The following is a 45303-nucleotide window of genomic DNA, read 5'->3' as shown; positions in this document are numbered from 1 at the left end:
ATATAGTGTTGAATTATTGATAATCCTATCGGAATTATCAACAATTCAACATCTCAAAATCATCATTATGAGATAATTGAAAAATAAATATTAACTTTGAAGAACTTGGCTAGTGCTTTTCATAGGAGCCATTGTTGTGGTGTCGTTATTTTTAAGCAGACATGATTCACTTGAATTTGTCCTCCTATGGCTTTTAATACTTTCATTATTGTCGCAAATTGAGGTTTAGCTCCATCAGATAATGCTTTGTATAAACTCGGTCTGCTTAATCCAGTTTCTTCCGCGATTTTTGTCATTAAATGACAAACACTTGAAAATCATTGTTTTAATATTATTTTTTATAAAAAAATTAAATCTAACTGACGTTAATTTATCTAAGAAAACCCTATAAAGAGGCTATTGCTGCTTCTATACGCTTAATACTTTCTTTTTTGCCAATCATATACATAATATCAAACACATCGGGACCTTGTAAAGCACCCACTAGGGCTAATCGTAATGGCATCATTACTTTACCAAAACCAATGTCATTATCTGTAATCCAGCCTTTAATTTTGGTTTGAAGGTTTTCTACAGAAAAATCCTCAACTGTATTAATTATAGAAACTAACTCCAACATAAGTTCTTTTGTGCCTTCTTTGAATGCCTTTTTTGATGCTTTTTCATCATAGGCTTTCGGAGCAATAAAAAAGAAATGACTTAAATTCCAGAAATCAGAAATAAAAGTAGCTCGTTCTTTTATTAAACCAACAACTAAGGCTATGTCATTTCGACTGGAAGGAGAAATCTCATCCTGATGAGACCTCTCGACAGAGCCTGTACTGAGCGAAGTCGAAGTACTCGAGGTCGCATTTAGTTTTTCATCAACAATAGGTTTAAACAACTCAGCTAAAACATCATCGTTTTGTGTTTGCATGTAATAATGGTTAAACCATTTTATTTTATCTGGATCAAAACGTGCTCCTGATTTGTTAACACGACTTAAATCGAAAGCCTCAATAAGTTCATCCAAATTAAAAATTTCTTGTTCGGTTCCTGGGTTCCAGCCTAAAAATGCCAGGAAATTTACCATAGCTTCTGGGAAATAGCCATCTTCTTTATAACCTCTTGAAATGTCATTGCTTTTAGGGTCTTTCCACTCTAAAGGAAACACAGGAAATCCTAATTTATCACCATCACGCTTGCTTAATTTTCCTTTTCCTGTTGGTTTTAAAATTAATGGTAAATGCGCAAATTCCGGAGCATCCCAACCAAAAGCTTTGTATAATTGGTAATGTAATGCTAAAGATGGTAACCATTCTTCTCCACGAATAACATGTGTTATTTCCATTAAATGATCATCCACAATATTTGCTAAATGATAGGTTGGCATCCCATCACTTTTAAACAATACTTTGTCATCTAAAATATTAGTGTCTATTTTAATATCACCACGAATACTATCTATTAAATGAAGTGTTTCATCCTGTGGGGATTTAAATCGAATCACATATGCATCACCAGCATTCAATTTAGCTTTAACCTCTTCCGCGCTAAGCGATAAGGAATTGCTTAATTTTAAGCGGTTATGCCAATTATATATAAACGTTTTCCCTTTCGCTTCGTGGTCTTTTCTGTGAAAATCTAACGTTTCAGCAGTATCAAAAGCATAATAAGCATTGCCTGATGCAATTAATTCATCAGCATATTGTTTGTATAAATGTTTCCGTTCGCTTTGTCTGTAAGGGCCAAACGTCTCGTTTTTGGAATCTGTACTGAGCGCAGTCGAAGTAGGTCCTTCATCATAAGGCATTCCACACCAATTAAGAGCATCAACGATATACTTTTCAGCCCCTTCAACATACCTGTTTTGATCGGTATCTTCTATTCTAAGAACAAAAGTTCCATGGTGTTTTTTTGCAAATAAATAGTTGAATAAAGCTGTACGAACACCGCCTATATGTAAAGGTCCTGTTGGGCTTGGTGCAAAACGCACACGAACGTTTTTGGTCATGTTTTATAAATTTGTTTGCAAAGATACAGATAAGCTATAATAGAAAAATACCAACACAGAGATTTTTAATAATGACTCTATTCAAATTCTTAAACTATTAAATAATAATGTAATCTAATTGAATACTTAATTATAGCTTCTTAAGGCCTTTTTATTATTATTCATGTAAAAACAAAAGACCAAAATAGTTGAAAGCTTATACATTTATAGTGTTGAGAAACAAATTGTAATTATAATAGTTATGGGTTTAATTGAGAGTTATAACTTCATACTTTTATTACATCAAACTCCCTCTTTTTAATTATACTTATGAGGGGGTTTCATTTTTTAAGCTTTAAAAAAGTTACCTTTCAATAGTTAACATCTACGCAGGCATTAACAATTAACACTTAATTATAAACTCTTTACTAAATAAAATTGTAGTTTAGTAAGTCGTTAAAATAACTTTTCAATATTTTATTTAAAAAAACAATTGAATTTGTAAGTCCCAGAGATCAGGAATAAAAACCATGAATAGTAACTTTAAGAGCATACAAAACAAGTTAGAGGCATTTATTAAGCGCTATTACACAAATGAATTACTAAAAGGCGCCATTTTATTTTTTGCTATAGGCTTATTATATTTTCTATTTACGCTATTTATTGAACATGTTTTATGGTTAAATACCATAGCCAGAACCGTTTTATTTTGGCTATTTATAGCTGTAGAAGTAACTCTAATTATTAAATTCATTGCAGCACCTTTAGCTAAATTATTCAAGCTTCAAAAAGGTATTAATTATGAAGATGCCTCAAGGATTATAGGACAGTATTTTCCAGAAGTAAATGATAAATTACTAAATGTTCTTCAACTGAACCAAAACAAATCACAGTCAGAATTACTTTTAGCAAGTATTGAACAGAAATCGCTAGAACTTACTCCAATTCCATTTAAATTAGCTATTAACTTAAAAAAGAACTTACATTATTTAAAGTACGCAGCTATTCCTGTTTTAATCTTGTTGCTCACTTTTTTAACAGGTAATTTTAATTGGTTTAGTGAGAGTTACGAACGTGTCGTTCATTATAAAACGGCCTATGAGCCACCGGCACCATTTCAATTTTTTGTAGTAAACGATAATTTAAAAGCTATTGAGAATAAAGATTTTAAACTGATTGTAAAAACAGCAGGAGAACTCACACCAGAAAGCGCACAAATAACCTATAATAACGAAACTTATTTTTTACAACAGAAGGGCGTAGGAGAATTTGAATACGTGTTTTCGCAACTTAAATCGGACATTCGTTTTGAACTATCGGCCAATGATGTAAAATCTAAACCTTATGGAATAAAAATTGTTGAGGTGCCTTCTTTATTGAGTTTTGAAATGGTTTTAGATTACCCAGCTTACACTAAAAAGAAAGATGAAACTATTAAAAGTACAGGAAATGCTTTAGTTCCTGAAGGCACAAATATTATCTGGCAATTAAAAACCAAATCTACAGAACAAGTTCATCTATATGCTAACGATACTATTAATTTTTCCTCTGATGAATCAGGAACTTTTGAAGCTTCAAAACGTGTTTATAATAATTTGGATTACAGTTTAAGTACCAGCAATAAAAACCTTCAAAATTACGAAAATCTAGCATTCAGTATTGGTGTTGTTAAGGATGAATATCCAGAAATTAATTTAAAAGTGGAAACAGACAGTTTGGATTTACAATCCTTATATTTTTATGGACAAGTAAGCGATGATTACGGTTTTAGTAAGTTACAACTAGTGTACTATCCGTCTGATGATGATAAAAACAAACAATTTGAAAAGATTCCAATATCTAATTCCAATATTGCTGATTTTGTAAGTGCTTTCCCTAATAATTTAAATATTGAAGCAGGTAAATCTTATGAATTATATTTTCAAGTATTTGATAATGATATAATTAACAAACACAAAACTGCTAAAAGTCATGTGTTTACTTATAGAAAACGCACAAAAGAGGAAGAATCACAAAAGAATTTAGAAGAACAAAACAAAACCATTAAAGATTTGAATAAATCTTTAGAAAAATTTGATGAGCAGGATAAAAAATTAGAACAACTCACTAAAACTCAAAAAGAAAAATCGACTCTAAATTTTAATGATAAAAAGAAATTAGAATCCTTTTTAAAACGTCAGGAACAACAAGACGAAATGATGAAAAATTTCAATAAAAAACTGAAAGATAATTTAGAAGAATTTCAAAAAGAAAACTTAAAAGAGGATGTATTTAAAGAAGATTTAAAGGAACGTTTAAAAGAAAATGAAGAACAGCTTAAGAAAGATGAAAAAGTATTAGATGAGTTAAAAGAGCTTCTGGAAAAAATCAACAAAGAGGACGTTATCACAAAAAAACTAGAAGAACTAGCAAAACAAAATAAAAACAAAAAGCGAAGTTTACAGCAGTTGCTGGAATTAACCAAACGTTTTTATGTTGAGAAGAAATTAGAAAAACTAAAGAGTGATTTAGAGAAGCTTGCAGAAGAACAAGAAAAACAATCGAACAAATCTGAAGAAGAAAATACTAAAGACAAACAAGAAGAGCTTAATAAAAAATTTGAAGAATTTTCTAAACAGTTAGAAGATTTAAAGAAAGATAGTAAGGCTTTAAAAAAACCAATTGATATTCCTCAAGATAAATTAGAAGAGAATGATATTAAAAAAGAACAAGAAAAAGCATCAGATGCATTAGAGAAAAAAGAAGAGGAGCAAGTAGGTGAAAAACAAAATGAAGAAGAACAACAAGAAGGAGAAAAGCAAGAAAAACAGGAAAATCAAAATTTAAAGAACGCTCAAAAAAGCCAGAAGAAAGCGGCTCAAAAAATGAAAAAAATGAGTCAGCAAATGCAAAGTGCTATGCAAGGCGGAGGAGGAGAACAAATGCAAGAAGATGTAGATATGCTTCGTCAAATTTTAGATAACCTTGTGCTATTTTCTTTTGATCAGGAAAGTGTCATGAATCAGTTTAAAAATATAGACGCTAACCATAATAAGTTTGCATCGTATTTACGAAAACAAAATAATTTAAAAGAACATTTTGAACATATCGATGATAGCTTGTTTTCATTGTCGCTTCGTCAACCTAAACTTTCTGAAAAAGTTAATAAAGAAATAACCGATGTTTATTACAACATTGATAAAGCTTTAAGTTTACTAGCAGAAAATCAATTATATCAGGGAGTCTCTAATCAACAGTTTGCTGTAACAGCAGCAAATAATTTAGCTAATTTTTTAAGTGATGTTTTAGATAATATGCAAGAAAATATGAGCATGTCTCCTGGAAAAGGAGGAAAAGGAGAGATGCAATTACCAGATATTATTATGAGTCAGGAAGAGCTTAATAAGATGATGGAAGAGGGTATGAAGAAAGGCGAAAAAGGAAAACCCAAAGAAGGAGAAGGCAAAGGTGAAAAAGATGGTGAGAAAGAAGGTAAAAAAGGTAAAGATGGAGAAAAAGGAAAGAAAGGCGATAAACAAGGAGGCAAAGATGAAGAAGGAAAAGAAGGGAATCAAAAAGGGGGAGAAGGTGAAGGAACTAATGAAGATATGAATGGTTTATTATATCAAATATACCAACAGCAGCAGGAATTACGAAAAGCTTTAGAGGAAAGATTGGCTAAAGAAGGAAAGGGAAAAGGAGGCAATGGAGACAGATTATTAAGAAGTATGGAAGACATTGAATTGGATTTATTGAACAAAGGATTTACAAATCAAACACTTCAAAAAATGATGCAGTTAAAGCATCAATTATTAAAATTAGAGAACGCCACGTTCGAACAAGGAGAGGATAATAAAAGAGAATCTGAAACGAATAAAAACAATTTCAATAATAATACAAACAGTCAAATACCTACTGCAAAACAATATTTTAAAACCACCGAAATATTAAACAGACAAGCTTTACCTTTGCAACAAGTTTATAAAAAGAAAGTGCAAGAATATTTTAAGCAGAATAATGATTAACTTCAATTACGAAACTGATTTTTCTTTAAATAATAAGGACCAAATTTCCAGCTGGATTTTAAATACAATTTATGAAGAAACCTATAAATTAGAAGAAATTAATTATGTGTTTTGTGATGATGAATATCTTCATAAACTAAACGTAGAATTTTTAAATCATGATACATTAACAGATATTATTAGTTTTGATTATTCTATAGGTAAATTAATACAGGGAGATATTTTTATTTCTATAGAAAGAGTGGAAGATAATGCTAAAGATTTCTCTGTTTCTTTTGAAGAAGAATTGCATCGTGTTATCATTCATGGTATACTTCATTACTGTGGTTATAAAGATAAAACAGATGCTGATGCTAAAGTAATGCGAGAAAAAGAAAACTATTATATAAAGCAATTAGCTTAGTATAGTACAAACATTTCAAAGTAATATTTTGAAGCTTTATTGAAAATATCTTTCTCGCTAAATCACAAATTCTCAAAACATATGTTTTTTAATCTATTAAAACTATAGGTGAAATAGATATTTAAAATAAGCGTTTTAAAGAAACGCCGTATATTTGCAAACTTAAAATTATTAATATGTTCCACGTGGAACATAGGTCTATTTAAAACCAAAAAATATGTTTAACGAAATGTATGATGTTGTTGTTGTAGGAGCTGGACATGCTGGAAGTGAAGCTGCTGCTGCTGCTGCAAATATGGGTAGCAAAACATTACTAATTACTATGAATCTTCAAAACATTGCTCAAATGTCTTGTAATCCTGCTATGGGCGGTATTGCTAAGGGACAAATTGTAAGAGAGATTGATGCACTTGGTGGTTACAGTGGTATAGTATCTGATACCTCTGCTATACAGTTTAAAATGCTTAACAAATCTAAAGGGCCAGCCATGTGGAGTCCGAGAGTGCAAAGTGATCGTATGCGTTTTGCAGAAGATTGGCGTTTACTTTTAGAAGGTACACCTAACTTGGATTTTTATCAAGAAATGGTATCTGCTTTAATCGTAAAAAAAGGAAAAGTTACTGGTGTAAAAACATCCTTAGGAATAGAGATAAAAGCCAAGTCTGTTGTCTTGACTAATGGCACTTTTTTAAATGGATTAATACATATTGGAGATAAAAATTTTGGTGGTGGTAGAGCAGGGGAAAAAGCTGCAACCGGAATTACAGAACAGTTAGTTGATTTAGGTTTCGAATCTGGAAGAATGAAAACAGGAACGCCACCCAGAGTGGATGGACGAAGTTTGGATTATACTAAAATGGTTGAACAACCTGGAGATGATAATCCAGAGAAATTCTCTTATTTAGATATTACAAAACCATTGGAAAAACAACGTTCATGCTATATGACTTACACCAGTCTTGAAGTACATGATTTACTTCGAGAAGGGTTTGACAGATCTCCAATGTTTAATGGTAGAATTAAAAGTTTAGGACCTCGTTATTGTCCATCAATTGAAGATAAAATTAATCGCTTTGCAGATAAAGATAGACATCAATTATTTATAGAACCAGAAGGATGGAATACCTGCGAAGTTTATGTAAATGGCTTCTCAACATCTCTACCAGAAGATGTTCAATTTAAAGCATTACGCTCTGTAGTTGGTTTTGAAAATGTTAAGTTTTTTAGACCTGGTTATGCTATTGAATATGATTATTTTCCACCTACACAGCTAAAACATACTTTAGAAACTAAGCTTGTAGATGGGTTATATTTCGCAGGTCAGATTAATGGAACTACTGGATATGAAGAAGCCGCATCTCAAGGATTAATGGCAGGTATAAATGCCAGTTTAAAAGTTCAAGAAAAAGATACTTTTACTTTAAAAAGAGATGAAGCATACATTGGTGTTTTAATAGATGATCTAATTACAAAAGGCACAGAAGAGCCTTATAGAATGTTTACATCAAGAGCGGAATATAGAACTTTATTACGTCAGGATAATGCGGATTTAAGATTAACACCTAAGGGTTATGAGCTTGGTTTAGCGAGTGAAAAACGCTTAAAAAGAATGGAGCAAAAACACAATGATGCAGAAAAATTTGTAGCCTTCTTTTCTAAAACAAGTGTAAAACCAGAAGAAGCAAATCCAGTTTTAGAGTCTAAAAGATCGGCTTTAGTAAAACAATCTGATAAGATGTTTAAGATCTTTTCGAGACCAAATATTACTATAGATGATGTTCGGAAATTTAAAGCTGTAGAAGAATATATTCAAGCTAATAATTTAGATAATGAGGTTATAGAACAAGCAGAAATTCAAGTAAAATATTCTGGCTATATAGCTAAAGAAAAAAATAATGCTGATAAATTAAGTAGGCTAGAGTATGTAAAAATCCCAGAGAATTTTGACTACTCTAAAATAAAATCTATGAGTTTTGAAGCACGTGAAAAACTAAGAAAAATACAACCAACAACTGTGTCACAAGCATCAAGAATTAGTGGTGTTTCACCTAATGATATTTCTGTATTATTAGTTTATATGGGTAGATGATTTTTGAGTGTTCCACGTGGAACGTTTTACTAAATTTTAATTTTTATCATTCTGAACTTAGTTCAGAATCTATTTCTAATGAAAAATAACTCCTCTTATTTAACTGTAAAAGATCATTCTGTTTCTAATGAAACATTTAAACTAATTCAAAATACTGAATATGGTTTCCTTGAAACTACACCTCAACCATCTTTAAGTAAATTACCAGAGTATTATAAAAGTGAAGACTATATTTCACATACAGATACCAAACGAAATTTATTTGAAAAAATCTATCATATAATAAGAAACGTATCCTTAAAAAAGAAATTAAAATTAATTAATTCTTTTTCTTCAGAAGAAAAAAATCTTTTAGATATTGGTTCTGGTACAGGTGATTTTCTAAAAACAGCTAAACAAAATAATTGGACAATTGCAGGAATTGAACCAAATGAACAAGCTCGAGAAATTGCAAATAAAAAAACAAATAATTCTGTTTATGAAACCAAAGAGCTTTTTAAACTAAAACCCTTAAGTTTTGATGTCATTACGCTTTGGCATGTGTTGGAACATTTACCAAATTTAGAAGAACATATTTCAATTTTTAAAAAATTACTAAAACCTAATGGTACTTTAATAATTGCAGTTCCTAATTATAAAAGTTATGATGCAAAATATTATAAAGAGTTTTGGGCAGCTTACGATGTACCTAGACATCTTTGGCATTTTAATAAAACTTCTATATCCAAATTAGTTTTAAAAGTTTCCATGAAAATCATAAAAATCAAACCCATGTTTTTTGATGCTTTTTATGTAAGTCTTCTTTCGGAAAAATATAAACATGGAAAAATGAATCCTATCAAAGGTTTTTGGATAGGATTCATTTCAAATTTAAAGGCTATAACATCTAAGGAGGCATCTTCTTTAATTTATATCATTAAAAACATCTAAAACTTAATTATATCAATCAAATTTAAGTTTTACATTATTAAAGATAACAAACCTAGTAAAAATCATTAAAGTCTCTTAAAACGCTTTAAATGAGTTGTTTTTTAATAAATTATTATTATTACAATATTAATAGCTATAAAAATTCGTTATAATTTAAATTCAAAATATTTCTACCCAATTTTAGGCTTTACTTTATTACTTTTGTTCGGATTTAAAAAACAACAAAATGAAAAATATAGTTTATACATTATTAGTAGCCTTGGCTTTTACATCCTGTCAAAAAGAAAAAAAAATAGGATATATAGATAATGGCATTGTTATAAATGATTTTCAAGAGAAAATAGATTTAGAAGCAAAATTTCAAACCAAAGAAGAAGCATTTAAAAAGAAAGCTGATAGCATTGGACAAGCTTTTCAATTAGAAGTTCAACAAACACAGATTACAGCTCAAAAATCATCAAAAAAGAAAGCTCAAGAATTAATGGGTGGTTTGCAACAAAAGCAACAACTACTTCAACAACAAATGCAATTTGAGCAACAACAATTAACTCAAAATTTTCAAACTGAGATTGATTCTTTAATCATTAAAGTAAAAGACTTTGTAAAAGATTACGGAAAAACTAATGGTTATACTTATATCTTAGGAACTAGCGATGCTGCAGCTACAGTTCTTTATGGAACAGATGAAAATGATTTAACAAAAATTGTTTTAGATGCTTTAAATGAAGCTTATAAAAAGTAAATAAATAAAAATTAATAAATTTATTAAATCCTGGCTTTTGCTGGGATTTTTTGTTTTTATACTTAAGGCAACTATTAAATAAAATTCTAAATATACTTGATGTCAAAATAAATATTAAATGTAAGTTTTTTCTTATTATTAACAAACAAAGAATATTTTATATCAAATTTTATTATACAATCAAAATATTTAATACTCGTAAAGTTTAAAACTTGGAGCTAAAATAACTCCGTAGAGTCATTTAATTTAATTTTTAAGTCTCTGATTATTACAAGTACTATTATATTAAATAAAACAAACTATAAACAGAATAAAATTCAAATTTCATTTTATAAACAAAATCTAAATAAAACGATTAATATCAGTTTTGTACGTTTTAGATATAATGAGAAGAAAAAACAAGCAAAAATTTTTTACATTTTGAAAAAATTGGAGTATTTAAATAAAAAAACAGAGTTATCCACATTATATATTATATTACTATTTTCTTTTTAAAATTTAAAAAAATAATGGTGGTTATTATAGGGTGTTAATAGCTAGGATAACTTTTTTAAGTTTTATTTTGATAATAATTAATTTACGTTCTATTAATAGTTAATTAACAATTGAATTTATTTTAATAGGTTCATTTTTAATGATTTTAAATTTTATATTCACAGTTGTTAACAACTAAAACGAACCACTTTTTCTAATAACTATATTTAATTTTCATGTTCATATCTAATATTTTTAGTCTAATAACATTGCCAAAAAAAATAATTTAAATTTTTGGTAATGTCATGTTAGTTTTTGATTGAAAAAATAAATGGAATAACAATATTTTTCTTTTAGAAAGTAATGAACACTTATTAACAAGTAATGAATAAAATAACACACATCGTTAATAAGAGTAATTAACATAAATTTTTAAGTTTAGTTTGAAATTATATTCATTTGTAAAAGTATGATAATCAAGCTTATTTAATTTAAAGATAAGCTAACCTGAATGAATAATTCTGTTTGTAAGTTAGTTACACACAAGCCTTTGTTCTTTATTCTAATAGTGAAGCTATCATATTATCTAACAAAAGACATGAATGATTTTTAATATATAGTTAGTACCTTTATACCTTATAAAACAAGATAATAAAATCATGACAATTTCTATAGGAAACGATCACGCAGGAACAGATTATAAATTTGCTATTAAAGACTATTTAGAAGGAAAAGGTTACACGGTTAATAACTACGGAACCGATGCAAATGATAGTGTAGATTATCCAGATTTTGTACATCCGGTAGCTCAAGATGTTGAGAATAAAAAAGTAGATTTTGGCATTTTAATTTGTGGTAGTGCTAATGGTGTTGCTATGACAGCTAACAAATACCAACAAGTGCGTGCCGGTTTGTGTTGGACTAAAGAAATTGTTGAACTTATAAGACAACATAATGATGCCAATATATTATGTATTCCTGCTCGTTATACCGCTATTCCACAAGCGTTGCAAATGGTAGAAACATTTTTAAATACGGAATTTGAAGGCGGTAGACATCAAAATAGAATAGATAAAATTCCGTTATCTTGTTAATACCAATCAAAATATATAATAACACATATAAATCGTTTCTTTTTTGCTATAATTTCGTTAAAAATAGAAACCGTAACTAAGGCTATGCTTTAGATTTTTGTCTTATTATAACTAAAAATAATTCAATTTCTTTATGCATTATTCTATAATTTAAATTGGTATAAATGGGTCATTCACATACTCATAATCACTCTCATTCTCATAACGACCTAAAAGGACGTAATCTTTTTATATCAATTTTATTAAATATACTTATTACTATTGCGCAAGTAGTAGGAGGTATTGTTTCTGGTAGTTTAGCGTTATTAAGTGATGCCTTACATAATTTTAGTGATGTACTCTCTTTAATTATAAGTTATGTAGCTAATAAATTATCGAAAAAAAAAGCGTCTATTCACAGAACATTTGGTTATAAACGAGCAGAAATTTTAGCTGCATTTATAAATGCAGCTACTTTAATAATTGTTGCTATTTTATTAATAATTGAGGCTATAAAAAGATTTCAAAATCCAGAAGAAATAGAATCTAATTTAGTTATTTGGTTATCCCTTTTAGGAATCGTAGCTAATGGTTTTAGTGTGCTTTTATTAAAAAAAGATTCTAAGGCAAATATGAATATGAAAAGCGCTTATCTGCATTTATTAACAGATATGATGGCTAGTGTAGCTGTACTAATAGGCGGTTTGTTAATGAAATATTATGAGTTATATTGGGTAGATAGTGTATTAACATTTGTGATAGCACTTTATTTAATTTGGATGGGTTTTGATTTATTAAAAAGATCTACAAAAGTTTTAATGTTATTTACTCCGGATGATATTCCTTTAAAACAAATAGTAGCTGAAATCAATGCTTTTGATAGTATTAAAAATGTACATCATGTTCATGTTTGGCAGCTAAATGAAGAAGAAATTCATTTAGAAGCACATATTGATTTTAATAATGATATTACCTTATCTCAATTTGATGTTATTTTACATGAAATTGAATACTTAGTATTCAATAAATATGATATTAATCACGTAAATATTCAGCCAGAATTTGGTAAGGATGATGTTAAAGATGTGATTGTACAGGATTGATAATAAGTGTTATTCAGAAGGAGGTACGACTGAAGAATCTGTTAAAATTAAAATGATAAGATTGTTAAGTCTCTTATTCCTTCGAATGACAGATAAAATATGTTAGAAATAGAAGTAAAAACATTCGAAGAATTAACTAAACTAGAACTGTATAGTTTATTACAATTACGAAGTGAAGTATTTGTAGTTGAGCAAGATTGTGTGTATCAAGATATTGATGGAAAAGATCAAAAAGCACTACATGTTTTAGGTTTTAAAGAAGAAAAACTAGTGGCTTATACGCGTATTTTTAAACCAGGAGATTATTTTAAAGAACCTAGTATTGGCAGAGTTGTGGTAATTAAAAGCGAACGTGCTTATAAATATGGTTATAACATCATGGAAGCATCTATTAAAGCTATTTCAGAACATTTTAATACATCTTTAATAAAAATATCGGCTCAAGTATATTTAACAAAATTCTATACTAATTTAGGCTTTAAAGCTATTGGAGGGGAATATTTAGAAGATGATATTCCACACATTGCCATGATTAAAGAATGAATTAGCGTTTTAAAGCAAAATGGCCTCTGATAACCTCACCAGAGTTAAGAGTGATCGCGTACCAGTAATCATCAGTACTCAAGGGATGTCCATTAAAAGTACCATTCCAACCAAGAGAGTTTGGAGGTAATGATTTTAAAAGTTTACCATACTTATCAAAAATATGAGTCATTTTAATCGAGTTATTAGTATCGAAAACTTGCCAAAAATCATGGCTGCCATCGTTATTAGGCGTGAAGTATTTGGGAATGTAATAATCTTCATCGATAATTAGCACACTAAAACTAGACTCATTATTATCACAAGTGGTTTCGTTATAAATATAAATAGTTTGTGAACTTGTAATAGTATCTCCGGTATTAAGTTGTATACCATTCCCTCCAGATTGCATAAAATAAGTCCCATTTGTTAGAGCAGGCAAAGTATAAGAAGTACTAGTTACCACATTGTCAAGTGAATCTACATTAACAAAATTACTGCAATCATTTTGAGATGCTATGTAATTAGAAAAAGTAACTGGCAGCCAGGTTGAATGATTCCCAGAAGGGTTGTCAACAACAACACAATTTAAATCAGGATTAGACCTAAAATCCATTAAAGTAATATTGCCATTATTACCATTTCTAATATTTAATCTACACAAGTTATTATTACTACAATTCAGTTCTGTTAAATTGGAATTATTAGATAGATTTAATTCTGTTAATTGATTAAGAGCACAATTTAAGTTTGCGAGTTGGGTATTTACAGAAAGCTCTAAACTGGTTAGTTGATTATTTTCACAGGTAAAAAAAGTCAAACTTAAATTATTAGAAACGTTTAGATTGATTAATAGATTATTACCACATTGAAATCTATTTAGTGTACTATTTTGAGATACATTTAATGACGTAATTTGGTTATTTTCACAAACAAAAACATTCAATCTAGGGTTTTGAGTCACATCTAAATTTGTAAGCAGATTATTTTCACATCTTAATGAAATCAAATTAGAATTTTGAGTGACATTTAGATTGGCTATTTGATTAGAATTACACCATAAAATTCGTAAACTTGAATTTTGTGTAACATCTAAGCTGGTTAGTTGATTATTACCGCAAAATAACTGAGATAGATTTGTGTTTTGTGTAACGTCTATGCTTGTAAGATTGTTAGATTGACAACTAAGTGTTTCTAATGCAGAAAAGTCTTCAATACCTGTAAGATCTGATATAATCAAGCCATCAACAATATCAAAATCAATATTTAAATCTGTAATACCGCTTATATTTGCAGTTGGTACAAAATCATCTAAAGGACCGGAATCGTAACCTAGATTTATTAATTTTTGTTCAAAACTATCATCTGGAACAAATGTTTGAGAAATACCAATGCAACTTAGTAATACAAAGATTAAACTGCAGAAGTATTTTCTATTTACCCACATAGGTTATTAATATTTCAACCCGTCTGTCGTATTTTGGATCACCGCCAAGCGGAAATTTTCGGCGCATCCCTAAATGACGCATGCGTTTTTTATCAACCCCCTTTTTTGCAAAATAGTCATAAACATATTTTGCCCGAGCTTCAGATAGGTTGCGTTTTTTGGTCTTTCTATCTACGGCATCTCTACTGTATTGCGTACAGCATACATGCCCTTGAATGGTAAAATAAATATCTTCACGTTCTACAAGTGCTTTTGCAATAGATTCCAGTGTTTTTTTAGACCCATATGTTACGGTGCTGTAACCTGTTTTAAATAAAATATTTTCAAAAACTATTTTATCACCAACTTTAAGGTCCCCTTTTATAATCTCAGGAGTATCTTTCTTTTTAGGAACTTTTGCAACAGGCTTTTTTTCAACAGGTTTAGGCTTTGGTTTTTTTGGTGTTACTATAATTTCTACTTTTCGGTTTAAACCTCTTATTTTTAGTAGATTTTTTTCTTCTACGATCTTTAATAAGATTTCTCCTTTTCCATCAACATTTGTAATTAATTCATCACTTATTTCATTGCTGGAAAAAATAGATTTTATAGCATCTGCACGTTGTTGAGATAGTTTTAAATTATAAGTATCTGCACCAATATCGTCACAGAACCCAAATATAGAAATGGCTTCAATATCTATATCTGTTAACGTTGAAATAAAAAGAAGTAAACGGTTTTTTTCTGTTGGTGGCAGATTGTATTTATCCGTATCAAAGTAGACTTCATGCTTTAATTCTTTTTGAGAGAATGAAAATGCAGTGTTTAACGTTATTAAAATTAATACCAATAATTTATTCATAGCGGGGTAATAGAACAGGTATAAAGATACTATTTTTAATTTTTTTGTAATATAGAAATAAGTAAATATTACTTTAGGTAATTGAGATATGTAGTTGTATTACTAAGTATTTCTGTCGCTTTTTTTATTCTAGGATCGTTTACTTTATAATACTCATACAATCCCTCTCTGTAAACATATCTTTTTACTATATCTTCAGTTAATAATTCCAATAAATAATCTTTGTTCTCGTCTATAACACTGGTCTTGGCCAACTTTAAATTAGTAATTAAGGTATTAAAGTCCTTTTCAATATTATCATTTAATTCTTCTTTGGTCGCAGCTTCAAAAGCTTTATAGAGCGTTTTTTCTGTATCTGTGTTAAAAGAAAACTTATTAGTTTTTAAATAGTTTTTAAAATTTGAAAAGTCCGTATCCGAAAGCTTTAAACCATTAATGTCCGTTAGATTATTTTTATAATAGTAATCTGTACCATAGTTAAATACTAAGTCACTATTTACTATGGCATTAGTGATGGCTGAATTTTTAGAAGCATTAAAAATAACATCTGGAAACACACCACCACCATCAAATACTTTACGACCGTTTTTGGTTTTAAACTCGTTGTAGTTTTCTTGTTTTACACGAACCGCTTCCCCTTTTTCATTTCTATTCCAATAATCTAAAGACTGAATACATCTACCAGAAGGTGTATAATATCTTGAAATGGTTATTTTAACCTGCGTTCCATAAGTAAGTTGTTTAGGGCGTTGTACCAAACCTTTTCCAAAACTTCTGGCACCTACAATAACAGCACGATCTAAATCTTGTAAAGAGCCAGATACAATTTCACTTGCAGAAGCACTATTACCATCAATTAAAACCACTAAAGGTATTTCGGTATCAATGGGTTCACTTTGCGTATAATAGGTTTTATTATATTTTTTAACCTTAGATTTTGTGGTTACCACCAGTTGACCTTTTGGCACAAAAAGATTTACAATTTTAATAGCTTCATTAAGAAGTCCACCAGGGTTTCCTCTTAAATCCAAAATAATGCGTTCTGCTCCCTGAGCCTTTAAATCACGCAAAGCATAATTAGTTTCATAATGTGCTTTATTATTAAATCTACTTAAAACAATATAGCCTGTTTTATTGTTAACCATCGAAAAGTGTGGTACGGCCTTAATTTCTACTTCAGCCCTTTTTATAGTAGCCGTATGTGTTTTACCCTGGCGTTTATAAGTAACCTCTACAGATGTATCTGAAGCTCCTTTTAATAAATCACCTGTATTTTCTTTATAAGTTTCAATAACAATATCGCCAACTTTAATAATTTCGTCACCCGCCTTTAAACCTGCCTTATCTGCCGGATAATCTTTGTAGGGTTCTATAATAACCAATTTATCTTTAAATGTTTTAACTCTGGCTCCTATACCCGTATAATCACCCGTATTATTAATTCTGGCTGCTTCAACATCTTGTTCGTTCATAAAATTGGTGTACGGATCTAAATCTGCTAACATACTCTTAATAGCAGTATCCATTAAATCACCAGGGTTTGTTTCATCAACATAATTCATGTTGAGCTCTTTAAAAAGCGTAGTAAATATTTCTATTTGTTTGGCTATTTCGAAAAAATCATTTTTAAAAGCAGTTCCAGTAAAAAATACGGTAAATGCCAGTATAGGTATTATGATTCTCTTTTTTAGTAAATTCTTCATAATGGAAGTATTTTATTTATTCTGAAACTTTGCTGGAAAATTTTTCAAACAAATGTTTCATTTTAGACTCTATTTGGGTTATGGTTGGTTTGTCTTTGCCAATGTACAAAATCATAAACGCATATTGTGTTGTAATGTTGTTAAAATACATGGTTTTGTTCAGCCTGTAAACTTCTCTTAATAGACGTTTTATGCGATTTCTATCAACGGCGGTTTTAAAATTTCGCTTACTTACAGAAACCCCCGTTTTGGCTATAATATTATCATCAAAAACTGTTTTAAAATAAACTAAACGTAAAGGAAAAACCGAAACAGATTGTCCTTCACTAAACAATTGTTCAATAAGCTTTTTACTTTTAAGTTTTTCTTTTTTAGGATATGACTCAGACATAAATAAAAATATGACTACAAAAATAACAATAACAATTAACACCCACTAGCAATTGCTATGCATGATAAAAATCATATTTAAAATCGTTGAACTTCAGTAATTTAATAGTTTAAAAGGTTAAACATTATAAAATGGGCGATTTAAATGTTACAAAGCTAAAGACTAAAAAAGATCGGGCTAATTATATATATCATTTATTAAACGATATTAAAGCACTTGATTTAATGATTGAAAAAGACATTATTGAAGAAGGTGTTTTTAGAATAGGCGCCGAACAAGAGTTTTGTTTAGTTAACAATGAATTTTTACCGGAAAGTAAATCTTTAGAACTTTTAAAAGATATTGATGACGATCATTTTACAACAGAGATCAGCAATTACAATCTTGAGATAAACCTGGATGTTTTGCCATTGGGGGATACCTGTTTTTCACAATTGCACAAGCAATTAGAGATGTTAATGGAAAAGGCAAAAAAAGCCGCGTCAAAAAAAGGCATTAAAATAATACTAACAGGTATTTTACCATCGCTTTCTATTAATAATGCTAATGAGCAGCATATGACTAATGTGGAACGCTATTCTGTTTTAAATGATGCCATTAAAGGGATTAGACAACAAAATTTTGACATTCATATTAAAGGATCAGATGAATTAAACTTATTGCACGATTCGGTTATGTTAGAAGGTTGCAACACCAGTTTTCAAATGCATTTACAATTAAACCCGAAAACTTTCGTAGATAATTATAACTGGGCACAAGCTATTTCTGGACCTGTTTTAAGCGCATGTACCAATTCGCCATTACTGTTTGGAAAAGAACTTTGGAGTGAAACCCGAATAGCGCTATTTACGCAAAGTATCGATACCAGGGCGAATTCTTATTTATTGAATGAAAAACAATCTCGGGTTAGCTTTGGTAACAAATGGCAAACGGGGTCTGTAACAGATATTTTTAAAGACAATATCTCCAGGTTTAGGAGTTTTATCACCACCGATTTTATTAAAGATAGTGTAGATATGCTAAACAATAACGAAATGCCAGGGTTAAGAGCTTTGGGCTTACATAACGGTACTGTTTATCCGTGGAATCGGGTTTGCTATGGAAAAACAGATGGCAGACCAAACTTAAGAATAGAAAACAGATACATTCCTTCCGGACCAACACTAACAGATGAAATTGCAAATATGGCATTTTGGGTGGGGGTTATGTTAGGGAAACCTAAAAAGTATAATAACATTCATAAGCAATGGGATTTTAAAGATGTAAAATCAAACTTTTTTAATGCAGCACGCTATGGCATGGCAGCTCAATTTTATTGGAACGGAAGGTATGTTGCCAGCTACAATTTAATATTAGATGAACTTCTACCCATGGCATACAGAGGTTTATATAGCGTTGGAGTGACACCAAAAGATGCAGAATATTATTTAAGAGTTATTGAAAACAGAGTGCAGTCTTATAGTGGTTCAGAGTGGTTAGTTAGAAATTACAGACGATTATTAAAAAATCATAAACGCTTTAAAGCTATGCAGATATTAACCTCTAAAATGTATGAGAAGCAAGAGAAAGGATATCCAGTTTCTACTTGGGGCAAAGTGCTTGAAAGTACCGAGTTACCCATTAAATACCACCATATTGTAAAGCATATTATGAATTCTGATATTTTTTCTGTCAACAAAAAAGACAGTGTTGAATTGGTTTTAAATATTATGAAGTGGAAAAACATACACCACATGCCTGTTATAAATAACGATAGGGAATTGGTTGGTTTAATAAGCTGGACAGATGTTACATCGTATCTAGAACAACCAAAACAACAAAACGATGCCGTTAATAAAATAATGAAAACGGATGTTGTTACAACTCACGAGTACATGCCCGTTGAAGCCGCAAAAGAACTCATGGAGAAAAATAATATAGGGTGCCTTCCAGTAGTAAAACAAAACAAATTAGTAGGCTTAATTACAAGAAACGATTTTTAATTCATGGTTGATGTATACAGTAAAGCAAGAGATAGCAATGTCATTGTAAGCAGAATACTTGGTAAAATTAAAGGGTCAAAATCAGGACCAACTATGGTGTTTTTTGGTGGTATTCATGGTAATGAAACTTCAGGGGTTTTTGCTTTAAAAGAAACTTTAGAAGCTATTAACCCATTAGAGGCAGAAGGTACTATTTATGCTATTTTAGGTAATTTGAAAGCACTTGAATTACATCAAAGATATCTTAAAGAAGATTTAAACCGACTCTGGACTAAAGAGCGTATAGAAACTATTAAAAAGAAACCTGTTTTAAATGATGATGAAGCTGAGTTATTAGAGCTTTTAAATATTTTAAATGCCATTTTAGAAACCGAAAAACCGCCCTTTTATTTCATAGACCTGCATACAACTTCGAGCAAAACCTTGCCCTTTGTAACCATTAACGATGCGTTGATAAACCGAAAGTTTTCCAAACAGTTTCCGGTGCCTATTGTATTAGGGATTGAAGAATATTTAAATGGGCCATTATTAAGTTATATAAACGAATTGGGCTATGTGTCTTTGGGTTTTGAATCTGGACAGCACGACGATTTAAGTTCGATTACAAACCATATTGCGTTTATTTATTTAGCTTTAGTGTTCTCTGGTATTTTAAAAGCAGATTATGTAACCAATTATTCAGACTATTATAAACAGTTAAAAACACAAGCAGCCAATGTTTCTGATGTTTTTGAAGTTATTTATCTTCATAAGATACAATCCCACGAAACCTTTACCATGATAAATGGGTTTAAAAGTTTTCAAGCCATTGATAAAGGCAAACCAGTAGCTGTGAGTAATGGTAGACAATTAAAAACAAAGTATTATGGCCGTATTTTTATGCCTTTATATCAAACAAAAGGGGTAGAAGGTTTTTTTATTATAAGACGTATAAACCCTTTTTATTTAAAACTATCAACTCTTTTAAGGCGCATTAAGTTTGATAACTTATTAGTAGCCTTACCGGGTGTTTCCTGGTTAAAGAAAAACGAAGGTGTTTTACAGGTAAATTTAAAAGTTGCCAGATTTTTTGTTAAATCGTTTTTTCATTTGCTGGGGTATAGAAACAAACGATTTACAAGAACTCATTTAAGGATTTACAATCGTGAGCGTATTGCTAAAACAAGAATGTATAAAAAGGAGCCTTGGTATTAGGGTTTGGTTTTAGTCTATCTTTTCCGTTTATGATAAAACTCAAATTAGAAATTCGGGATTTAAAGCCCATTTTATTCACTTAAAAACAAATTTATGAAACCAAAATTAAAATTCGAAGTGGCATCTTGAACTCTTAAACAAGATGCGCTAACTTAAAATGTCTTCATCCTCTAATTTTTCTGCAAACCCAAGCACATAGCCATTAGGGTCTTTTACATAAAACTCCCTCATGCCGTACCAGGCCGTTTTTGGTTCTGTCTTTTCAGAAACTTTATTTTTTATTTCATTATAAAACCCATCTAATCCTTCAATTTCCATATAAAAAGTAGCAGATGCGCCAATAGTTAAGTCTTTTAACATGGCGATATCTTTTTTAAAGGTATCTGTACGCTGAAACATGATTTCTACATGGTCTTTAGACATTAATGCATATACATATTGCTTCCCTTCATCAATAGATTGTTCAACACCATCTTGTGTGTCTGGTACTGCCATTATAAGTGTAAACCCTAAAATAGTATTATAAAATTGTACCACCTCTTTAATATCTTTTACTTCTAAATTTGGTGTTAGCTTATTTACCTTCATACTATAATGTTTTAGTTAATAAGCACAAAGTTATTATTCACCAAGAGTAAATAATTGTAAAAATCGGTCGTTCTTATTTTGGTATAATTCTTTGGGTGTAGCCCCTGTGTATCTCTTTATTTCTTTTATGAAATGGGGTTGGTCAAAATAATTTTTAGTTGGAAATAATTCACCGTTTGCAATTCCTGAGTAAGACGCATGACATTTTAAAATATTTAAATATGTTTTTAAGGAAAAGCCATATTGCTGATTAAAATATCGGTTTATTTGTCGACTACTCCAAAGTATGGTTTCCGAAATAGTTTTTACGGTTAAATCACCTTGACTTTTATAAATAAGTTTAAATAAATTCAATTTTCTGTTATCGATTTCTTTTAGAGTTTTCAACCCTAAATTTAATTTTTGAGTCATCTCTTGAGCGAATGCATTGAGTGAGTGGAGCTGTGCATTTTGTATTCCTAAAAAGTCAATTGGTAAGTCAGATTGTGTATTTAAAATAGCGCTTATTGATTGTTTAAAAATGTATTCTGCTGCCATTAATTTAAATCGAATCCCGAACAGTTTCGTTTTCCTTTTTATTTGTGTATTAACGGGTTGTGTCCAAATTCCAGTTAAAAAAACATTTAAGAGCTTGTTATTGTTGTCTATTACACAAATTAAGTCGAAATAACCATCAGGAATAATTGTATATTCAGTTTCTTTTAAATTATCAAGGTTGTCGTATTCCCAAAAACATTTAACGACATGTGATAAACCCCTTTGTCTCTTGTTTTCCTTATATTTCATTTCAGTTTTTGTATAGGTATAGACTACAATTTAATAATCTGAAATGGTTTAATAACATTTACTTATTGTTAAATATAATTGTATGTCTAGGGCTTGTATTACGCTTTTAAAAATACCAGCCTTAAAGTATATTTAAAATTTGAAAAAGAAAAAGATTACTGCAGCCCATTCTTTTCCAATTAACATGGGTATATAAATAATAATGCACAACAGGTAAAAGTATTAAAAAAGCGTAAGCTTTAATGGCTTACACTTAATTAGCTTTATTCATTAATTTATTTATTCTGCATGAGTAAATATCTTATTTACGATTTTCCACGCATCTTTAATTTTAGCTAGAGATAGATAGTCATAATAATTATAACCCAGCATAGGGACGTGTAATTTCACCATGGCAATTTTACCCATAATATCGATACCTATAATTTTCATGTTAAAAGGTTCGTTTAAATCATTAGGGCTTTGCCTGTTTTTAACGTCTTTAAGGTATTCGTTTATACTTTTTAAATAATCAACCCCTTTAATATCCCCAAAGAGATACGTGTTTTCATGAAAGCAGGATTCCAGTTTGGTAACGTCTCCGTTATAAATGCCCTCAAAGTAATTGGTGATTAAATTTTCGATTGCTTTTATAGTCTCTTTATACATCATGTTTTTTTTAAATAGCATGTCCTACAGTGTGCCCACCCGCTACGTTAATAGTTTCTCCTGTTACAAAAGTTGATGTTGCTAAATAATAAGCTGCTTCGGCTATTTCATTAGCTTCTCCAATTCTGTTTAGTAAGTGCAGCCCCGCTAAACTGTCTGCATCTTCAACACCTATTTTTCCTTGTAATGGGCTTCTTATGATACCTGGAGCTATGGTATTAACTTTTATATTGTTCTTCCCAAACTCTGCTGCCAATTGTCTTGTTAAAGAATGAATAGCTCCTTTACTTGTTAGTGGTGCTGTTGCCGGAAATCCATCTATAGCATGTTCTACTAAAACGGTTCCTATGTTTATTATAGAACCATTTTGTTGTTTAATCATTTGTGGAATGACTGCTTGAGACGTAAAGTAGGTGCCTTTTAAGTTTACATTCCAATAGAAGTCTAAATCTGTTTCTTTCACATCTAAAAAAGGCTTTGGAGAAAATACGCCTGCGTTATTGATTAGAACATCTACAGATTTGAATTTTTCTAAAGCCAAAGCAACAAGCTTCTGCCCTGTTTCTTGTTTACTAATATCTCCAGCTAAATAGGCTGCGTTTAAAGGAGAATCAAGCGCTTTGTAAGCCTTTTTTAAGTTGTCTTTGTTTGAAGAATTCATTATGACATTACTTTTTCGTGCTATAAAGTGTTTTGCAATTTCTTTACCAATTCCTGAAGATGCGCCTGTAATAATTACTGTTTTGTTTTCCATGGTTTTTATTTTTTAGTTCCTAAATATTGTTTCCCATTGACACCCCAATTCTCGACGGGTACTTCGTCAATAACGACATGTGTTGTTTTTGGGTTTTTGTTAAGTATATCAACGACTAGCTGTGTAGCACCTGCTATTAATTGACGTTTTTGTTCTTGTGTTACTTGCTCGTCAGTAACTTTAATGTTAATGTATGGCATAACCTTTTTATTAAATTAATGGTCATACAAAGGTGCATTGCTATGAGAATATTAAGAAGGAGCTATGTCACTTCTTTAAAGTGATGTACATCACTTTTATGAAAAAGGATAAGTATTAGGAATTTAACCTGCTGAGTGTTTCTCTGGAAACGCCTAGATAAGCTGCAATCATTTTTTTAGGAACCCGCTGAAAAAGCTTTGGGTATTGTTCTAGAAGCAAATCATATTGCTCTTTAGTCGAGTTTTTTAACAATGATAAAATTCTGTTTTGAAGCGCAATTCGACCCATTTTACTCTTTTTAGCCCAAAAGCGTTCCATTTTGTGCATTTGAGCCGTTAATTTATCTCTGTTTTCGAAAGAAATATACAGCAATTCACTGTCTTCAATACAATCGATAAACGTTTTGGATTCGGTTTGTTTTACAAAAGATTCGTAATCTGTAATCCACCAGTTTTCCATTCCAAATTGAAGGATATGTTCTTTTCCGTTAGCATCAATAAAATAGCTTTTTAAGCAGCCTTTTATTATCCAGTATTCTTTATTAACAACCTCCCCTTCCTGAACAATATATTGATGTTTACGTTTCTTTATTTGTTCAAAATGACTCAAGACAAAATCGAATTCTTCATCAGTAAGACTGATTATTTCTTCAATATGTTGTCTGAGTGGATGTGCCATTTTAAGGTTTTATGTGAGGTATTAAGCGAAAGTAGCTGAAATTTTTCAGAGAGTCAAATTGTTTAAAAACGAAAAAGAGATTGCCTAAATAACGTGAGTTCGACGTAGCTACAAGCTCATTTTAAGCACCAATCTACTAATATCGTCGCTTGTCGTTTTGAGCACTTCGATTGTACTCAGTACAGGCTCTGTTGAAAGAACAAATTATTGATAATTAAATACTTATATTTTTCAAAAGTTTTAAGTCTAAAACCTATTTACTATTATTCTTTTTATCCACATCTGCCATCATCCCTTTTGGGTCAATTTGAACACTCTTAACGGCTTTTGAAGCTTCAAAAGTATACGTTGGAAATGCCCAAGCCCAATCTGCTTTTAAAGTCGCTGAGGTTGGTTTTTCGCCACGCATCATTTGTAATGGGATATAAAAATCTTCGATAGTACCATCCGTATAAGTTACGGTTAGATCAATAGGCATTGGCATCAAGCCTATGCGTTCCAAAGTAATGTTTTTTTCTTCTATATTTTTTACACCATAATCGATGGTATTAGTCGTTTGTGCAAAATCCATTAAATACCAATCTAATTCTAGGCCAGATACTTTTTCGGCAGAACGGATAATATTGTTTGGTGTTGGGTGTTTAAAAGCAAAATCGTTAAAATATCTTTTTATCGTTTTCTTTAAATTGCCTTCACCAATAATGTAACCTAACTGAGCTAAAAATACAGCCCCTTTACTGTAGGCTGAAATACCATACGCTTGATTAAAATGGTAACGATCTGCATGTGTGGTGAGTGGTTGTTCTTTTCCAGACTTTGCTAAATAAATGTAATTCCCATAAGCACCAGAAATAGGTCTCTTTTTATTACGACTCATAATTTCATTTTCGGCTAGATCACTAATATAACTGGTAAAACCTTCATCCATCCATTCATGTTTTGCTTCATTGGTAGCTAATAAAAACTGAAACCAGGTATGTGCCATTTCGTGTGCTGTAACACCAACTAAACTTCCATAACTACGGTTTCCTGTTATTAAAGTACACATAGCGTATTCCATACCACCATCACCGCCTTGTATAACAGAATACTGTTTATAAGGGTATTTGCCAATATGCTTGCTAAAATATTGCATAAGTTCCACTGTTTTTGGTTGCAATTTTTTCCAGTTTTCTTTCTTTTCAGCATCTAAAGTGCTTTTATAGTAGAAATGTAATAACGGACCATCTGGAACTTGTAAAGTATCGTGAATATAATCTGGATCTGCAGCCCAAGTAAAATCGTGTACTTTTGGTGCTTTATAGTGCCATGTTATTTTACCATTTTTGGCTGTCGCTTCTGGGTTTTGTAGGTAACCTGTACCACCAACTATATAGTTTTCATCAATGCTTAACTTAACATCGAAGTCTCCCCAAACCCCGTGAAACTCACGTCCAATATAGGGGTCGGCATGCCATCCTTCAAAATCGTATTCTGCTAATTTTGGGTACCATTGTGTCATAGATAATGCAACCCCTTCTTTACTGTTTCTTCCTGAGCGACGTATTTGGACAGGAACTTGTGCATCAAAAACCATATTAAAGGTCACGCTTTCTCCTGGTTGTATTGGTTTTGCAAGATCAACTTCTAAAACAGTTCCTACCGCTTCATGCTTTAACGCTGTACCGTTTTGTTTTAATGAATGGACTTTTATATAGCCTATTTCATTAGGTTTTAGTTTGTTAATTCTATCTCCAACTCTTGGGTCTGGATCTGCGATGGTACGAGAACGTACATCCATTTCACTGCCTGGTTGAAAAGCATTAAAATATAAATGGTAGTAAACCCGGTTTAAGACATCGGGTGAATTATTAGTATATACTAAAGTTTGATTTCCTTTGTATTGATAGGTGTTTACATCCATATCAATTTCTATTTTGTAATCTACATGTTGTTGCCAATAGGTATTTGATACTTGCGAGGGCTGAGTTTGCGAAGTAGTTACAGTAGATGCTTTTTGTGTTGTTGTGTTTTTTGAACTGGTACAGGAAATAAACACACTTAAGCTTAAAATAGAAAAAAGGAATCGTTTCATAGTGTAAAATTAAGGGTTAAAAAAGAGGCTGTTTAGAAAACATTTGGTGTCTGTTCGAGCGCAGTCGAGAACTTTTAAATGTCTTTACTGTTAGGACATCTCGACTGCGCTCGATGGGACAACGTTTAGTCGCTAATATTTTCTAAACAGCCTCTTTTTTATTCATTAAATTAATATTATTTAGACATTTTAGATGCCATAATTAATGCGTTATATGCATTAACCATTTTAGATGATTTTGATATATCAGCAAAAGGTCTTACATCTTCTGTATTTCCACCAACAACCACTTTTGTTTTTACAGCTAAACCAGAATCCATAAGTATTTGCTTTATTTGGGCAGCACTTAATTTTGGATAATAAGAACGAATTAATGCAGCAACACCTGCAACAGCAGGAGCAGCCATAGAAGTTCCTCCTTTAGTACTGTATTCGTTTTCTGGCGTAGTAGAATATATTTTAGCACCAGGAGCAAAAACATCTACGTTTTGTTTTCCGTAGTTAGAAAAACCAGCAACTAATCCAGAACCATATTTTGGAGCTAAAGCACCAACTCTAATATAAGTATCTGAAACTTCTTGACCATTTACATTATCGTCTGGGAAATTAGGTTCTGTATCAACATTTTTACTATCATTTCCTGCTGCGTGTACAAAAAGCACATCTTTTTTTCCTGCGTAAGCTATAGCGTCACGTACCCAGTCACTATGTGGTGAGTAACTTTTACCAAAACTTCCGTTTATAATTTGTGCGCCATTATCTACAGCATATCTTATAGCTAGAGCAACATCTTTATCATATTCATCTCCATTTGGTACCGTTCTTATACTCATAATGGCCACATTATTTGCCACTCCATTGGCTCCTTTACCGTTATTGCGTTCTGCAGCAATAATACCCGCTACGTGTGTACCATGACTTTCACTTTTCTTAACTGGTTTTACATTGCCATTACCATAAGATGTGGTAGATAAATCGTTTGGATCATCGCCGGTAACACGTCCTTTAAATGTTTTATTTAGGTTATAGTTTAATCTGTCGTTAATACTTTCTATACCATTTGAGATTTCTTTTTTAGCATCTGCCAAAGAATCCATACCATTACTAAACATGTATTGAGCTACTTGTACGGCTTGTTTAAGAGCATCATCGTCTGTTTTAATAGCACTAACTTCTTCTTTGGTGTAGTCTTTTTTCCCAAAGTGTTTTGTCAAGGCATCATCCGCAGATTTTATTTGTTGGAAAATCTGTTCGTAGTTTCCTTTATAGCCTGTGTATTTTTGATATTCTTTATCGTACTCAGATAGCGCTCTGCTATAATCTGGATTGCTTGTATCTCCAGCAGCCAAAATTCTAACAAATTCTAATTGCTCATCATATCCATCACCTAAAAAGTTCCATCCATGTATATCATCTACATAACCATTGCCATCATCATCTTTTCCATTGTTGGGCTTCTCTTTTGTATTCGTCCATAACACATCATCCAAATCTTCATGATCAATATCAATTCCAGAATCTATAACAGCTACAATAACTTTTTTACCTTTTTTGTTTTTAATGATTTCAGTATAAGCTTTATCAACACTCATTCCGGGAATGGTATCCTTTACCAAATCTAAATGGCCCCAATTGTGTTTTTCTGCTTCAGTTAATTCTGAAACTTTTAATGGTGTATTATCAATATTTTCAACAGGTGTTGCCAGTATTTCTGCTGTTCCACCACATCCTGAGATTAGTATAGCTGCAAAAGCAGAAGCTGTTATTGTCTTAAGTGTTCTCATACTATAGTCTTAAATTATTTTAATTAAATATTTCCTGGGTTGTATATATGTTTTTAAGCCGAATACCTTTTTCGGTTTTTTTTACGGTAATAATTTCATTATGAGCATCGTGCTCTAAAAACAAGTAATAATTATTATCGGCCGCGATGTTAAGAAATTTTTCTTTTTCATTAAGTGTTAATAGGGGTCTGGTATCGTAGCCCATAATATAGGGAAGAGGTAAGTGCCCAACAGTAGGTAATAAATCTGCCATAAAAGCAATGGTTTTGTCTTTATATTTAATAAGAGGAATCATTTGTTTATCGGTATGGCCGTTAGCAAAAAAGATATCGAAACCGAGTTCTGAATTTTTAAGTAAATCATCTTGCGGAAGCGATGCGAATTTTAATTGTCCACTTTCTTCTATAGGGATAATGTTTTCTTTTAAAAAAGATGCTTTTTCGCGTCTATTGGGTTGTGTAGCCCACTGCCAATGATCTTTATTACTCCAAAAGTGTGCATTTTTAAAAGCAGGTTCGTAACCTGTTTTATTTTTATTCCATTGAATACTACCTCCACAATGATCAAAATGTAAATGCGTTAAAAAAACATCGGTAATGTCATTACGATGAAACCCATGAGCTTTAAGAGAACCTTCTAAAGTATGATTTCCCCAAAGATGATAGTAGCCAAAAAACTTTTCAGGTTGTTTATTACCCATACCATTATCTATTAATATGAGTCTGTTACCGTCCTCAATAAGCAGACAACGTGTTGTAAGCTCAATCATATTATTAGTATCGGCGGGGTTTGTTTTTTGCCATAATGATTTAGGTACAACGCCAAACATAGCGCCACCATCAAGTTTTAGGTTACCGGCATTTATGGGAAATAAATTCATAGACGGTAAAATTAAACAAATCGCAATAAAAAGACTTGTTTGTTAAGGATTTATTAAGAAAAATTCCATAAATAATTTATTGAATGAAAAAGTTTTGTGTTAATTTTGCACGCTACATCTAATTAACATATTAATTGAAACTATATCCGTTTATTTTATTTTTTGCTTTCGCTTTAAGGCCTGCATATAATATTGGGTATGTAGCATATTTTCAATTAAACATAGATTATATTATTGAAACCTACTGTGTTAATAAGGAAAAACCAGAATTACAATGTAACGGTAAATGTCATTTAGCAAATCAATTAGCTGTAAATTCAATTGATGACACTGAAGATTCTTCCTTTTTAGACACCATATTCGAAGCGTTCATTCCTGTTTATTTTCATAAAAACACATCTCATTTTTCTGTAGCGCAGCTCTTTATTTCGGTTAAAAATAATTGGAGCTACCACAATACGTTTACTACTATAGTTAAAGATATTTTAATTCCGCCGCCTCAGGTGTAATACTTCTTTTTTAGACTTTTTATAATTTATATCTGGTTTTACCAGGTATACCTCAATGTTATTAAGTTAGTTATAGATAAAATTCTGATTATAAATTATCTGATATCAATACTTAGAAATAAGCATGTCATTCCGAACGAAGTATGAGGAGGAATCTCATAATTATTAAGATTTCTCGTCGTTCATTCTTCACTCTGTCGAAATGACAAAGATTTAATAAAATAGGTAATAAAATATTTTTTATCTCCAGATAACTTGCGACAATGAGATATAGTAAGTTTATTCTATAAATTAAATTTCATTCCATATAATCAGTATAATTTCATGGATCATGTACTGGTGTATCCAATATTTAAAATATTAATTAGAACTAAAAATGAAAAACATATTAGTGCTTGCAACTTTGTTTACAAGTTTATGCGTGTATGCGCAAAATAAATACAGCGGAAAAGTTGTAGATGTTAATAATCAGCCATTGGTACAAGCCACCATTCAGTCTCAAATTAATTTACAAAACGCTATCGTTTCAGATAGTAATGGCGAATTTTCAATTTCCTTAGAAGCCAATACGTCTGTTATTGTAAAGTTTATAGGTTATAAAACAGTAACCAAAACATTATCAAAAGGAGATAACATCATCGTTCTTGTTTATGATGATGAAGCTTTAGGAGAAGTTGTTATTTCTGCCAGTAGAGAAACTCAAAAAAGAAGAGAAGTTCCAGCTTCCATTTCGGTGATATCATCTAAAGATATTTTAGAAACAAAAGCACTAGGTATCGACCAGTTAGTAAATGATGTTCCAGGTGTTTTAATGTCTACTTCCAGAGCAGCCAGTAACGAGCAACATTTTATGTCTGTGCGTTCTCCAATATCTACAAAATCGTTGTTTTTATATGTTGAAGACGGATTACCAATTCGTCCAACAGCCGTTTTTAACCACAACGCACTTTTAGAAATGAATGATGTGGCCTTTGATCGTTTAGAAGTTTTAAAAGGCCCTGCATCCAGTATTTATGGAAGCGAAGCCATTGGAGGGAGTTTTAACTTCATTACTAAAAACCCAACCAGAGATTTTTCAGGACATGCCGGATTTCAAATTAACGATATGGGCTTAACACGTTATGAATTAGAGTTGTCTAAGTACGCTGGCAAAAATGTTGGTTTTTATGTTGGCACACAGTCTACAAAGCGTAAAGATGGTCCTGTAGAGCACAGTGATTATGAAAAATTCGCGTTGACATTTAAAAACGTAAACCATTTGTCATCAAGGTTAAACTGGACAAATGTATTCGATATTATTGATTATAGATCAGACATGACAGGATCTATAAGCGAAGCCGATTATTCTGGAGGTAATTATGAAAGCGATCAAACCTTTACCAAACGAGAAGCTTTTTCTTTTAGGCTTAGAAGCTCCTTAGATAAAATCTGGAATGCTAATAACAAAACGGCTTTCAACTTTGTATTTAGAAAAAACGAGATGGGACAAACCCCATCGTACCGTATTAGACAGTTTAGAAATAGCGGACAATTAACAGGTTTTGGAAGTGGAGAAGTTAATGAAAATTCATTTTCAAGTTATGTTGGCTTGGTGCAACATAAAGTAGATTTTGATTTTGCAAATTCTTTATTAATTGTAGGGTCTTCGGTAGATTATTCTCCGCAAGAATATATAGCCGAGACAATTTCAGTAAGGGTTGATACGGCTACAGGTCAAAACATAGGATATACATTAAACGCCGGTGATTATATTCTAAATTACGATGCCAGTATTTTAAATTATGCGGGCTATTTTCAATATGAAATTAACCCAGCCGAAAAATTGAAACTAACAGCATCTTTACGATATGATGGTTTTGAGTATGATTACAATAATTTAGTCGATGGAATTGCTGGACCTAAAGATTCTAAAAATACATATAGCAATGTATCTCCAAAATTTGGGGCGAATTATAATCTGTCTGAAAAACTTGGACTGTATGCTAATTATTCAAACGGATTTACTCCACCGCAAACGTCAACCTTATACCGTAATAGTTTTGTTGGTGTTGGAGGCGATGTGTTTGATTTAAAGCCGAGCAGTTATGATAATTTTGAGATGGGAACTTATATCAGGCCATCAAACACTTTAAAAGCAGATATTGCTTTATATCTTTTAGAAGGCAAGAATACGCTTATTACGTTGCGCGATGAAAATGATGAGTTTTTTAACGCCAATGCAGGAAAAACACGTTCGTTTGGTATTGAATATGGTATTAAATATAACCCAGTTGAAGCATTAACCATTAGCCATAACGGAAGCTTTGCAAAACACAGGTATGTTAATTTCTTTGACAGAGGGGTCGATTATTCAGATACCGATAGAGAAACTGCACCTCAGCTTTTAGGGACTTCTAAAATCATTTATAAACCTCAGGTAATCAAGGGGCTTTTATTAAGTGTAACGCATGAATTGGTTGGTAAATACAACACCAGTTTTGAAAATCAAGTTGATAATGGTGATGGTACTTTTGATACTGCTGTTTACGATGGGCATAATGTGTTTAATGCTTTGATATCTTATAACGCTAAACATTTTGAAGTTTGGGTACATGCGTTAAATATTTTTGATGAGCTGTATGCTGCCAGGGCAAGTTACAATAGATTTAGAAGTGAAAACAACTATACCATTGGTAACCCGAGAGCTTTTCATTTTGGAGTGAACTATAAATTTTAATCATTGTGGAGTTTTCTAAAAGCTTATAGGTTGTCATTTTGAGCGCAGTCGAAAAATCTCAAAAAACGGATATGCAAATATTTAATTTCAAAAGAGATTCTTCGCTTTAGCCTGTCTTGAGCAAAGTCGAAAGGCTCTGAATGACACTTGTTAAACTCCCCATTAAACCCTTTTAAAACATGTTTAAAAAAGATAATAAATTAAATCAATGGCTTTGGAAATGGCATTTTATTGCAGGTGTTATTTCTTTACCGTTTGTGATTCTTTTAGCTATTACTGGAGGTATCTATTTGTTTAAAGATACTTACGAAGCACCGAAGCAAGCACATATAAAAGTTGTTACCGTTGAAGGCGAAGCCATGTCGTATCAAGAGCAATGGCAATTAGCTAAACCATCCTTACACAAAGCACCTAATACGATGGAGGTTCCTACGGAAGCGAATCAAGCCACCGCGTTTACTTCGGGGATGTTTAGCCATAAAAACAGTGTGTATGTAAATCCATATAAAGGCGAAGTTACGGGGCGTATTAGTCCAAAAGATTCCGATATGAATACCGTTAGAAAGCTGCATGGCGAACTACTGCTAGGTAAATTCGGTACAAAAATCGTAGAACTTATTGCCAGTTGGCTTTTCGTATTAATCATTACGGGTATTTATGTGTTTTGGCCAGGTAAAAAGGAGGGCATTAAAGGGTTTTTTAGAGTGCGTTTTAAACAAGGAAAACGCATCCTGTTTAGAGACTTGCATACGGTGTTTGGGTTTTGGATTTCTGTTTTATTACTCATGACCTTAGCTGGAGGGATGCCTTGGACAGACGTTTTTGGAAGTAGTTTTAAATGGGTGCAAGGGGTTACTAACACTGGGTTTCCTAAGACTTGGGATGCCAGAGGTTTAAAATCTAATGTGGATGGTAACGCTATTTCTTTAGATGAGATGGTAAAGCTTGCAAAAGCTATGGACTTAAAAGGCGAGGTTAGTATAGGGCTTCCAAAAGATGAAAACGGCGTGTACAGCATTTTCAATACAACATTCGATTTGGGAGCACAGAAACGTTTTCATTTCGATCAATATTCGGGAAAACAATTAGTAAATCATAATTGGGAAGATGTTGGTATTTTAATGCGAGGTCGTATGTGGTTTATGGCGTTTCATCAGGGGCAATTTGGTACCTGGAATTGGGTTTTAATGATCACTGTTGCCGTTTTATTAGCTTTTATAGCCATCGCAGCATTAATATCTTATTTAAAGCGTAAACCAGATAAAAAGTGGGGAACACCAAAAGTCCCGTCGCAGTTTAAAGCAGGCTATGGCGTTATGGGGTTCATTGTTTTACTTGGCATTGTTTTTCCGCTGTTTGGTGCTAGTGTTTTGGTGATTGCACTTGTAGAGTTTTTTAGAAAAAGAACCAAGAAAGAACAAGCATTGATTTAGGTATAAAACTTAGTATCATTGAATGTCATTCAAAAGGAGGAACGACTGAAGAATCTAGCATTGTTTATTGTCTTTAATATTATAATGAGATTCTTCGCTACGCTCTGAATGACACTAAAAAAAGAGCCAAAAACACCTGAGAGAAACTGTGTTATTTGGCTCTAGCTATCAACACCTAGTACTTTATTTGCTTTAACGCATTGGTCAATATTTTCAATAATCATAATTTCTGTAATCAGTTCCCTATTGTTATAATATGTTTGGGGAAGTTTCTCAAAGAACGCATCGAAATACTTTTTCTCTAAAATATCGATTTCTATATCGTGGTTTTTACACAGGTGCATGATAGTGATAATCTTTAGCCCCGTTATACAATGTTTTACAACGCCATCTGTTAACCCAGAGCTGTTCAACAACGAAATCAGTGTGACTATAACGGCATAGGGCGGCATTACAAAAGTATCTGGTAATAAATCGGCTACTGTTTTTTCCATAGCAATACATGTTACTTTTTTATTGGTTAGTAAAATTTAAAGTTTAGTTGCCTGAAACATGAGGTAAATACCCCATTAAAACCTATAATGTATGGAAACAAAAAAGGCGTGGAACTCAACTTATTGCACTAGAGGTACTGGTATACCGAGGAACAACAAGCGAGCCCACGCCCAAAGACGTGAGCATCTTACTTATCTTCTCGTTCCTATAAAATTACCAGTTTTCTAGCGCGAGATTCAAAGCGAATGCTTCATATATTTTATTTGAAGAATCGCAAAATTACATAATTGAGGACAATATAGTAAAATATTTATTCATTACAAATTTGTACCGAATAAACTAAGCTATTTTTTCAAATTTTACAATATGAGAAAGTATGATGAAATAGAATTACATCTTTTAAATATTCAAATAGGATGTGTTCTTAGATTGGCAAGACTAGAGAAAGGTCTGTCTCAGCATAGTCTCTCTTTAATGTTAGGTTCAAACCCTACTATGGTGGGAAGAGTTGAACGATTTGAAAACGTTAGTAGTTGGGATAAGATCTATTCTATAAGCGAACAATTAGATGTTGATTTTTGTAGCTTATTTATTTTAAAGAGTAAAGATGATTTATTGTCTATAGTCGAAGCGTCTTTAAAGCTTGAAAGTAAACTAACTCAAGATAAAAGGGACTATTATACTTTTTTGAAAACGACGATTACTAACAAATATGATTTGCTAAAGAAAAGAAGTTAAATCTAACGGTGTTGTGTTTAGTTCTTTTATACGACTTCCTCTTCAACTTCCACTAATTCTGCTAATTTCAATGCAACTTTGAGCATTGACTCTTCATTTGTGTCAAGACCACTTCTCGAACCAAGCAAAGGACTAACTTCACGAAGTCTGTCAAATGTTGTATTATGTACAATTGGAACAAGTAAATCACGTGCTAAAAGTGCTGAAAGTTCTTTTTCAGCAATTCCCTCATTTTTCACTCGTTCTATAAAAGATGGTGTTACCAAAACTAATCCAATTTTTGAATTTGCTAATCCTTTATCAATCTCTCGAAGTAACGATGAGCCTAATGGAACATCCTTTTCACTAAACCATACAGATACTCCATTTTCCTGAAGTAAATCGTATAGTTCCTTTGCAGCATCTTTTCGGTCATCCCAAGCGTGACAAAGAAAAACATCTCGAAGGTCAGGTATAATTGAGCGTTTTTCAATATTCTCACGTACAGGTGCTAAAGTCCGTATTTCTGTTGGTGTATAATAAACATCAGATGAAGGACTAGACCAGCTTGGTTTTCTACTCCTTGAACTTCCGATTCCAGAACTTCTACTTCCAGAACTACTTCTACTTGAAGAATAAGGTGAAGTATAATATGAACTATATCCTCGAGAACGTCCTCCACAGGCAGGACAAGCTGCTGCTCCGCTTGCTGTTCTATGTCCTCTTGATGGTGCTGTGCATCTTGCCATAATTTTTATTTTTAATTTCTTTTTATGATGTATTCCGATTTTCCCCGAATTAAACACAACAATTGTATAAACGCAGCTTATGGCATTTATTTCTCTTATATCTGCCTAAATATAAGAGATTTATTTAAATGATTGACAGTTTTATCTTCTTTTTAAGTTGTTTTAGGCTACAGCATAAAAGTTTCGATATTTTTACTTTTAATATCAACCAATGTTGGTATATAATTAATACAATTAAAAATATAAAAGGGTGGTATCCTCCCCGCTCCTTCCTGTTTGCAACTGGAGAGACGAAACAATAACCGTATTACTTATTTTTTTCTTACTCTTGCCGGTAACCTTTCCCGCCACTAGTTTTTAAACTAGCGGTAGCCTTTAGTTTAGCAAAATCATTTATTTAGAGTTTATTGCAAAAACCACTTTCTACTGATAGGCATTTATACAGCATTAGTGATCGTTTTCGTGTTCCTCAATGGTTTTGTTAATCCATTGTATACTATGCTTTTCTTACTCTAATTTTTAAAGCCTCTTTTGGATTACTTATTAATATTTGATTTATTTCCTTTTCTGAAAATCCATTTTTAAGCATATCCGGAATTAAGTTTTGAAAAATAGCTTCAAACTTTCTTATTTTTCCTCCTTTTGGAAAACCATTCCCGTCATGAGATAATAGAATTTTGTGTAATAAGTTTTTTTGTTTGAACAGCTTAATCCTTTCTATATACTTAGTTGTATTTGATTCCCTGACACCATCTAATGAAATCCAGGCACCTTTATTGGCATAGTCAATTAATATTTGATCATCATCAACTTTATTAGCATGGGTCCAAACCCATGCACTCAGGTCAACATTATATTTGTTAAGAAGCGTTTCCTGCAATTTTACTGCTTCAATATTTTTCCCGGTATGTACCGCCAACGTTAAACCTGTATTTAGGTGGGTAAGCAAACCAGCTTCAAATAGTTTTCTATCGATATCTGAAGGAGCCTTAGTATCATCAAAAGCTAATTTAATAAAGCCAGGTTTAATACCCGTATCTCTTATGCCATTTTCAAATTCGTTAATCCAAACTTCTGAGATAGATTCAACACTTGCCTGGTAAGCGAATTCCGGAATGTATCGATCATTTGCCGCACCATAAATTCCAGTATTTGTAATGATTTGAACGTCTGTAGAATCTGATATCATTTTTAGTAAGTCAACCCTCCTACCAAAATATTCGGCGGTGCAATCAAAAATCGAATTAACGCCTAATGATTTCATTTTCTTTAAATAAGGAACAACTTGATTGAACAATTTAATACTATCATATACTGAAGTTTCACTTATGTCTTTGCCGAAATTTGACATGATGTGTTCATGGCTTAATGACATTCCCAATGCTTCCGGTTTTATGGATCCTTGTACAGTATTTATTTGGTTTAACGCCTTGTCTTTACGACAACCAACCATAAAGAAAATTATAGTAATGAGTATAAATGATTTAAATGTGCCACTATTCATATTGGGTAATTAGATATTATGAATTCACTGATGTCTCGTCCTGAAATATGGCCACAGTTTAAAAATGATTTACGCCGTTAATTTATATACCATATTAGGTTTTTATAGTTGAAAGATAGTGAATTGTAATGAATTTGGATTAGAGAATTAAGCCGCAATGAGCTATACGTCTTAAGTTTATAGTCTATTAAATTAGATAGATTAATAAGAAAGGCCCCGCTCCCGTCAGTTTGCAACTGGTGGCACGAAACAAATAACCATATTACTTATTTTTTTCTTACTCTTGCTGGTAACCTTTCCCGCCACTAGTTTTTAAACTAGCGGTAGCGGGTAATTAGATATTATGAATTCACTGGTTTACAACGTCTCGGCTATGGTTAGTTACGGGAATTCAGAGAACTGAACTTTCGGTCTAGTACTTAGCCAAAACTTTTATTTTGTTTTATCTTTTTATTTTAAAGCCAAATCAAAAGATTTGACGGGCTTGGTTTAAAGCTCTAAACTTAGAGTTAAGCATCAAACCCGTATTATAACTATAGCTTAGTTCTTTGTTAGCTGCTGGCTATTCACTTTTTTAATTAAAAACTGTATTTATCAATTATTAACTAGAATATTCAATTTGGTCACTTAAAAAATTGTGTAACCAATCTTCAATCCTCCCACTGGTGAAAGACTATTCGGTCGCCAAATTTCAGAGCCAACAACAATTTCATCTGGAAAGTCTGTATGCCACGCTCCTCCAACCCATGGATTAACAGTCAATCCCTTCCAAACAGAAAAGGTATAACCAATACCAAAATGAATATCTGTGGTGGTTGTTTTGTCCGATATACCATTTGATGTGGTAGCTTCATGAGTTGTTCTGCCGATTCCTGAAGCCAACCAAAATCCTATGAATTCAGATTTTCGTCTCCCAAAAAACGCGTCAAATTCAACTTCGTAGAAAGTTAAGTTAACTTTGCTAAATCCCTCTGGGACTGTGGAACTCGGGTAGTCGGTTTTTGCTGTTACTAACCTCAGTCTGTAGCCGTTTTTACCTCCCCATATTGAACCGTGATAGCCATTGTATAAAAATGGTAGAATATTTGTTTCAACACCAACCTTAAACTTGGTCTGAATAGCATCATTATTTTGAGTGCTTGAATTCTCCAATGCGCTAACTGAATTATTTTGCCCAGACATTAACTTTGGCAAGAATACAAAAGAGATGAAAAGTGCTAATATCACTCGGCTATAGGGCATAATACTTGTATTTCTATTATAGTTCATAATATTTGGATTTTTTATTCAAGGCAAAGTTCTGAAGAACAGATAGATTTTATGCAGGACAAATGTCTATTTCTACTTGAGCCTCAGTCTGCTAAGATGGCGTGAATTAATACCTAAAATTGAAGCGATATACTTATTTGGTACTTCCCTGATTAATCTTGGATACTTATTATGTAGATAATTATATCTGTCTTGTGCTTTCTTAGAAATTTGGTTGAAAAGTCGTTCCTCCAATCCAATCAAATACTGTTCAAGTGTCTTTGTCCAATATTGTCTTACAGACTCATATCGACTAAAGAATAGTAACCAATCATGTTTATCTGCGAACAATATCTCAGAAGTTGCAATAGCTTGAATACTTTCATTACTCCTATCACCACTAATAAAACTACTCAAGGAGGTAATAATATCTGACTCGAGTGACACCCATCTGGTTATATCGTCTCCCTCAGAATTTGTAAAACCGTGACGACACATTCCCTTTACAATGATTCCTAAATGTTGGCATACTTCTCCTTCCTTAAGCCATATTTCACCTTTTTTAAGAGTTATTTTATGTTTGAATACTGTTGACCAAAGTGAAGCTTGACTCTGGTCAATTCCGATTTTTTCAAAAATATCTTCAGGTTTTTTCAATTTTGCTCAAGGTTTTCAAAAATATTATTTGCTTGCAGCTAACGATTCGTATAAGAATAGTGCGGTTTTGTGCCCGAGGATTTTCCGCAGGAAAATCAGAGTGACCAAATACGTACTAGCCTTTTGATTTAGGATTAAAATTAAGCATTATTTTTATACTTTGTTACCCAACGTTTTTTTATTAAAAGCCTTAGTAATATTATAACTCCGAATAGAATTAGATAAAGAAATGTATACATAAAAACATAATTAAATAAGCGATTGCTATCTAGCAAGTTTCTTATATGTTCAATAAATAAGTCTAAGATATTTGGCTTAATTTTAAAATAGTTTCTAATAGCTTTAATACCGCTAAAATGAGAGGGTCGGGATATAATTTCTCCATTTTCATTAAGAACAAAATAAGTCGGGTATCCTATAATTTTTAAAGATTTAATCAAATTCGAATTTCCAATGTTTAATCTTGTCCACCTTTTTATATTTTTATTTTCGTTTAAAGGTTTCCAAAAATCAAACTTATCAATTGAGATAGTAATAATTTGAAAGTTTTTACCTGTTTGATTTAGAAGTTTAGGAAAGCGGTCTTTTGCTTTTCTGCAAGGAGTACATCCATTAAAAGAAAATTGGACCAAGGTTGTCTTATCGGCAAGAATTTTTGGATTAACAACTGTGGAATCTATTTTTAAAATGCCATTCAAATTAAACTTTTGAGTTTTTTCAAAACTAATATCTTCTTTAAAATCAGTATAAGTTTTTTTTAATTCTAGAGAACCCAAAGTCAAACAAAATGTTATGAAGATGACGAAGGAAACTATTATAAAAATTACTCTTTTCATTTTTTGATAATGTTGGGTAACGTCTGGGCTATGGTTAGTACGGGAATTAAAAAGCGATTAATTTCCGATTAAGCACTTAGCCAAAACTTTTTATTTTGTTTTATCTTTTTCTTTATAAAGCCAAATCAAAAAGATTTGGCGGACTTGGTTAAAATTACTTAACCTCGGGTTAAGCACCAAAACCCGTATTAACTATAGCCATTGTTAGCAGCTGGCTTTTAGTTCAATTTCTATATTATTAAAGTTAATCCATCGTTTTAAATTTCCAACAAATCTTTTTAAATGGTGTTCATTTAAAAAAATGTTTGTCCAATAATCAAATCGGTCACATTGGATACTTATATAGTAAACCATAATGGCTAAACAGGCATATGGTAATAATTCCCTTTCTTCTTTAGTAATTTCTATTTCGGTTTCATATCCTTTTATAAAACTGTCTGCTTTAATTTTATATTCATTTTCATTTAGATGGGTTGAAAAAAGTTGAAATAAGAAATAAGAAATATCAAGACATAGCCAAGAATTGCCACAAAAATCAAAGTCAAAAAAAGTTACTTCATTATTTTCGTCAATATGCATATTATCAAACCATACATCTAAGTGTACAGCTCCATTTCGCATATTTTGCTCTTTTAGATTCTCAAATTTGATTTTAAGAAAATTCGATAGTGTTTCCAAAAATGTAATTTCTTCTGAATCTTTTTGGAAAAACTGTTTTGTTCTGGGAAGAGATTCTGTAAGCAAAGTTTTAGAATTGTAATTAATTCTATTTAATGTATAGTTTTCAGTGGATTTATGAACTTTAGCCAATGCTTTTCCAATAATGAAACTTGCTTCTTGTGAAAAATTTGGAACCTTTGAACCTTTGGCGTAAGAAAAGAGTACTCCAAATCTTTTCCCTTCGGGTGCATTAAGTTCCTGTACCAAATTACTAGAGTTGTCAGCTATTGGAAATGAGACAGATGTGCTATTTGTATTTAGATGAATTAGAAGCTTTAGTTCTTCATTTATTTCACGCTTTGTTCTCCAATTAAATGTATAAACTCTGAAAGCAAATTTTTTTTCTCCATCAGTAACAATGTAAAGATGGTTCATTGCAGCTCGAAAAAGTTTACATTCCGTTTTCTTACTTAAATTATACTTCTGCTGAATAAAGTCACTTATTTTTTTTGCAGAAAGTGTACTGTTAATTACTTGGAATGTTTCTTTCATTAATCTGTATGTTGTCGTTTTCGAGCTTGCTGCTAACGGTCTCGTATAAGAATAGTGCGGTTTTGTGAGCGAGGATTTTCCGAAGGAAAACTCAGATGTAACAAAAGTGCACGACCCTTCGATTAAGCACCTAATTTAGCATTATTTTTACACATTGTTGTAGGTAGTTTTTTATTTTTTCGTCATATCCCATTCATCAATAAAACTACTTTTTTCAATTTCAGCAATATCTTTTTCGGTTGGTTCGATTTCCTTTCCGTTGTTGTCATAAAAATTCCAACTATCAGTTACATAACCAAATTTTATTTCGTCTCCACCTTCACAACTTGTTTCTTTGTATTTTTTTCCGATTCGGTACTTGCCTTTGGCTTTTAACTTACCATTGTCGTAATAGTAATTCCATTCTCCATATTTATAACTATAAAATCCGTCACAAATTCCGCCTGTACAGCATTGAGTATAAGTGTCCAATTTATAATTTCCAGAAGATTTTAAATTGCCGTTTCGGTAAAATTCTTTCCAAAATCCAATTCGATAGTTATTAAATTCTTTGTGAAAGTCATCTATTGTTCCAACACTTTTAATTTCTCCGCTTTCATAGTATTCGGTTATTGTATTTTTTATCGGAAGTTCAGATTTAGTTTGAGTGGTTTTACAACTCACAAAAAGTAGAAAAGTCAGAATGTAAATTGTTATTCTCATTTTTGGTCAAATTACCTACAACGTCTAGTATAAGATTAGTTGCGTGTTTTAAGCAATAACTTTAGCAAGTACAAACCGACTAGAAAATCCGAGAGGATTTTCGTAAGCAAGCCTACACCTAGCAATTAATTTTATACCTTGTTGTATGCCGTTTTTTATTGTTCTAATTTTAAATCCTTAAAAATTTCTTTAAACATTTCTCCTGGGTCTATGTCAATAGCCAGCGCAATTAAGAACAACTCATCAGCTCTCAATTTAGTCGATTCGTTTGAAGTCAATTGCGATAATCTAGCTTGACTGATTCCAGTTCGTCTGGAAACCATAGCTCTATTCACAGATTTCTTAGTTAAATACAGTCCTAAGGAAGTCATATAATCTTTCGAATTTGTTAAGATAAATTTAGTCTTATTATATAAAACTTTAGAAAATCTATAAATTCATTTTGAATTTTGATAGATAATCAATAGATTTGTTTAGAAATTCTAAAGAAATATTTAATAATTATGTTGATATGAGCAAAAGATATACCAAAGCCGATTTAGAAGAGATTGTTTATAAGCAATTAGAAAATCTAAACGCTATGCACGATTTATTAGGAATTATGAAATTCCAAAATGACTTAATTCATAACATCAATCAAACGTTAAGAGAAGAAATCGGTCAATTCAAAAAACAACAGGTGATGTATCCGACTAGAAGAAAGACAAAATCTTAAATAAAAATGCGATTGGAGTTGATGAAATGATATACATTTTTATGCTTCTTTAAAGCACATAATATAATCTCCAGTTTTCACATATCCTACTTTAACAAAAGTTCTATTTGAAGCTTTGTTTTGTCCATTTGTGTAAAGCATACAGAAATTGTTTTCTTTCAAAATCCTTTCAGTTATTTTATATACAAGTGAAGAAGCATAATTTTTGTTTCGATGTTTTGGGTTGGTGAAAAGATGTCCAATCTCTGGAAAACCAAATTGTTCTCTATACATAACCAAAGCAATTGCACAGATACTATCATTATCGCTCCATTGGTAAAGATTCTCTTCCGAAATTCCAGATGCAATAACAGATTTCATTTCATTAATGTCTTCTCTCTTTCCGTCATATTCTTCTGTGAAATAAAGACTTAGTTGCACTAATTCTTCAAAATCTTTTAAATCGGCTAATTTACAAGTTCCTGTATTATGCTCGAATTCAGGATTTACTTTGTCACACCGATATATTGATAAATGTTTTTGAATTGTATATGGCGAGTTGTGTGAGTTAAGTAAGTTTTCTATAACTAATTTATTTCCAGCAAAAGTATACCTGTTAAAACGATGAAATTCTAGCTCTTCTGAGAGAACTTCATTCATTTTAGGATTGAATTTATTTGAATAAATCAAACAGAATTGGTCAACTATTAAGGCTATTAATTGAGTTCCATTTTTGTCCAATAGATTAAAAAAATTGAAGATAGTAATTTGTCCTTTAAACACTTGGTCAATAACCCTTCTCAAAAATATATTTTGCATTGGGTCAGAGTTTATAAAACTCTCGTTATATCTATAGAATTCTCTGAAATCGTTAAATCTTTTTACTTCACACATTAATTTCGAGTGAGTTTTTTAAATGGCATACAACAATTATATAAATGCACTTTATGGCGTTTATTTTTCTTGTACCTGTCTAAATATAAGAAGTTTATTTAATTTATTGACAGACTTACCTTATAATGTAGAATTATATGGTTAGTAAGTCTTTTTATTAAGGTTGTGATGTTTTGAAGTTATGAGATTGAAATGTAAATTTTTTTGTAAAGGTTCTGTTTAAGAGATTCTTCACTGTGTTCAGAATGACCCCCGCTCCCGCCAGTTTGCAACTGGTGGCACGAAACAAATAACCATATTATTTATTTTTTTCTTACTCTTGCTGGTAACCTTTACCTCCACTAGTTTTTAAACTAGCGGTAGCGGGGGCTTTCGGAGACGTCAGTGTCCGCAGGACTTGACGTTGGTTGAAAGACGAGACCGTCGTATTTGGGTTGAACTTAAGCATTGGCTTTATTTAGTGTTGTAGAGCGTTTATATTTTTTAATCAATATACCATTCCAATATTCCAGAGAACACAATTCCTAAAGCTATAAGTTGTCCTACGGCACTCAATTTTAACGGTTTCCAATAAATATTTTTTCTAAAAATGATTAGATAAATAATCGATATAACAAGCCAAATAACAAATGAATAGAACCAAGTCAATGTTGTCAAATTGACGACAGGAGAGTATGTAGCATATATTTCAAGTGTTTTAGGATCTGGTTGGTTATAGCTTGGTAAATGACCAAGGATTTTTCCTGCATGAAAATAGAAAGTCAAAATTGGAAGGATGAAACAATAAGGGATTATCCCTAAACCAAAAAATATTTTATTCCAGATCTTCATTTCTTTTTTTAATGCTCTACAACGTTTATGTATAAGAATAATGCGGTTTTGTGTGCGAGGATTTTCCGAAGGAAAATCAGATGTAACAAAAGTGCACGGACTCTTGATTAAGCACTAAACTAAGCATTATTTTTACACTTTGTTGTGTGTAGTTTTTTATTTTTCAAAAGTCATATAAGTGGTCGGATTTACTCCAACGCTTGGATAAAGGTTTTCAATTTCAAATTTTGAGTTATTCATAATTTCAATTTCGAATTCTTGAGTTGTGGTATTGTCCCAAGTAGGCGTTAGCTTAATCACGTTTCCGATTATTTCATAAGTGAATACATCTTCAGTTGAATTTCCAGGTTCTGATTTAATTACTTTATTTCCAATAACGAAATTCAATTGCGAACGTCCACTTACAGGTGAAATTTCCGTATAGATTCCGCTCAAAGCTTGAGAATTATTATCATCGTCATTATTACAAGATGAGTAAATTCCGATTAAAAAGAGTAATCCGATTATTTTTAAATTTTTCATAATTCCGTTTTTTAATAGATGTTCAAATTCGGGTTTGGTTGCGTTAAATTACACACAACGGTTTTGTATATGGTTTGTTGCGTGTTTTAAGCCCCCGCTCCCGCCAGTTTGCGACTGGTGGCGAGAAACAGATAACTATCTTATTTATTTTTTTCTTACTCTTGCTGGTAACCTTTCCCGCCACTAGTTTTTAACCTTAAATCCGTAAGTCTTTTTATTTATTGAAAAGCTTAGATTGATTTTAATGAAAAGCCTTGTGAATAATGTTGTTTTTAGGTCAGTTTGCCTAAGACCGAGATACTTTTATAGTTTAAAATAGCA

General features: G+C 31.6%; 42 protein-coding genes. 15 read left to right on the top strand and 27 right to left on the bottom strand.

All coding sequences use genetic code 11. The features are described from left to right. Positions 1 to 119: 119 nt before the first annotated feature. Both EM932_RS18470 and gltX read right to left on the bottom strand, forming a co-directional pair. Positions 120 to 296 carry an addiction module antidote protein gene (locus EM932_RS18470; protein ID WP_246041144.1) on the bottom strand — a complete coding sequence of 59 codons (177 nt, stop codon included), beginning with the start codon at positions 294 to 296 and terminating at the stop codon, positions 120 to 122. Positions 297 to 385: 89 nt separating this feature from the next. Continuing rightward, positions 386 to 1993, bottom strand: a complete 1608-nt coding sequence (gene gltX, locus EM932_RS18465; protein WP_135878686.1) for a glutamate--tRNA ligase — start codon at positions 1991 to 1993, stop codon at positions 386 to 388. A gap of 509 nt (positions 1994 to 2502) precedes the next feature. Between gltX and EM932_RS18460 the strand changes: the two genes are divergently transcribed. The 8 genes from EM932_RS18460 (at position 2503) to EM932_RS18425 (ending at position 13333) form a co-directional block, all read left to right on the top strand. Then, positions 2503 to 5976, top strand: a complete 3474-nt coding sequence (locus tag EM932_RS18460) for a hypothetical protein (protein ID WP_135878685.1) — start codon at positions 2503 to 2505, stop codon at positions 5974 to 5976. Next, positions 5969 to 6379 (top strand): rRNA maturation RNase YbeY, encoded by a 411-nt coding sequence (gene ybeY, locus EM932_RS18455; protein WP_135878684.1) that lies wholly within the window; start codon positions 5969 to 5971, stop codon positions 6377 to 6379. The genes EM932_RS18460 and ybeY overlap by 8 nt, the downstream gene beginning before the upstream one ends. A 217-nt stretch (positions 6380 to 6596) precedes the next feature. Further along, a complete protein-coding gene (gene mnmG / locus EM932_RS18450; RefSeq protein ID WP_135878683.1) occupies positions 6597 to 8468 on the top strand; it encodes a tRNA uridine-5-carboxymethylaminomethyl(34) synthesis enzyme MnmG in 1872 nt (623 codons plus the stop codon). A 78-nt stretch (positions 8469 to 8546) separates the two neighbouring features. Next, positions 8547 to 9398, top strand: a complete 852-nt coding sequence (locus EM932_RS18445) for a class I SAM-dependent methyltransferase (protein ID WP_135878682.1) — start codon at positions 8547 to 8549, stop codon at positions 9396 to 9398. A gap of 226 nt (positions 9399 to 9624) precedes the next feature. Beyond that, positions 9625 to 10140: an OmpH family outer membrane protein gene (locus tag EM932_RS18440; protein WP_135878681.1), complete on the top strand. Its 516-nt coding sequence runs from the start codon at positions 9625 to 9627 to the stop codon at positions 10138 to 10140. A 1133-nt stretch (positions 10141 to 11273) separates the two neighbouring features. Continuing rightward, positions 11274 to 11708 carry a ribose 5-phosphate isomerase B gene (rpiB, locus tag EM932_RS18435; RefSeq protein WP_135878680.1) on the top strand — a complete coding sequence of 145 codons (435 nt, stop codon included), beginning with the start codon at positions 11274 to 11276 and terminating at the stop codon, positions 11706 to 11708. A gap of 164 nt (positions 11709 to 11872) precedes the next feature. After that, positions 11873 to 12790: a cation diffusion facilitator family transporter gene (locus EM932_RS18430; protein WP_135878679.1), complete on the top strand. Its 918-nt coding sequence runs from the start codon at positions 11873 to 11875 to the stop codon at positions 12788 to 12790. A 99-nt stretch (positions 12791 to 12889) separates the two neighbouring features. After that, a complete protein-coding gene (locus tag EM932_RS18425; RefSeq protein ID WP_135878678.1) occupies positions 12890 to 13333 on the top strand; it encodes a GNAT family N-acetyltransferase in 444 nt (147 codons plus the stop codon). A gap of 1 nt (position 13334) precedes the next feature. On the opposite strand, the gene EM932_RS18420 is transcribed toward EM932_RS18425, so the two are convergent. The 4 genes from EM932_RS18420 to rnpA all read right to left on the bottom strand — a co-directional run bounded on the left by EM932_RS18420 (position 13335) and on the right by rnpA (position 17694). Then, positions 13335 to 14759 carry a T9SS type B sorting domain-containing protein gene (locus EM932_RS18420; protein WP_135878677.1) on the bottom strand — a complete coding sequence of 475 codons (1425 nt, stop codon included), beginning with the start codon at positions 14757 to 14759 and terminating at the stop codon, positions 13335 to 13337. Next, complete coding sequence (locus EM932_RS18415) at positions 14746 to 15600, bottom strand: OmpA family protein (RefSeq protein WP_135878676.1); 855 nt, start codon at positions 15598 to 15600, stop codon at positions 14746 to 14748. Before EM932_RS18415 ends, EM932_RS18420 begins: the two co-directional genes overlap by 14 nt. A 68-nt stretch (positions 15601 to 15668) precedes the next feature. Beyond that, positions 15669 to 17303 carry a S41 family peptidase gene (locus EM932_RS18410; protein ID WP_135878675.1) on the bottom strand — a complete coding sequence of 545 codons (1635 nt, stop codon included), beginning with the start codon at positions 17301 to 17303 and terminating at the stop codon, positions 15669 to 15671. Between the two features lie 16 nt (positions 17304 to 17319). Continuing rightward, positions 17320 to 17694: a ribonuclease P protein component gene (rnpA, locus tag EM932_RS18405; protein WP_135878674.1), complete on the bottom strand. Its 375-nt coding sequence runs from the start codon at positions 17692 to 17694 to the stop codon at positions 17320 to 17322. Between the two features lie 131 nt (positions 17695 to 17825). Here rnpA and EM932_RS18400 point away from each other — a divergent pair, with 131 nt between their 5' ends. Continuing rightward, positions 17826 to 19676, top strand: coding sequence for a CBS domain-containing protein (locus tag EM932_RS18400; RefSeq protein WP_135878673.1), 1851 nt, complete (start codon positions 17826 to 17828; stop codon positions 19674 to 19676). A gap of 3 nt (positions 19677 to 19679) precedes the next feature. Next, complete coding sequence (locus tag EM932_RS18395; RefSeq protein WP_135878672.1) at positions 19680 to 20870, top strand: succinylglutamate desuccinylase/aspartoacylase family protein; 1191 nt, start codon at positions 19680 to 19682, stop codon at positions 20868 to 20870. Positions 20871 to 21017: 147 nt separating this feature from the next. On the opposite strand, the gene EM932_RS18390 is transcribed toward EM932_RS18395, so the two are convergent. The 9 genes from EM932_RS18390 to EM932_RS18350 all read right to left on the bottom strand — a co-directional run bounded on the left by EM932_RS18390 (position 21018) and on the right by EM932_RS18350 (position 29263). Next, the gene (locus tag EM932_RS18390; protein WP_135878671.1) at positions 21018 to 21458 is read right to left on the bottom strand and encodes a VOC family protein; all 441 of its coding nucleotides are present in this window, start codon (positions 21456 to 21458) and stop codon (positions 21018 to 21020) included. Positions 21459 to 21491: 33 nt separating this feature from the next. Beyond that, positions 21492 to 22244, bottom strand: coding sequence for a helix-turn-helix domain-containing protein (locus EM932_RS18385; RefSeq protein WP_135878670.1), 753 nt, complete (start codon positions 22242 to 22244; stop codon positions 21492 to 21494). Positions 22245 to 22523: 279 nt separating this feature from the next. Further along, complete coding sequence (locus EM932_RS18380; RefSeq protein ID WP_211344323.1) at positions 22524 to 22895, bottom strand: nuclear transport factor 2 family protein; 372 nt, start codon at positions 22893 to 22895, stop codon at positions 22524 to 22526. 7 nt (positions 22896 to 22902) lie between these two features. Then, positions 22903 to 23646, bottom strand: a complete 744-nt coding sequence (locus EM932_RS18375) for an SDR family NAD(P)-dependent oxidoreductase (protein ID WP_135878669.1) — start codon at positions 23644 to 23646, stop codon at positions 22903 to 22905. Between the two features lie 5 nt (positions 23647 to 23651). Then, positions 23652 to 23846: a tautomerase family protein gene (locus tag EM932_RS18370; protein WP_135878668.1), complete on the bottom strand. Its 195-nt coding sequence runs from the start codon at positions 23844 to 23846 to the stop codon at positions 23652 to 23654. Positions 23847 to 23961: 115 nt separating this feature from the next. Then, positions 23962 to 24525 carry a Crp/Fnr family transcriptional regulator gene (locus EM932_RS18365; RefSeq protein WP_135878667.1) on the bottom strand — a complete coding sequence of 188 codons (564 nt, stop codon included), beginning with the start codon at positions 24523 to 24525 and terminating at the stop codon, positions 23962 to 23964. Between the two features lie 253 nt (positions 24526 to 24778). Next, positions 24779 to 26599, bottom strand: a complete 1821-nt coding sequence (locus EM932_RS18360; protein WP_135878666.1) for a M1 family metallopeptidase — start codon at positions 26597 to 26599, stop codon at positions 24779 to 24781. 176 nt (positions 26600 to 26775) lie between these two features. Then, positions 26776 to 28383, bottom strand: coding sequence for a S8 family peptidase (locus EM932_RS18355; protein ID WP_135878665.1), 1608 nt, complete (start codon positions 28381 to 28383; stop codon positions 26776 to 26778). A gap of 19 nt (positions 28384 to 28402) precedes the next feature. After that, positions 28403 to 29263 (bottom strand): MBL fold metallo-hydrolase, encoded by an 861-nt coding sequence (locus EM932_RS18350; RefSeq protein WP_135878664.1) that lies wholly within the window; start codon positions 29261 to 29263, stop codon positions 28403 to 28405. 134 nt (positions 29264 to 29397) lie between these two features. On the opposite strand from EM932_RS18350, the gene EM932_RS18345 reads away from it, so the two are divergent. The 3 genes from EM932_RS18345 to EM932_RS18335 all read left to right on the top strand — a co-directional run bounded on the left by EM932_RS18345 (position 29398) and on the right by EM932_RS18335 (position 33921). Next, positions 29398 to 29772: a hypothetical protein gene (locus EM932_RS18345; protein ID WP_135878663.1), complete on the top strand. Its 375-nt coding sequence runs from the start codon at positions 29398 to 29400 to the stop codon at positions 29770 to 29772. 376 nt (positions 29773 to 30148) lie between these two features. Beyond that, complete coding sequence (locus EM932_RS18340; RefSeq protein WP_135878662.1) at positions 30149 to 32488, top strand: TonB-dependent receptor; 2340 nt, start codon at positions 30149 to 30151, stop codon at positions 32486 to 32488. A 179-nt stretch (positions 32489 to 32667) separates the two neighbouring features. Then, the gene (locus tag EM932_RS18335; protein ID WP_135878661.1) at positions 32668 to 33921 is read left to right on the top strand and encodes a PepSY-associated TM helix domain-containing protein; all 1254 of its coding nucleotides are present in this window, start codon (positions 32668 to 32670) and stop codon (positions 33919 to 33921) included. 161 nt (positions 33922 to 34082) lie between these two features. On the opposite strand, the gene EM932_RS18330 is transcribed toward EM932_RS18335, so the two are convergent. Further along, a complete protein-coding gene (locus EM932_RS18330; RefSeq protein ID WP_135878660.1) occupies positions 34083 to 34415 on the bottom strand; it encodes a hypothetical protein in 333 nt (110 codons plus the stop codon). 367 nt (positions 34416 to 34782) lie between these two features. Between EM932_RS18330 and EM932_RS18325 the strand changes: the two genes are divergently transcribed. Continuing rightward, positions 34783 to 35154: a helix-turn-helix domain-containing protein gene (locus tag EM932_RS18325; protein ID WP_135878659.1), complete on the top strand. Its 372-nt coding sequence runs from the start codon at positions 34783 to 34785 to the stop codon at positions 35152 to 35154. Between the two features lie 26 nt (positions 35155 to 35180). Here the strand turns inward: EM932_RS18325 and EM932_RS18320 are convergent, their stop codons facing one another. The 8 genes from EM932_RS18320 to EM932_RS18285 all read right to left on the bottom strand — a co-directional run bounded on the left by EM932_RS18320 (position 35181) and on the right by EM932_RS18285 (position 42412). Continuing rightward, positions 35181 to 35882, bottom strand: coding sequence for a toll/interleukin-1 receptor domain-containing protein (locus tag EM932_RS18320; protein ID WP_135878658.1), 702 nt, complete (start codon positions 35880 to 35882; stop codon positions 35181 to 35183). Between the two features lie 496 nt (positions 35883 to 36378). Next, positions 36379 to 37386, bottom strand: a complete 1008-nt coding sequence (locus EM932_RS18315) for a phosphotriesterase family protein (protein ID WP_135878657.1) — start codon at positions 37384 to 37386, stop codon at positions 36379 to 36381. A 627-nt stretch (positions 37387 to 38013) separates the two neighbouring features. Beyond that, positions 38014 to 38655: a hypothetical protein gene (locus tag EM932_RS18310; RefSeq protein WP_135878656.1), complete on the bottom strand. Its 642-nt coding sequence runs from the start codon at positions 38653 to 38655 to the stop codon at positions 38014 to 38016. Positions 38656 to 38727: 72 nt separating this feature from the next. Then, a complete protein-coding gene (locus EM932_RS18305) occupies positions 38728 to 39291 on the bottom strand; it encodes a Crp/Fnr family transcriptional regulator (protein ID WP_135878655.1) in 564 nt (187 codons plus the stop codon). Positions 39292 to 39431: 140 nt separating this feature from the next. Further along, positions 39432 to 40127 carry a TlpA family protein disulfide reductase gene (locus tag EM932_RS18300; protein ID WP_135878654.1) on the bottom strand — a complete coding sequence of 232 codons (696 nt, stop codon included), beginning with the start codon at positions 40125 to 40127 and terminating at the stop codon, positions 39432 to 39434. A 204-nt stretch (positions 40128 to 40331) separates the two neighbouring features. Next, positions 40332 to 41339 carry a phosphotransferase gene (locus EM932_RS18295; protein ID WP_135878653.1) on the bottom strand — a complete coding sequence of 336 codons (1008 nt, stop codon included), beginning with the start codon at positions 41337 to 41339 and terminating at the stop codon, positions 40332 to 40334. Between the two features lie 171 nt (positions 41340 to 41510). Continuing rightward, complete coding sequence (locus EM932_RS18290) at positions 41511 to 42041, bottom strand: toxin-antitoxin system YwqK family antitoxin (protein WP_135878652.1); 531 nt, start codon at positions 42039 to 42041, stop codon at positions 41511 to 41513. 155 nt (positions 42042 to 42196) lie between these two features. Next, positions 42197 to 42412, bottom strand: coding sequence for a helix-turn-helix domain-containing protein (locus tag EM932_RS18285; protein ID WP_038261148.1), 216 nt, complete (start codon positions 42410 to 42412; stop codon positions 42197 to 42199). Positions 42413 to 42552: 140 nt separating this feature from the next. Here EM932_RS18285 and EM932_RS18280 point away from each other — a divergent pair, with 140 nt between their 5' ends. Beyond that, entirely contained in the window at positions 42553 to 42756 is a 204-nt protein-coding gene (locus EM932_RS18280) for a hypothetical protein (protein ID WP_069831116.1), read from the top strand. Positions 42757 to 42795: 39 nt separating this feature from the next. Here EM932_RS18280 and EM932_RS18275 read toward each other — a convergent pair whose 3' ends face one another. From EM932_RS18275 to EM932_RS18265, 3 genes are all read right to left on the bottom strand, one after another. Next, positions 42796 to 43554 (bottom strand): GNAT family N-acetyltransferase, encoded by a 759-nt coding sequence (locus EM932_RS18275; RefSeq protein WP_170179846.1) that lies wholly within the window; start codon positions 43552 to 43554, stop codon positions 42796 to 42798. Between the two features lie 558 nt (positions 43555 to 44112). Beyond that, entirely contained in the window at positions 44113 to 44460 is a 348-nt protein-coding gene (locus EM932_RS18270; protein ID WP_135878650.1) for a hypothetical protein, read from the bottom strand. Between the two features lie 156 nt (positions 44461 to 44616). Further along, a complete protein-coding gene (locus tag EM932_RS18265; RefSeq protein ID WP_135878649.1) occupies positions 44617 to 44982 on the bottom strand; it encodes a hypothetical protein in 366 nt (121 codons plus the stop codon). Positions 44983 to 45303: the final 321 nt, after the last annotated feature.

The sequence above is a fragment of the Flavivirga rizhaonensis genome, from assembly GCF_004791695.1.
GTDB classification, from domain to species: domain Bacteria; phylum Bacteroidota; class Bacteroidia; order Flavobacteriales; family Flavobacteriaceae; genus Flavivirga; species Flavivirga rizhaonensis.
Note: the sequence above shows the minus strand (reverse complement) of the source record. Positions and strands in the feature narration are given on the sequence as shown.

Bases quoted from the DNA above. Each gene is read 5' to 3' on its own strand.
- EM932_RS18360 (WP_135878666.1), bottom strand. From the start codon at position 26,599: ATGAAACGATTCCTTTTTTCTATTTTAAGCTTAAGTGTGTTTATTTCC.
- EM932_RS18400 (WP_135878673.1), top strand. From the start codon at position 17,826: ATGGGCGATTTAAATGTTACAAAGCTAAAGACTAAAAAAGATCGGGCT.
- EM932_RS18285 (WP_038261148.1), bottom strand. From the start codon at position 42,412: ATGACTTCCTTAGGACTGTATTTAACTAAGAAATCTGTGAATAGAGCT.
- EM932_RS18430 (WP_135878679.1), top strand. From the start codon at position 11,873: ATGGGTCATTCACATACTCATAATCACTCTCATTCTCATAACGACCTA.
- EM932_RS18385 (WP_135878670.1), bottom strand. From the start codon at position 22,244: ATGAAATATAAGGAAAACAAGAGACAAAGGGGTTTATCACATGTCGTT.
- EM932_RS18310 (WP_135878656.1), bottom strand. From the start codon at position 38,655: ATGAACTATAATAGAAATACAAGTATTATGCCCTATAGCCGAGTGATA.
- EM932_RS18320 (WP_135878658.1), bottom strand. From the start codon at position 35,882: ATGGCAAGATGCACAGCACCATCAAGAGGACATAGAACAGCAAGCGGA.
- EM932_RS18425 (WP_135878678.1), top strand. From the start codon at position 12,890: ATGTTAGAAATAGAAGTAAAAACATTCGAAGAATTAACTAAACTAGAA.
- EM932_RS18440 (WP_135878681.1), top strand. From the start codon at position 9,625: ATGAAAAATATAGTTTATACATTATTAGTAGCCTTGGCTTTTACATCC.
- EM932_RS18410 (WP_135878675.1), bottom strand. From the start codon at position 17,303: ATGAAGAATTTACTAAAAAAGAGAATCATAATACCTATACTGGCATTT.
- EM932_RS18365 (WP_135878667.1), bottom strand. From the start codon at position 24,525: ATGGCACATCCACTCAGACAACATATTGAAGAAATAATCAGTCTTACT.
- EM932_RS18460 (WP_135878685.1), top strand. From the start codon at position 2,503: ATGAATAGTAACTTTAAGAGCATACAAAACAAGTTAGAGGCATTTATT.
- EM932_RS18420 (WP_135878677.1), bottom strand. From the start codon at position 14,759: ATGTGGGTAAATAGAAAATACTTCTGCAGTTTAATCTTTGTATTACTA.
- EM932_RS18330 (WP_135878660.1), bottom strand. From the start codon at position 34,415: ATGGAAAAAACAGTAGCCGATTTATTACCAGATACTTTTGTAATGCCG.
- EM932_RS18270 (WP_135878650.1), bottom strand. From the start codon at position 44,460: ATGAAGATCTGGAATAAAATATTTTTTGGTTTAGGGATAATCCCTTAT.
- EM932_RS18380 (WP_211344323.1), bottom strand. From the start codon at position 22,895: ATGATGTATAAAGAGACTATAAAAGCAATCGAAAATTTAATCACCAAT.
- gltX (WP_135878686.1), bottom strand. From the start codon at position 1,993: ATGACCAAAAACGTTCGTGTGCGTTTTGCACCAAGCCCAACAGGACCT.
- EM932_RS18335 (WP_135878661.1), top strand. From the start codon at position 32,668: ATGTTTAAAAAAGATAATAAATTAAATCAATGGCTTTGGAAATGGCAT.
- rpiB (WP_135878680.1), top strand. From the start codon at position 11,274: ATGACAATTTCTATAGGAAACGATCACGCAGGAACAGATTATAAATTT.
- EM932_RS18325 (WP_135878659.1), top strand. From the start codon at position 34,783: ATGAGAAAGTATGATGAAATAGAATTACATCTTTTAAATATTCAAATA.
- EM932_RS18350 (WP_135878664.1), bottom strand. From the start codon at position 29,263: ATGAATTTATTTCCCATAAATGCCGGTAACCTAAAACTTGATGGTGGC.
- EM932_RS18315 (WP_135878657.1), bottom strand. From the start codon at position 37,386: ATGAATAGTGGCACATTTAAATCATTTATACTCATTACTATAATTTTC.
- EM932_RS18265 (WP_135878649.1), bottom strand. From the start codon at position 44,982: ATGAAAAATTTAAAAATAATCGGATTACTCTTTTTAATCGGAATTTAC.
- EM932_RS18370 (WP_135878668.1), bottom strand. From the start codon at position 23,846: ATGCCATACATTAACATTAAAGTTACTGACGAGCAAGTAACACAAGAA.
- mnmG (WP_135878683.1), top strand. From the start codon at position 6,597: ATGTTTAACGAAATGTATGATGTTGTTGTTGTAGGAGCTGGACATGCT.
- EM932_RS18340 (WP_135878662.1), top strand. From the start codon at position 30,149: ATGAAAAACATATTAGTGCTTGCAACTTTGTTTACAAGTTTATGCGTG.
- rnpA (WP_135878674.1), bottom strand. From the start codon at position 17,694: ATGTCTGAGTCATATCCTAAAAAAGAAAAACTTAAAAGTAAAAAGCTT.
- EM932_RS18300 (WP_135878654.1), bottom strand. From the start codon at position 40,127: ATGAAAAGAGTAATTTTTATAATAGTTTCCTTCGTCATCTTCATAACA.
- EM932_RS18375 (WP_135878669.1), bottom strand. From the start codon at position 23,646: ATGGAAAACAAAACAGTAATTATTACAGGCGCATCTTCAGGAATTGGT.
- ybeY (WP_135878684.1), top strand. From the start codon at position 5,969: ATGATTAACTTCAATTACGAAACTGATTTTTCTTTAAATAATAAGGAC.
- EM932_RS18280 (WP_069831116.1), top strand. From the start codon at position 42,553: ATGAGCAAAAGATATACCAAAGCCGATTTAGAAGAGATTGTTTATAAG.
- EM932_RS18445 (WP_135878682.1), top strand. From the start codon at position 8,547: ATGAAAAATAACTCCTCTTATTTAACTGTAAAAGATCATTCTGTTTCT.
- EM932_RS18415 (WP_135878676.1), bottom strand. From the start codon at position 15,600: ATGAATAAATTATTGGTATTAATTTTAATAACGTTAAACACTGCATTT.
- EM932_RS18390 (WP_135878671.1), bottom strand. From the start codon at position 21,458: ATGAAGGTAAATAAGCTAACACCAAATTTAGAAGTAAAAGATATTAAA.
- EM932_RS18275 (WP_170179846.1), bottom strand. From the start codon at position 43,554: ATGCAAAATATATTTTTGAGAAGGGTTATTGACCAAGTGTTTAAAGGA.
- EM932_RS18395 (WP_135878672.1), top strand. From the start codon at position 19,680: ATGGTTGATGTATACAGTAAAGCAAGAGATAGCAATGTCATTGTAAGC.
- EM932_RS18470 (WP_246041144.1), bottom strand. From the start codon at position 296: ATGACAAAAATCGCGGAAGAAACTGGATTAAGCAGACCGAGTTTATAC.
- EM932_RS18355 (WP_135878665.1), bottom strand. From the start codon at position 28,383: ATGAGAACACTTAAGACAATAACAGCTTCTGCTTTTGCAGCTATACTA.
- EM932_RS18290 (WP_135878652.1), bottom strand. From the start codon at position 42,041: ATGAGAATAACAATTTACATTCTGACTTTTCTACTTTTTGTGAGTTGT.
- EM932_RS18295 (WP_135878653.1), bottom strand. From the start codon at position 41,339: ATGAAAGAAACATTCCAAGTAATTAACAGTACACTTTCTGCAAAAAAA.